The sequence below is a fragment of the Odoribacter sp. N54.MGS-14 genome (assembly GCF_000980295.1).
Lineage (GTDB): Bacteria > Bacteroidota > Bacteroidia > Bacteroidales > Marinifilaceae > Odoribacter > Odoribacter splanchnicus.
Genome location: NZ_LARL01000004.1, coordinates 57,672 through 115,342 on the forward strand (window position 1 = coordinate 57,672; position 57,671 = coordinate 115,342).

The window sequence follows — 57,671 nt, forward strand, 5'->3', positions numbered from 1 at the left end:
ACGGTAGAAGGACGCCGCGATGCACTGAACAAGATCCTGCCGATGCAGCGGGGAGACTTCGAAGGTATCCTCGAAGCCATGAACGGACTGGGGGTTACCATCCGTCTGCTCGACCCACCTTTACACGAATTTACTCCGAACGAACCGGCTTCACAACAATATATGGCTCAGAAACTGGGAATTCCGGTAGAACGTATCAAAGAAAAAGTAGATGCACTGCACGAATTCAACCCGATGCTGGGTCATCGTGGCTGCCGTTTGGGAGTTACCTATCCGGAAATCACCGAAATGCAGGCCCGTGCGATCATCGAAGCAGCTTGTAACCTGAAACTGCGTGGTCTGGATCCTCGTCCGGAAATTATGGTTCCTTTGGTAGGTACTGTGAAAGAACTGAAACAGCAGGCTGAAATCATCAACCGTGTTGCAGCTATGGTATTCGAAGAAAAAGGCGTTAAAGTAGATTACAAAGTAGGTACGATGATCGAAATCCCGCGTGCCGCTATCACCGCAGATCAGATCGCCGAAGTAGCCGAATTCTTCTCATTCGGTACCAACGACCTGACTCAGATGACCTTCGGTTACTCCCGTGACGACGCCGGTAAATTCTTACCGGAATACATCAGGAAAGGTATCCTGAAAACCGATCCGTTCGCTGTATTGGATCAGGAAGGTGTAGGCCGTCTGGTTGAAATGGGTGTGAAACTGGGTCGTAAGACTAATGCAGACCTGAAAGTAGGTATCTGTGGAGAACACGGTGGAGAACCTTCATCCGTCATCTTCTGCGACTCAGTAGGTATGAACTATGTCAGCTGTTCACCGTTCCGCGTGCCCATCGCCCGCGTAGCTGCGGCGCAGGCTGCTATTATGCATGCAGGTAAGTAATAAGAATTTATTACAAGCTTAAATATCAAGAGGGTGTCCAAAAAGTATTTGGCACCCTCGATTTATTCGTATCCCTATTGGAGACTGAAATCAAATATCCGATTCTACAAGGGGGTATTTTGCCTTTTTGGACACCCTCTTTTTTAATAATGATAAAGAATAATCCTCAATAAGTATTCTGTTGAATTTGACCTCGGCTCAGATAAATCTCATTACTGTTTATAGGTTCGGCAAACCGACGATCTTTTAATTCCAACCGATACTCTATCGGCTGGGATTCTTTATTTACAATCAAACCGTCATGTGAATAGAATATACGTTTCAGGTTCACATCATCCAAAGTCGTTTCGTTGTAATTCAACCGCCGGATATCGAACCACCTCAGTCCCCAGGTCAGCTCCCGTACTCTCTCTTCCAGAATTTTCGCAATAGCTTCTTCCTTTGTCGCTGCCGACAACTTAACCTCCGGTCCGGGTGCAATCCTTTTAGCCCGCAATATATTCACCGTTTCCATGGCTTGCTGAAACTTTCCCTGACGAGCCAGGCATTCCGCTTTCGTAAGTATCATTTCCTGTACCGTAGTTCCATAAGGTATACTGGTTCTGAAATAGAGGTATCCGGGATAAGTATATTTGATATTATGTCTCCATGAAAAATTCTCACACATCAAATATTTATACCGCAAATCATTTTCCGTATCATACAATTTCAGCATCTCCCGGCTAGGACAGAAATAGGCACAGGAAGCTGAAAGGAAATACTGATAATAAAATTCCGCCCACTCTAATTTTACAGAAGGATCGGAAATGGATTCCCACCACAGATAAGGTACTTGTAGTAATCCCTGACTGGAGCTCTGTTCATTTCCATAATACATTTCCGTATTATAATCCACCAGCCGGGCATCTGCCTGAAGAGCCAAATCTGCATATTTCAATGCCTGATCGTAATCATGGCAGAAAAGATAAAAGCGGGCCAGAAAACTATGAACGGCAGGAATACTTACCCGCCACCGCCGATTAACATTATCGACCGTAATTTTGAGTGCTTCTTTCAAATCTTCCTCGACAAAACGATAAGATTCCTCCAGATTCATCCGGACCAACGACTGCTCGAAACTGGTGGATGTCTTATGAGGTATTCCCGGTTCTTTCATATTTTCCGGGCTATAGGGAAGACAATAAGTATTCAGCAATTCCCAATTCTGAAAAGCACGGATAAAATGAGCTTCAGCCTTCAAATCAGCCTTCAAGGCCTCATCTCCTGTCACCCAACTCAAATTTTCCAATACCGTATTTGCCGTAAAAATATTTTTATAAGCACTACTCCAGGTTCCGGAACCCGATAAATCGGCCACCTCCTGATTCATCCACAGATAATAAGCGATACCATGCTGATAAAACGGAGCTCCGTTATTGGTTTTATCGTACAAATCCGTTGAAATTTCCGTAATATCCGGACTTAACACCAGGCTGGTATTGCCGGTTGTCGTATTGATTGCAGCCAACAAAGCATCCAGATGTTCCACTTTCGACAGCTCGATATTTGTCTTTTTCGAAGGAGCTATATCCAAAAAGCTGTCACAAGCAGCTCCGACCAACATCCATACCAGAAGGCATAAAATCATTCTCATTTTTCCTCCTGCAATTTTTATATATCTTTCCATATCCTTTTTTTAAAAATTAAATTTTACCCCAACAATAAAAGAACGCTCCGGTTTGACCGTACCCTCCGGAAATTCCGGATCATTTTTATATTTATTCGCTGTAATCAAACCCAGATTATTGATCTGTCCATAAACGGCAGCGGTCCGGAAACCTATTTTCTGTAACCAGACTTCCGGGATATGCCAGGTCAGATTCAATTCCTGAAAACGAATATGATTGGCATTGTGGTACAGATAATTCATCGCATCCGTATAATAACTATCGTAATACATTTGATTGGAGTCTTCGGTATCCGTCAGCAAAGGAGGCATAGCCTTATCCCCGTCCAATAATTTACTTACATCTTTATGTACCCAGATTTTCGAAGTTCCGGTCGTTCCCATCGTCGGATAATTGAAAGAAGAACGTTTGAATTTATGACCGAATTTTCCGGTAACAATCAAAGAAAGATCGAAATTATAAACCTTAAAACCGGTAGTCAGCCCCATAATATGGGGAGCCACCTTTACGCCCTGTGACCTGAGCCAGCCGGTTGCATCCGAAGTATTGTCGTAAACGGTGTTCATCGGCCTCAAACCGTCAGGGCTACTCCCTTCCTCCACACAAGGGATACCGTCCTTATTTACCCCGGCATAATGCCAGGCATATATCGTACTGGCATTTTCCCCCTCTTTAAAGTCACCCCTCAAATAAGTCTTTGCACTATTATCGGTAACAAATAATCTTTCTATCCGGTTCAAATTATAAGCATAGTTGACATTACCATACCATTGGATATCTTTTCCTATAATATCGAGCTGGCTTCCTACTTCCAGTTCGATCCCACTGTTCAGCATTTCCGCATTATTCAACTTTTGACTGGTTGTCCCGTTGGCCGAAGAAATAGAAATCGTCGCGATCAGATCTTTACTGTACTTCCGGTAATAATCCAGTTTTCCGGCCAGTTTACCTCCCCAGAAAGAATAATCGATTCCGATATCTACACTCCCGACCTTTTCCCAGCGAAGTTCGGGATTTCCAAAACTCGCAATACTACCGGTAATCTCATGTTTATAAACATTCTCAACCGAACCGATACTCACCAAAGGTTTAAACGAGGTAGAAGTGTCTACATTTCCATTGTACCCATAGGTCAAACGCAGACGCAGCCAATCGATAAACAAATAATCGCTCATAAAACTTTCCTGTCCCAGATTCCACATTCCTCCCACAGACCAAAAAGGAGCATAACGATATTTAGGATCGTCCGTAATAAAATTCGACGCATCTGTCCGGACGCTCCCACTGATCGTGTATTTATTATCGAAAGTATAAGCGGCATTGCCATATAGAGAAAAGAAACGATCGGTGTTAAATGTAAAGGTACTTGCATAATCATCGACTGTAATCGTATTCCCGAAGAGGTCTTTTATCGCCAGCTTACCGGTTCCGTTAGGGAAAAGTTTGGAAGTCAGCGTCTCGTCATTGTAGCCGTATACCCGGGGAGAGGTATAGGAAGTTGTCCGGCGATGCCGTAATTCGGTTCCTAACACAACATTAAAATCATGTCTCCTGAAAGTCCGGTTAAAATTTACCTGATTCCTAAAAGTATACCCTTGCATTTCCGAAGTATATTGGTCCAGAAACTGCCCTGTCGGATAGGCCGATTTCCCGACGACTCCTGTTGCATCGTTATATTCGGTATAATAATTCACCGGATTTTTCACTACCCAGGAATCCTCTTTGTAAAGATCCCGCCTTTTGGAATTAAAAATCTCATATTGTAACGAAGAGGAGAAATTCAAGCCTTCCCATAATTTCAGGGTCAGTGCAGCCTGGAAACGGGCCTTGATGTCCTTAGTCGAACGGTCACGGCTTCTGATTTCCTGTAAAGGATTATAAAACCAGTCGGAATAAGGAAAGCCATTACCGACCAACCGCTCCATGGCCGGCAGGTAATAGTCGCGGACAATATGTGTATAAGAACCGTCCCGGTTTGTCAGGTGTTCATAAGGAGAAAGATCGCTTATCGCGATATCGTTTTCATCGGATGCATGGAGGACGGCTCCGTTATTCTGCTTTTTCACATATTGGAACATTCCGGAAATATCTAATTTCAGCCACTTGCAAATATCGCTGTTCATCCGCATATTGAGCATATATTTTTCATCCTGTGTACCAATATAATGGGTTTTGTCTTTTTCATACAATAACGACGTCATGACACCGACTCTTTCTCCTCCTCCGGATACGGATAAATTGTATTGCTGCAAAAAAGGATTTCTCAACAAATGTTTATAAACGTCATCCTTATAATCCGTCTCCTGCAATTCCTGTAAACGGAGCCTTTTCGTGTCTTCGGAAATATTTCCCAGCCGGGCTTCATTCAAAGCGATTTGTGCTAAGGTATAGCATTTTCCGGCCACATCATCTTCTGAGAAAATCCCTTCATTCAAAGCAACCCCATATTTTCCGAAAATCATTTCTTCGTAGCGGATCTGATCTGCAGAAGCGGCAGTAGGATTGGCATAATCCAAATCTATTTTCTGCCGGAAGCGCAAAAAAGTATTAAAGGCGACATTCAGTTTATCTCCTTTGGCCGCTTTGCGGGTAGTGACCACAATCACGCCGTTACCGGATCTGGCTCCCCAAATTGAAGCAGCTGCAGCATCTTTTAGTATAGAAACGCTTTCCACGTCATTCGGATTAATCGTTTCGAATCCTCCTTCCACAGGGAAACCGTCCACGACAATCAGCGGTTGAGCGTTGGCATTCAAGCTCGAGCGTCCCCGGATTTCCAGACTGGCTTTTCCATCTTCTGTCAGAGTAGCCTGAACGCCTGCTGTAGTTCCGATCAGCCGGGATGATAAATCGGAAGCCGGTTTTTCCAACTGCCGCTTGTCGACGATATCGAACGCTCCCGTCGCACGTTCCCGGGAAATCGTCTGATAGCCGGTGATCAGTACGTCATCCAAAGAAGTTATTTCCGGTTTCATCGATATCTCATAATGTTCACGCCCGTCTAAAGGAAGCTCCACTGTCTCCATCCCGATGAAAGAAATCACCAATACCACCTTCCCCTTCAAGCCGGCAGGTACTTTAAATTCAAAATGTCCTCCGATATCGGTAGTTACCCCCAAGGTATTTTCTGCCTTCAAATAAACAGAAGCCCCCGGCAAAGGCAAGCCCTTTTCATCCCTTACCGTACCTTGCACTTTCATCTGTTCACTCTGCAAATTTTTTACCGCCGAAGCATCCTTAGCAATAACGATTGCATTTTCACTGACCGTGTACTTCAATCCATTCAGCGACAACACCCGATCCAAAGCCTGCTCTATAGTGACTTGTTCCATATTCAGAGAAACATCGGCAATCTTACGGATATCGTTTACCGTATAAACGATATAATATCCGGAATTCTGCAATATTTGATTCAAGGCTTCCTCCAATGTCACCCGATTCAAAGAAAAAGAATACTTTTCCTGTCCAAAAGATTCGGTAGCCATCACTAAATTAGCGCACAACAAAAAGATAACCGTCATTTTCATGATTAACGTCATTTTCCTCAATTTTCCTCCTCCGGAAGAAAAATAAATCTGCTTTTTTTTCATAATTTTGTAATTAGAGTTAATAAATACCCGCTAAAGGGTTGCTTATTAGTATCCAACAAGGAGTGTTGCCTCACTCCTTGTTATTTATTTTCCCCTGTCCGATAAAGAGTCACCTCGTTGCCTTCTATCGAATAAGTCACATTTTCAGTTAATTTCAAGAGATTCAATATTGTCCCGATATCTTCATAACGACGGGTTTTGATATAAAATTTCAGATCGCCGAATTTCTCCCTGTCATAATGAAAGGTAACCCCATACCACCGACTCAACCGGGGAATGATTTCCTCCAGTCCACAATCATTGAACAAAAATAAACCATCTTTCCAGACGACGAAGTCTTCGGCATCGACCTCTTTTATTACAGTCTTCCGGTTTTCTGCATCATATTTCAACTGTTGTCCGGGCAATAACACACGCTCAGCATGTCCCGGAGCCGAAACAGCCACTTTTCCCGTCAATAAAGTAATCGTCGATGCATTTTCTCCCCGGTATGCAGAAAAATTGAAAGCCGTTCCCAATACCCGGGTCTGTACGTCTCCGGATTTTACGATAAAAGGTCTCTCCGGATCAGGAGTCACTTCAAAGTAAGCTTCCCCGTCCAATTCTACGCACCGTTCTTTTTCTGCAAACTGTACCGGATAACTCAGGCTAGAAGCGGAATTCAACCATACCTTCGTACCATCGCCCAAAACCAAGCGATATTCTCCCCGTAACGGAACCATCAAGGTATTCCTCTCCGGCCAGCCGGTTTTATTTTCCCGACCGTCATATACGATCGTTCCCTTCCGGTGGTCCCAGGAAATTCCAGGTAGCTGTAACGTATCACAATCCTTTTGTAAATCCACCCGACAACCATTACCCAATACTAAAACAGCACAGTTTCCTCCCGGCTTTATTCCAGGTTGTCCGGCCGATTCCGGAACAGTTATCCCTTCCTGTTCCCACCACCAAAAAGCCGACATAATTCCGATCATGACCATCGCAGCAACACCTACCATCAGTATACGGCGCTTCCAGCAACGCCACTTCAACCTGACCGTCAATTTCTTAAAAGAGCGGTCGGTATCGATCTGTTTCTCCAATTCCATCAAACGTATCACTCCCCTTCCCGAAATAATCCGATCGTAACTCTCTTTATTCATCCGGGAAGCTCGTATCCACTCCTCCAATTCCTGTTGTTCGGTCCCGGTCAGCTTCCCTCCCGATCTTTTTCTGGCAATCAATCCGGCAATATGATTCAATCTGCTCGTATCCATATTTTCATCTTTTATCAGAAAGACACCATTTTTTAAGAAAAAGATTACACCTGTACATTTTTTTTTCATTTATTTTTCTGTTTCCTCTCCAAAAGATTAATTTAGGCGCAGAATTACCTGAGGGGTATGGGGAATGACTTTTTATTTACACGGATAAAACAAGGAGATGAAAAAGCTCTGGAAAAATTCACAAAAGAAAATTATCTCTTTTTTTGTGCTTTAGCCAACCGTTATGTCAACGATGTACAAGAGGCGGAAGATATTGTGCAGGAAGTATTGATCCGCCTGTGGGAAAACAGAAGGCACTATCAGGACATCACCTGTTTACGAAGTTTCGTATATACTATGATCCGGAATCAGTCTTTAAATCTGATCCGGAATCGCAAACGTTCAAGTCAACACTTTCATCTCCTGCCCGAAGAAGAGGAAAACAATTTTTTCAACATTCTCGTCGAGGAAGAAAGCAACCGTCTGCTTTTCAATGCGATAAATACTTTAGCTCCACAAAGTGCGGCCATCATACAACTCAGTCTTCAAGGCTTGAAAAATGAAGAAATCGCCCGGGAATTATCCATTTCCGAGAATACGGTGAAAGTTCTGAAATACCGTTCTCTGAAAAAACTCAGGCAGCTCTTGCATCATCGTATTTTCAACATACTCGCTTTTTATATCTGATTTACACAAAACAACACAGTTTCCTCCCTTTATCAGCCTCCCCAAACGATATACAGACGGTTCACAGATGCCAGGACATCTGTGAACCGTCTTCTGCAGATCCGGACTATAACTGACCGGAAGTTTTATAAATCAAGGATACCGGATTTCCCAAATCGACCTCAGCAGGAGTCTGCCAATACAAGCGCTTCTCTTCCGGTCTGTTCTTCATGAGCTTCACATTCAGAATAACAAACTGCCCGTTCGCCAAAGCACATCCCAGCTGAGGTTGTCCCTGAACCGATGCAGTCATATGTTTTACCGGAGCATCGAAATGCCAATAAAACGACACACCGTCTCCCGGAGAAGCATAATTGTAATAGTACATGTCGTTTCCTTTCATCAATAACAGGTACTTATCCGTCGACAAAACATAGGGTAAACAATCCTCATACACGAATCCGGACGGTAATTCCTGAACAGCAAGGCTACCCTCCTCATAGTACAATTCTGCTGTCGAACGTTTTAAAGTAAAGGTCTGTTGTAAGTATTTTCCTCCGGGAGTTTTAAGTATCATATAATAATATCCACCACTCCAATCCCCCCATCCTCTGAAATAGATCAACTCATGATCCCCCAAATCGTTCAGAGGAACAAAACCGTCAGGCCATCCCTTGTCGGCTTCCGGAAAAACAGCTGCATATCCGGCGTAGTTCACCCCCCAAAAATCACGGAAATCAAAAACAGCTGCCAGACGGTTACGGGGATTTGCAGCCGTTCCACGGTCGTGTACCACGGTATACCCTACCGCCTGCCAATCACAATCCAACAAATGTCCACGCACCTCTTCTTCACCGACCAGAACAGGCTCGGTAATAAAATAACCCGAATTAAACAAGGCATCGGAATACTTCAACCGGGTATACAACCGTCCATCTTTATTTTCAATGACATCCAGCCAATGCATCCAGGTTGCATTCACCGGTTCGAACTGTTCCGGGAATACTCCGTCCATAAAAGTCTCCGACAGATAAATATCGCGCAATAAAGTATTCCCGTCGATATCGATACAGCCCGGAGCTCCCTGTTGTAAAATCAGCAACGATCCCGGAGCAGTCCGGGAAAAATGCTCGGTTATCCGGACCGGACCACTACCCAATACTTCCCCGTTCGTTTCTTCGTAGACATCCGGGAAAGTCTGATTATCAAAAACACAATATATCCCTAAATCATCCATCTCGTAAGCAGTAATCATTTCCCGGACAAACCCCAGAGAAGACTGACCGTTCTTCTCAGACAAAATCATCCAGCCTTTACTTTTATAGGGAGAATCTATCCGGAGCGATTTCTGATTGCTGTATACCAATCCGTTTGCCCGGTCGGTTACCCTCAGGATCACCTGTCCCGTAGCTACAGTATCTACAATCCATTCCAGGTTAAGTTCGTCTCCGATCGTTTTACCGGCAAATGTCCACTCATATGCCAAATCGAGTTCGTCCCCGTTCCCGCTTGCAAAATGCAGAACCGGTTTATACCGGACCGTATCTCCCAGAGCTGCCCAGGGATAGGAATCCTGCCCGAAAGGTTCCACCTCGATCGTATTTACAAAACGATAATCGTTATTGCCTTTGTCGTCGTAACACCCTACAGACAGAAAAGCCAGCAGCCAATACAATAAATATATTTTATTTTTCATAGGTATCGGAATTATAAATTAATAACAAGGGATTTTATCAACCATCGGAGTCACATTATCGTCCCACATAATATTATGTTCTATGCAATACCGTTTAAATTGTAAGGTATACGCTCTGGCAACAGAAAGTTCGACCCCTTCCAGGGTATTCACCCCTGTGCACAAGATAAACTCCTCCATTTTTTTGGATGAATACTCTCCCAATATCAAGGACTCCAATTCTCCCTTCCACCATTCCGGCTTGCTCTTCACAGCGGTAAAGGTCAGTTTGGCTCTTTGTTGCCCATCCAGACCGGGCCGGAAATGCTCGTTTGCAACGATCCGCAAACCAACTGATAAAGTCTGTTCTGTCAACAAGGGATTCGAATTCATTACAGTCACTACCAGCGTATCCGTCACCCGGTCTTTCCGGAAAACCAGGTGTTCGGGAAGTTGGTAGTCAGTCGTTCCTGCAGTCGTCAGACTATCCACTACTTCCAGGCGGTAAGTCAAATCCTCTTCCGGTATATTTCCGGTCAGCTTCAAAACAAAAGCAACTTCATGAGTCGATGCTCCGGGATAATTGGCAAAAGAAATAAATGCAGTATCGGCTCCTTTTTCATTGACGAAAGACAAATACCGCGGCCCTTCGTAAAATCCGGTTGTATGATGGGTACAGGCTCCGATCACGAAGCACAGCAAACCGATAAATATGTATCTGTTCATAATTTTCACGATTAACATTAATTGATCACTTCATTATCCGGCAGAGGAAATACAAAACCATCGTCAGGCATAGATTCCAGGGGTTTTATGTTCAAACGTTTAAAATAATAATACAACTGCCCTTCCTGCATAAATTCACGCCGGGCCTCATCGATCAGTATCTTTTTAAAATCGTCGAGGCTGGAAACCGTCAGCCGTCCTTTAGTACAATCCCGGGCAACACGTACCTGATCCAGTTGTTCGATAGCGGCCTGAGTCTCTCCTTTCCGGTAAAGATATTCGGCTTGAATAAAATACATCTCGCTCACCCGGATCAGCGGAATCAAATCCTCGGTTTGCGTATATTCCAAGGTATTGTTGGTCGGTAAAATATATTTATTACAGATCCGGTCGGCTCCCGAAGTCTCTGTCAAATACTCTTTCCTCACATCTGCCTCATCGTCGAAAATACCGGGATATCCGGCCAGTACAAGTCGGTCGGAACTCGTCGTATAATAAGGCTCATAATTATCCAGGTTCAATTCGTTCGACAGGGCAAAAATCACTTCTTTATACCGTTTCCGATCATTGTTCTGTACCTCCTCCTTCTTTGACAACTGGAAACAAACTGCAGCATATTCTTCTGCATAGGCATCCAGTACTTCTTGTGCACAATGAGCGGCTTTTTCATATTCGCCCATATAATTATAAACCCTGGCCAGCTGGGCTATAACAGCGTAATAATTCATACGGAATCCCCGGTAAAGGAAAAACAAATCGGTTACCGAACTGCTCACCCAGTTATTCTTAATCCGTTTTTCAGCCACCAACATCGATTTGTCGGGTAGTGTATCGAACGGAGCTACTAAGTTTTTGGCCTGGAGCAAATCCCGTTCGACCAGCGACAAAATCTCCTGTACACTTTTATCCGGTTCGTAGGTAGAAGGATAATTCTCGAAATAAGGCATGTAATTTCCCGAAGGATTGGTCACCGGTGCCGGAGCCCAAAGCCGCAGTAAATCAAAATGCAGGAAAGCCCGTAAAGCCAGCGCCTCCCCCTGGATCATATGCTGTTCTGCCTCACCTCCTCTGAATTTAGAGGGATCCTCCCCGGTAATCCGCCCGACAATATTGTTACAGTTTGCAATCGAATTATAGGTATTCGACCAGATAACCTGAATCACCGACTTCACTGTTTCATCACGGTAAGCATAATTCTTTCCCGCGATTCCATATGCCGAATAATTCGACAATTTTTGAGTATTGTACAACTGTCCCAAAACATCAATAAATCCCCAGCTCATCTGCTGCCCGTACATCGAAGTCTGAGACATCTGGCGGTATACGCCGTTCAACGCATTCCGGTATCCCTCTCCGGTGGAAAACAAATCTTTTTCATCCACAGAATCCTCCGGAATCACATCCAGCCAATTACTGCAACCTCCCAATGGCAACAGTAAACAACAGGCTATTATCCAATGATATATTTTCATAATTCAAAATTTAAAAATTAGAAAGCAGCTTTCAGCGAAAAATTAAAACTCCGGGCATAAGGATAATTCAATCCTCTTTCCACCTTCACCGACGACCAACGGCAAACATCGTTCGCACTGATCTCAAAACGCAGCATACTCAAGCCGATCGTCTTCATCCACTTCTGCCCGGCGTCGAAATCATAGCCCAGAGAAATGGAATTCAGGGTCAATACATTGTTATCCTCGACAAAACGGGAAGTCGGACGGGTACGCATGATGCTGCCACCCACACCACTCGTCAGTTTACGGTAACGGGCTTTGTCTCCCGGTTCTTGCCAACGTTCGGAGAACACCCGTTTATCGACATTGGAGGTGTATACATTCACATCTTCTACTTTGTCACGTAAAGTGCTGTTGTATATCTGGCCGCCGGCTTCATACATAAAAGTCATATACAAACTCAGATTTTTATAAGTGGCATTCAGCCCGAAAGTACCTTGTATTTTGGGTTCCATATCTCCCAAGACCACCTGATCGTTCGTATTCCAGGTATTGGTAATGCTTCCGTCCGGGCGGATAAAAATCTCCTCTCCGGTAGCAGGATCGATTCCAAGTGAGGGAACTCCCCAAATCGACGTCTGGGATCCTCCTTCGACATATTGAGTAAACGGCTGGGTATTCGAACCGTCGAACCGGTTACTGTTGGCAAAATGGTCTTTTACCCGGTCATTGTAAGCCTTCAGACTCTCCGATATTTTCAGGATTCTATTTTCATTGTGGGCCAGGTTAGCGAAAACAGCTACAAACAGATCTTTTCGACGGACTACTTCGCTCCGGAATTCCAGTTCATATCCTTTATTTTCCACCTCTCCGATATTATCCATATAAGTGGTAAAACCTGTCGAACTCGGAATCGTCACCGAATTGACGAGATCCACCGTTTTTTTCTGATAATAAGAAGCTTTGATATAAAGCAGGCGTTTCCATAAACTCAGTTCAACACCGGCATCCCAGGTATTCGTCGTTTCCCAGGTTAGGTTTGTATTCCCCAAAGCATAGAGGGTACCGCCGAAACCGGTTTTATACCAACCGTCCGTAAACATTTTATAAGTCGTTCGGGCTACATAAGGCGGAAAATTCACTTTCCCGGTTTGTCCGTATGAAGCCCGTATTTTCAACTGGTCAATAACCGTTTGTCCTTTCATAAAACCGTAGTTATGAATATTGACACCGGTCCCCGCAGACCAGAAGGGAGCAAACCGTTTATCCGCCCCGAATTCCGAAGAACCGTCCATACGTACCGAAGCATCCAGCAAATACACATCGTTATAACTGTAATTCAGGGTCCCCAGGAAACCGATCAGCCGGGTGGAATTATCGGAACTTACCGGTTTGGAAACAATTTCTTCGGCATAATTCGGAGAACTCAAAGCCCCGGAAGGGAATCCCCGGTAAGAAGCCGAAATATTATCGGTTTTGGCAGAGCGGGCATTCACCCCCAACAATAAATTGATATGGTGTTTTTCGACAGAACGGTTATAAGACAGGGTTGAACTCAGATCCCAGTAGAACTCATTTCCCCGGCTGGTATTCAATTCGCCGGAAGAAGGATTTTCTGCAGTCTGGGGAGTTGTATTTTTCGAAGACAACGGATCCAGAAAACGTTTCGTATCGGTAATCTTACGCGTCAGGCTGAATTGAGTTTTCCATAACAAACCGGTAGTTATATTCCAGTTGATACCCAGATTATCGACAAACTCTTCATATTTGGATTTATCGAAATTGGATAAAGTCGCCTCATAAAGAGGATTAGGGCGTTTTTCATTCTTTCCGTCCCAATTGGGCAGATTTTCCAGATAGTTCCCCTCGTCGTCCTTATAAGGATCGTAAGGCTGACAACCGGTATAGTCGGAAAAAGCCCCGTAAGGAGACTCCTGCGAACGGGTATTGGTATAAGTGACCATATTTTTGAGCTGGAATGAACCGATCCGGTAATCCAGATATACGCCGGCTCCCACCCGGTTCCGGAAAGACTCTTTCATCACCCCGTCTTCATTATTGTAGCTCAATTGTATGCCGAAACGGAAATTATCCGATCCGCCGTCGACGCTCAGGCTGTGTTTGTGATTGAAAGAGGTCTGTAACGGTTTCGATAACCAGTAAGTATCCACCCCTCTGGTAATGGAAGCCAATTTAGCGTAATATTGTTGTTCGGCTCCCAAAGGATTATCTTTAGCCAGATCTTCGAATACTCCGGCCGCCACTTCCGTTTCGAGTTTCTCGCGTGCATTCATCAGGTTATAATCCGACAGATCGGGTACCGTGACATCCCCTGTAAAATTATAGGACACATTCAACTTACCCATCTGAGGAGCCACCGTCGTAATCACCACCACACCGTTGGCAGCCCTGGAACCATACAGAGCCGTAGCCGCAGCATCTTTCAATATGGTAATACTTTCAATACGGTTAGGATCCATATCGTATAACTGTTCCACACTGATCTGAAAACCATCCATGATGAAGGTCGGTAAGTTGGGATTATCCTTCAGAGCCGATTTCGTCAAAGGATCACGGTCCAATTCCTTTACACCGCTGATACCCGACCTTCCCCGCACATACATTTCGGGCAGTGCATTCGGATCGGACCCCCAATCGTTATTGGTTTGAATACGGAATGAAGGATCGAAAGCCTGTAATGCCTTGATGACATTCGATTTCGAAACGGACATCAATTCATCTTTGGTCACTGTAACCGAATTTCCGGTAAAACTTGTTTTACGGACATTCCCGTACCCGGTCACCACGACTTCTTTCATCTCTTTGATATCCGGTTCAAGCGAAACCAATATTTCCGTTTGTCCCTTTTTCAGGTTTACAAGCCTCGTTTCCATCCCTACAAACGATACCAGTAAAGTAACCGTATCCCTTTCCAGGACTTCCATCGTAAATTTCCCGTGTGAATCAGTGACTACTCCGTAGGATGTCCCCTTCAATAAAACCGTAGCTCCCGGTAAAGCCAGGTTATTTTCATCGGTCACCTTTCCTCTGACCACCTGTACATTCACCCGGGAGTCCTGCCGTTGTTTTTCCGGCCGGATAATAATGACCTCATTCTCCACTTCATAGGTGAGATCCGTATTTTGCAGTAATTGTCCTAGAAAATCTTCGACTTCCGCATCTTTCACATCTATATCTCTTTTGCCATATCTGTTTACTTCCTCTACCCGGTATAAAAAACGGTAACCGGACTTTTCCCGGACCTCTTTTAAAACCTCGTCAATTGTAACCCCCTGCCTTTTTGCAGTAATACGCGTCTGAGAATAAGCTTTTGCCTGGATGGAAAACACCAACACCAGTACCAGTAAAATCCCCGCCTTTTCCAGAGAGAAATTTAACTGCAGCAAAATACTTTTCAGTAAAAAATTTCGCTTTTTTTTCATAATTTTACATGCTTAGTAGTTAATGATAGTAACGACACCCCGTTAATTGCTGAGTTCTTACGGAAGATTATCCCCAATAATCTTCCGTTTTTCGATATATAGAACACATCAATCCAAGAAAGGGATGAATAAAAAAGATACTTTTTTAAGATAATTTTCACATTATTGCCTTTTCCGTTTCAGCCGGAATCCTATCGCCCCTCCCAAGACGAGTAAAGGAATCAGGCCGATAAAAAGACCTTTTATCCATCCGATATCGGCAATATCGAGATAATGGGTATCGTCCGTAGGAGATGGACGGCTATTATCCACCGGGAATTGCTGATAAGTCATATAATGCAACATCTCCATGAATAACCCGAAATTATTCAGTCGGACATCGTCTTTCCGTAAAGCCAGTCCTTCGGTACTGAACCAATCGGCATCCCCGGAAACGATAATACGTTGTTCTTCTCCTCCCAGCTGCCGTTTCAAAGCCAGCATAAGCGTATCCCCGGCATATTCCACGATAGGTACCCCCTGAAATCCGTAGCCTGCATTGAACGACAAAGCCGTAGTACCCGGAAAAGCGACTTGGTATTGCCGGGCTAAAAGCCCTGCACCGACTCCGGTTTGTTGTGCCCCGGATTCAGCGATATCACCGACAATAAAATCTTCCTCCCAGTCGGCCTCCTCATGTTGCAGGATTATTCCTTCCTTAAAGCCGATTCCCAGATTTTTCACCAACCCGTTCATCAATTCTTGTTTACCCGGTTCACCGGTAATGATCAGATTACCTCCTTTAGCTATATATGAATCCAGTAATCCCTGTTCCTGAGGGGACAATCTTTTTTCAGGAGCCGCAATCACCAGAATATCGATATCTTCGGGAATAACCGTCCGGCCGGTCAAATTCAGGGTATCTACATCAAACCCCTGATTCACTAAAGCATTCCGGCCGTTTCTTTGAATCAGTGAATATAATCCACCTTTATCATTCCAATACAAGCTCCGCTCCCCGTGTCCGGTCAGAAAAACTATTCTGGAAGCATCGGTCACCAACCGTTTCAAGGCCACCGTAATCTCTGTTTCCCTGGGGCGGATATCCATGCCGTCGTAAAAACGCAGAAAAGATTTCCGGCCGTTCGCCCGTTCCAGTAGATAAATCATCCGGTTTCCTTCGGAGGTCAGATCGATCTGCCGGTGAATTTCTTCCGGAGACAGAAAAAATTCCGGATCCAGGTCCTCGTCATCACATATTTTCAGCATTTGTTCCCTCAAAGGTAAAGAAGCCGTAGCCCCACGGAAACGGCTATGATCGGTGCTATCATAAAAATAGACATATTTCAAGCGGGTATCGGGTTTAAAACGTAGAAAAGGTTTCAATTCCCGGAGGTTCGACATTTGATTCTCCGGCATCCCTGCCGGAGCACTTTTATCCAATAAATTGACATACATGGTAATAGTCAGCTGATCGTCGATCAGATTCATGACCCGTTGGCCTTCGCGGGTGATGGTATTGTGTTCGGTTTCCGTCGTATCATAATAACACATGAACATCGGTTTCGAAGTCAGGTATCCGATTCCCAGAGCGATACAAACCACTCCCCCGTAACGTGCCCACCGCCACCACCAGGAATAATGCTGCTTGGTCGATTGCAATTTCAAAACAGACAAGGTCAAAAATAATCCGATCACCACCCCAAAGTACACGACATCTTCACTGCATATCAGTCCTGCCGTAAACGTTTTGGCCCGTCCCGACAAAGACAGCCACCAGGTAATCTCCTGTACGACAGGAATATCCTGCCAAAGTCCGCCTACAAAATTCAAGCAGGTAAGTATCACCAGTGTACCGACCGCTGCCACGATCTGGTAAGAAGTCAGGGTAGACATAAAGAGACCGATAGCCGAATAAGCACACAAAACCAGATAAATACCGAGCAACCCGGACAATATCAGCGGAATATCGAGGTTTTTCACAAAAATAAAAGCAAACACCACCTGCAGGAGCAAAATTACCAGCATCAATCCGCCGTACAACATCATAGCAAGAAATTTCCCCCCGATAATCTGAAAATTAGTTACCGGCGAAGAATATAATAACTTGATAGAACCGGAACTATATTCCCGGCTCATCAATGCCATTGTCAGTAAAGGAATATACAGATACAGATTATTCAGCACCTTGAAGAACGAACCGCTATCCCCCAACAATAAAATCACTGTCTGGAAAGGAATCTGCCCCCGTCCCAAAGCTTTATTCTGCAATTGATAGCTAAAAGTATCACAAAATGCCATTCCGGCCTGAAAAGCAAAAATGATCAGGATCAGCCAGGCTATCGGTGAATAGAAAAACAAACGAAGTTCTGTCTGTGCTATTCTAAAAATCGTTTTCATTTGAACTTTCTTTTAATCTTAATTTCTTTTTCTTCTGTAGTGAACCACTCCATAAGCCAGGGCCAAAAGACCGGGCAGCAATCCCATGGTTCCGAATTTCAGCCAGGGCATATCCTTCCGTCCCAAATACAATTCGTTGTCACGGGGAGGTATACTGGGGAGCAATACCGGAAATTCATCCCGGGCCAACCAGCGGAAAGATTCGGTAGCCAGAGTGAAATTAGCAGTCTTAACTCCCTGCCGGGCCCGGGTCAGCTCTGCATTACTGATACAATCGGCATCCCCGGCAACTAAAATCCGCTGTTCTTTATCCCCGACCTTACGGTCCAGGGCGACAATGACAGGCAGTACTTTCCCTTCGGCCGGGCCCGGATGATTCAGACCCTTCAAAGCATCTTCTGCATACAACCGGTTCACTTGCCAACTGATGGAATCCCCCACACAGGCAACAGGTGTTATCCCGAAGCCCTTTTTCTGTATTTCCAGACCTGTACAACCAGGTAAAGCAAAACAAAAACCATATTGCCGCATTTTCTGGAAAACCGGGAACTTTTCATCCCCCTCCGGATCCATTCCGGCAATTGTCAAAGAAGGTAAATATCCTTCCCTGGCCTGTAACAGCATCCCATTCCGGAATCTCACCCCAATCAATTCTGCCAACGGATTTATAAATTCCTGCGTACCCGGTTCACCCAGCAAAAACAAATTTCCCCCGCGTTCAATATATTCGCAGATCATCCGGAAATCTCCCTCCGGGATCTTACTTCTTACATCGGCTATTACTAAAATATCCACTTCATCCGGAATTCTCTCCTTTCCGGAAAGAGAGAAATCTTCCACATCGAACCCTTGATTGATCAAAGCACTCCGCAAAGACAGCTCAGAGGAAAAAAAACTATAATCCATTTCTCTCTTATTCGTACTATTCCGTTCGCCGTATCCGGTCAGAAAACACAATTTGGGCGGTTTTACCAACAACCTTTTCAGAGCAGCAGTCATCTCCTGCTCACTGGGGAATACATACATATCTTTATACACCCGTAACCAGGTCTTCCGTTCACCGTTCCATTCCACCTGGCGGACAAAATGATTCGATTCTCCGCTCAGATCGATTTTCCGGCGAATCTCTTCCGGCGTCAGAAACATACCGAAATCCAAGCCCTTAGCCTGGCAGATTTTTTCAGCCCTTTCCCGGTCCGACAACCCGGGATACAATTCGTCCAGATATTTATATCCGGCATAATCATAATAATACACATAATCCAGTTTCAAATTCCGCTTAAAGCGGGCATAAGGGCGGAAACGTTCGAAATCCTTTTTATGTGCCGCTGGCAGCCCACTCTCATAATTGGCATCCAATAAATTCACATATGTAGTGATCTTCAGTTCTCCTTTCAATTGCCGGAGTAAATCCTGTGAAAGAACAGAAATAGTATTACTCTGCGTAGCGGTCGTATCCCAATACCAGGTAAGAAAAGGACGTGACGAAACATAACTGAGCACAACGACTCCTACTGCCAATCCCGTTAATTTCAGTATTTTTTTCCTCCCCGGCTGCTTTTCTCTTACCGCCTGTAAACGCCAGACCGAAAGTAAGAGAAAAGCAGCGATCACCACCAAAAAGTAAATTAAGTTTTCCGTATTGATCATGCCGGCGACAAAAAGGCCTACCCTACCGTTCAAAGCCAGCCAATAAGTAATATCCCGGACCAAAGGTATCTCCTGTCCCACTCCGCCGATAAAATTCAAAAAAGATAAAAAAGCCAGAGTTCCGATAGCAGCCACTACCTGATAGGAAGTGAGGCAGGACATAAACAGCCCGATGACAGCATAAGCACAAATCAGCAGATACATACCCAAAAAATTCGAAAAAATCAGCGTACCGTCCATATGCCCGATCGTCAAAGCCCCCAGACCGACATATACTAAAATCACCCCCAGCAAAACGGCACAATAAATCATAACCGACAAGTATTTTCCCAGGATAATCTGGGCACTAGTCACCGGAGAAGAATACAATAGCTTTATAGAGCCGCTGCTGAATTCCCGGCTCATCAGTCCCATGGTCAGCAAAGGAATATAAAAATACAAGTGTTCCAGCATCACCGGGAAAATACCTTTTCCGCTCGTAAACACACTACCCGTCAGAGCCTGAACCTCATATCCTAAAGATTGGCTCTTTATCGCCGGCCAGATCACGTCACAAAACGAAAACCCACATTGTACGGCAAATACCACCAAAATCAACCAGGCTACAGGAGAATAAAAAATAACCCTCAATTCTGTCCGGGCGATTTGGTAAACTATATTGAAATCTTTGAGCCTCATATCATTTACTATTCTTAGATAAACGTGCAAAAATGGTATCCAGCGATTCCCGCTCCAGGCAAATTTCTTCCAATTGCCATCCTTTCTCTACACTCCGGGCAATGACCTGTTGTGTAATACCGGCCGGAGCTGTGAAATATACGCGATACTCCCTGAGGGTCAACGGTTCGACTTCCGAAATGCCATCGATATTTTTCAATTCTTCCGGAGCCGGCGGATTACCGAAAGTCACCAAAAAAGAACAAGGTTCTACATAATTATTAAATTCTTCCATCGTACCCGAAAAAATCATATGACCGTGTTCTATCATTTTGATCTTATCACAGGTGGCCTGTACTTCCGACAAGATATGGGTAGAAAGCATAACTGCCCGTTCAGCAGCGATCTCCTTAATCAGGTGTCTGACCTCTACGATCTGCACCGGATCGAGCCCGTTAGTCGGTTCGTCCAGTACCACAAAGCGCGGATTATGAACGATTGCCTGTGCAATTCCCACCCGTTGCTGATAACCCCCGGACAAATTTCCGATCAACCGCTTTTTAAAATGTGTAATGCCGCATTTAGCTTCGGCCGTATCTACTGCCTGCCGGATTTCCCGGGCGTCCATCAGCCGCAGACGGGCACAATAAGTCAGGTATTCATCAACGGATAATTCCGGATATAAAGGTGGCCGTTGCGGTAAAAAACCGATATACTTCTTGGCCTCTACCGGATCGGTCCTCAAATTGATACCGTTGATAAAAACCTCCCCTTCGGTCTGATTCAAAACCCCACAGATAATATTCATCGTCGTCGATTTACCTGCTCCGTTAGAACCCAATAACCCCAAAATCCCCCTCTGACTGATTTCGAAATTAATGTCTTGAATAGCCCACTGTGTTGCATAACGATGCGATAAGTGCCGGGCTTCTACGATTGTTTCTCCCATAAATAAGCTGATTATTTTAGTTAAGTTAAGACATGAAAAAAGCCGGGTAAGCCGCTTTCTCACCCCCATTCATCATTATATCAGGTAATTGTTATATTATTTGAACTACGACAGTGCGACCGGTCACCAGAAACCGTATATTAGTGGCTTTTTCCAACATCCGCAAAGCGACGGAAAAGTCATCGTACCTCTCCAAATCTCCGGTAAAATGAAAATTTTTGAGTTCCTCGTTTTGATAAAAAACAGAAATATTATACCACCGGGCCAGACTGTTCAAAATATTTTCCAGAGGTTCATCTTCAAAAATAAATTTACCGTCCTTCCAAGCCGAAAAATAGTTTGCATTCACCTCTATTTTGTGAAATCTCCGATGCCGTAAGTCACAGACTGCCTGTTGATCAGGTGCCAGTTCCAAAGCTTCCTTCCCCATCATAACCCTGACTTTTCCACAATTCAGCGTCGTTTTTACCACCTCATCCCCCGAATAAGCCTGCACATTGAACTCTGTCCCCAATACCTCTACTTTCAATTTATCGTATACATTCACGATAAAAGGATGCAAGCTATCTTTTTCCACTTTAAAATAAGCCTCTCCTTTTAAACTGACCTGCCGGGTCTGCCCCGTAAATACGACCGGAAAACGAATTTCCGAATCAGCATTCATCCACACATAGCTCCCATCCGGTAGCCGAACTTCATATTCCCCACCACGGGGTACAACGATCGTATTGTACTTGATTTCGGCCTGTTCTGCGGCCTGTAAATCTTGCAGACAATATTCCGCCAACAGACCGGTATTCTTTACAGTCACCGATTCATCCACCTGAATTTCCTGGTTCAGGGAATCCTGCAAAATAATCTGTTTGCCTTCGTTCGTAATCAGAACTGCTTTCGAAGATCCCGGATGAATGGACTGGACCAATAAGTCTGAAGGCTGCAAACGGCTATACCGGTTATACACCAGTAAAGTCCCGACACCGATCAATAACAGCAGACAGGCTACCACCCGGTAACGGGTGAAGAAACGGCGTTTTCGTACAGGAACGTCAGCAATCTGTTCCCGAAGTTTATGCCACACTCCGTCTACATCCAATCCGTCCACATATAAATTTCTCTTTTGCAACTCGGCCTGGTTCCTGATTTTTGCATAAAGACGGGCATGCTCCTCTTGTAAGCTCCAAGCTTCCAGTTCTGCCTGCTCTTCAGCGGTGATAATACCTAACCACTGTCTTCTGATCAGATCTGCCATCCGGTATTCTTCCTGATACTCCATTTCATTGTACATTCAAGATTCTGTCCTAAGAACACACAAAGATTGTAAAAGGATGAATGGGAATCATTTTTTTTATTTTTTCCGGAATAAAATATACAACAACACGGGGAAATAACCTTTCAGGGAATTTTTCAACATTTTCAGTGCGTTGTATTTCAGGGTTTTTACAGTAGTAACTGCGATTCCCAATATTTCCGAGATTTCTTTATTTTGCTTTCCCTCGAGAGCCAGCCGCATAATTTTTCCACTTTGTACAGGTAATTCCGCAATTGCATTAGAGATCAAGCGATATGTTTCTTCCTGTATCAGTTGTTCTTGAAAAGAAAGTTGCTTATCAGGCAGTTCGATCTGGGAAAAATCGATCGTTTTCTTTTTATCTCTCAGGTAATTATAACAAAGATTACGCACTGCAACGTAAAGAAAAGTCCTGAAATCCGGTATTTTGTCATATTCCGCCTTTTTTTCCCATAAACGGATAAAAACATCCTGTACAATATCCTCTGCCACTTCCCTGTTAGCGACCAATTTTCCGGCAATCACACACATAGAGGGATAATACTGCCGAAATAATGCCTCAAAAGCACTCAAATTCCCACACTTGATATCTTCAAAAAGGATTTCTTTATTCATTCACGTTGCACAACTTTTACCGACGAAGCTAAAAATAATAATCAATTTCAGACCTCAGGATATTTAAAACCACGGTATCAGCACTGAAAGTCTCCTTAGGATCACTTCCGTAAAACCGAACAAATATAATTACTTTTTTCTTATTGAAAAGCAAAAAATATTCGTTTCTTCAGGCTATTCACATTCCATCACACTGATTACAAACCACTTAACCAAACAAACTTCTATTTATTTTTAAGCGTTCATTCATTTCCCCGACCGTTTCTATCCACCGGATAAATATTGATGCAAAAAGTATATCTTTGCATTCAGATAAAATAACAAAATCGTATGGTATCGAGAAATCTGACCCAGGAGGAAATCACCCGGCTGCAAGCACAAGGCTGCAGTTCGACAGATTGGCAACGTGTAAAAGTTGCTTCCGGATTTAAAACCGATTATATACAAAATGTCCGTTTTTCAGGAGATATCGAACTAGGCATATTCGATTACGAGTTCATTTTAGAGGGAGGACTCCCCAGACATGCCGGTTTGTTCAATGTCACCTTACACAACTGTCGGGTGGGTAATAATGTCCTGATCGAAAATATCCCCAATTATATCGCCAACTACCGGATCGGAGAAAATTGTTTTATACAGAATGCCAATCTGATCGTAACGGAAGGACGTTCGTCCTTTGGAAACGGAACTTTAGTGGCTGTATTGAATGAAACCGGAGGACGGGAAGTGCCTATTTTCAATGAATTATCGGCCCATCTGGCTTATATTATCGCCCTATACCGCCATTTCCCTGTCCTGACCGAGCGTCTCAAGGCACTGATCGAACGATATACCGAGCAAGTGTCCTCGACAGAAGGAAAAATCGGTAATCACGTACGAATCATCAACACCGGAACGATCCGTAACGTCTGCATAGGCGATTACACGACCATCGAAGGTACATCCCGTTTGAAAAACGGTTCCATCAACAGTAATGCAGAAGCACCGGTATTTATCGGTCATAATGTGATGGCTGAAGATTTCATTTTTTCTTCGGGCACCTGTATCAACGACGGAGCAGCTTTAGTACGGTGTTTCATCGGGCAAGCCTGTCATTTAGGCCATCTGTTCTCAGCTCATGATTCTCTATTCTTCAGCAATTGCCAGGGAGAAAACGGAGAGGCTTGTGCCGTATTTGCCGGTCCTTATACGGTGACCATGCATAAATCCAGTCTGTTGATCGCCGGTATGTTCTCTTTTCTGAATGCCGGTAGTGGTTCAAACCAAAGCAATCATCTTTATAAATTGGGACCCATCCACCAAGGTATCGTCGAACGCGGTTCGAAAACAACCAGTGATTCTTATATACTCTGGCCGGCGAAAATCGGGGCTTTTTCTTTGATTATGGGGCGACATGTCAGCCATCCGGATACTTCGGACCTGCCTTTTTCCTATCTGATCGAACAAAATAACCAGACTTATCTGGTACCGGCAGTCAATCTAAGGAGTGTCGGTACGATCCGGGATGCTCAGAAATGGCCCAAACGTGACAAACGCAAAGACAGCCATCAACTCGATTATATCAATTTTAACCTGCTCAGTCCCTATACCATTCAGAAAATGCTGAGCGGTATAGAAGTACTCCGCACCCTGCAACAGGTGTCCGGTGAAACTTCGGAAGAATATTCATACCAAAGTGCACACATCAAAAGTAATTCCCTGAAAAAAGGTATCCAATATTATTCCATGGCTATCAACAAATTTCTAGGGAACTCGATCATTAAAAGGCTGGAAAACCTGACATTTCACAACAACGAAGAGATCCGCCAGCGCCTGGCCCCTACCCGGACAGAAGGTAGCGGCGAATGGGTAGACCTTTCCGGTCTGATCGTCCCCCAACAAGGGATCATCCGCCTGATCCGCCGGATAGAAAACGGAGAGATCGAATCTGTCGGACAGATCACGGATACTTTCCGCCAACTTCATGCCGACTATTATCAACTCGAATGGACCTGGGCTTGGGAAGTCATGCAACCCTGGTACCGGGTCACACCTGAAAGTATCACAGCCGGGGATGTGATCCGGATAGTGAATACCTGGAAAGAAGCTGTGGTCAATCTCGATAAAATGCTTTATGAAGATGCGAAAAAAGAATTTTCCATGACAGCTCAAACCGGTTTCGGAGCCGACGGTAATCAAAAACAAAAGAAGATCGATTTCGAACAGGTACGGGGAGCTTTTGAAAATAATCCTTTCGTGGAAACCGTCCAGGAACACATAAAGGCAAAAACCGCTTTAGGTGATGAATTGATCGAACGATTAAAAAATATTTAAAAATAATTGGATATAAACTAAAAATTATATTTCTTTGTAAAGCCGGATACAAGAGGTATCGGCATTTTTTTATTTCATGTAGCGTTTTCAAAAGCGCCTTAGAATCAAGAAACTGGTAATTTCAATTGTGATTCATTTACAACAACTAAGGCGGATATTGACAACGCTCGCGTAGTGAGTACGTATATAAATATACATATTCTAAGCGTGAGCTTGTCTTACCCGGTTGTTGTGGAATACCAGTTCCCTTGATTCCGGGTATGTGCAAGTTCCACGCTTATTTTTTTATTAAAAAGTACGCAAAACTTGCCTGTCCCCTATTATATAGCGGAGTTCCAAAAACCCAGCAGGCAGTCGGCAAATCAATCGTTTCTTTCCAGACTTTCGGTTACCGGCTGTTTTTTATGAAAATCCACCTTTTTATCCTATCTTTGCGTGAAACAAATCAAATCTGGGAAATTATGTCAGAATGTATAGAACATCCGGAGAATGCTCCGGAATATGAAGGATTAAAGGTGAACAAAGGCATCGAGCAGCCCGATCCCATGAATCCCAATATTGCTGCGCGCCTGAAAAATATACGGAGGCAAACCCTGACCACCGACGATTATGTCGAAGGTATTCTGAAAGGAAACATCAACATCCTAAGCCAGGCGATCACGCTGGTAGAAAGTGCCAAACCCGAGCACCAGGCCGTTGCCCAGGAAGTGATCAACCGTTGCCTGCCCTCCTCCGGACGGTCTGTACGGATCGGTATCACGGGTGTACCGGGAGCCGGCAAGAGTACTTTCATCGAAAGTTTCGGAAAATATCTCACCGGCCAGGGACATAAAATCGCTGTATTGGCCATCGACCCGAGTAGTGAACGGTCGAAAGGAAGTATCCTGGGCGACAAGACCCGTATGGAAGAGCTTGCCTGTGACCCTCATGCTTACATTCGGCCTTCCCCGTCAGCAGGTTCCTTAGGTGGTGTCGCCCGGAAAACCCGCGAAGCCATGATCCTTTGTGAAACAGCCGGCTTCGACATCATCCTCATCGAGACGGTCGGTGTAGGCCAAAGCGAAACAGCCGTACACTCGATGGTCGACTTTTTCCTGCTGGTACAAATTGCCGGAGCCGGAGACGAGCTTCAGGGCATCAAACGGGGAATCATGGAAATGGCCGACAGCATCATTATCAACAAAGCCGACGGGAACAACATTCAACGGGCAGAACTAGCTAAAGCGCAGCTCCAGACCGCCCTGCACTTTTTCCCGCCCCACGAATCCGGCGTCATGCCCAAAGTCATGACTTGTTCCGCTTATGAACGCACCGGTATCGATGCTATTTGGGAAAATATCCTGCACTATTGCAGTGAAACTCAACAAAACGGTTATTTCGATGTCCGCCGTGCCGAACAATCCAAATACTGGATGTACGAAACCATCGACGAACAATTACGCAACCATTTCTATCAAAGCCAAAAGGAAAATTTAAAAATAGCAGAAAAACAGGTCATGAGTAATCAGGTCAGCTCCTTTGCCGTTGCTTTCGAACTGTTGGACAACTATTTCAATACAAACAAATAGAGGAGCGCTATCCCGATTACCGAGACTGCCCGAAAAGTCGAATCTATGACTTTTCGTAATTAGCATCTTATTCAAAAATCGGCCCCCTGCTGATTGGTGGAACTGAAACTACTGACCTATCTATCAGAACTGCAGATTCGCCAATCAGCATACTGAAAAAAGTAAACTTAGCAAAGTGAATACAAACCTTTCGAACCAAATATGAAAAGCTGTCTGTTCATCTTTATTTTTGCAAGCCTTTGGGGCAGTTGCCGAAATCGATATCCTTCAGAAAGAATGCTGAATCAAGCTGCACAATTGATTTATTCCTCCCCTCAACAAGCTTTGAAGCTGCTGGATTCCATTTCCCAAAAAATATTAAAACGGAATGCCCGTCACAACCTATATTTATTAAAAGTTCATGCTGCTTACGAAGCCTATCAGGATATCTCGGTATATCCTCCCCTTTCTAATACAGCCCGATATTTTCAGCAACAGGGTGATTCAACCAAAGCAGGGTGGGCCTATTTATTTACGGGTATCATGGACAGCAAGAACGGTTATTATGAAAAAGCCTCTATCAACCTGTCGGAAGCAAAAGAGAATGCACCACGACAAGACAGTATGCTCTTATTTCAAATTCATTATCACCTCGGAGAGCTATATAAACTTCGCCGTGACCAACAAGCGAGTATCGAATCTTACCAAAAAGCCATAGAATATCACTCTCCCCAGAATAAATACAGCAATTATGAAATGGGCGACTGTCTGCTCAACACCAGACAATATGCAGCAGCCCGGACATATTATAAAAAGGCCGAGCTAAACGCTTTGAATTTACAGGATTCGGTAAATGTGGCTTACCTCATGTTGCAGATCGGTATTTCTTATTCGAACACACAAAATACAGCGAATGCAATTCTTTACACGCATAATGCCTTAAAATATGATCCGAATCCGGAGTTTCAGAAACAGGGTTATCTCCTTTTAAGTGAAATTTATCTACATCGCCAACAGCTGGATTCTGCCAGGTATTATCTGAAAAAGGCATCCGTGTCAACGGACGATTCGGAAAAATTACAAGCCCAATATTATAAACAACTATACCAAATTGCCGAGTTAAAGAAAGACTATCAGTCGGCATTAAATCATTATAAGAAATATACAACCTATATTACAGATTACCAACTAAACAAGACCGAAGAACGCATCGACAATATCGTCAACCGCCACCACCAAAAGAAATGGCAACGCGAAAACCGCAGGCTGGTCCGCCAGCGCATGCTATTGGTCAACGGTAGCCTCGTTCTGGCTTTACTTTTTATACTACTAGCCACTTATATCGGTATCTTATTGAAAAAAAGACGGGAAAAATACCTGAACGCCTGCCAAATGATCGAAACTCTACAGCATTTATGCCAAGAACAAAACCGATGTCAGGATAAATTTAAAGAACTGTTGCTGAATAAATTGGAAGTATCCAAAAAATTAGCTTTTATTTCAAGCTATCCCCATGACAAGCATCAGGCATTTTTAAAAATGTATAATGAAATTCTGGGAGACATCGGACAGACCGATTTAAACTGGGATGAACTCTATTTCACCATAAATTATTTATACAACAATTTCCAGCAAAAATTGAAGGATAAGTTTCCTTCCCTGAACGAAAAAGAAATTCAATTGTGTTGTCTGATCCGAGGTGGTTTCAAAACCGATGAAATCGCTTTTGTCATCCGGCAAAGTGTCTATTCAATCCACAAACGGAAAACGGCTATCCGGAAAAAATTGGGTATGGACGAACGGGCCGATATCTTAACAATAATACTCTCCTTACTGGACAATTCATAGAAGAAAAAGCAGGATAAATACGACCTTACAATTCAATTTCATTTTTTTACCAAATTTACAAACCTGTCCAATCACAACAAACTGATTTACAGACACACATTTTTCTGTTTTACAATTACAAAAACACAAATTACAAATACAGAATCCACAAAATAAGATAAGGCACCTACATACCAGATTACACCATTTAGAATTTGTATTTAATAGAATTTTGGCAGTTAATATATGTTTACCCTAAATGTATCACTGAATTGCAAACCGACTCTGATCCGGGAAAGATCATTCTCCCCCGGGAAATCCATACATATCTTCGTTAAAATCCATACATATCTTTTTTAAAATTCGTCCGTATCTTTTTGGAAAAACATACGGGAGAAAATCCGGAAACATACGCCCGAATGAAACAAAAGGACGAATATCCTGAAATCACTCACCGAAACCCTACAGCAGGAATATACGGCAAGCAGTACTCCTATCATTTACCTATAAAACAGACTGCCCCCGTTTAGATTCCCGAATAACAAGTCTCCAGTTTCCACCCCTTATAAACGAATTATCACCTTTTACCAATTTTTCTTAATACTATTTTTATAACAAACTCACAATCAGTGTATAAAAAAACAACATTACAATTAGAAACAAGAGGTATATTAATTGAATCCTTAATTTATTCTATAATTTTAATCCATCAATTTTAATTTTTAAAACTATGAATAAACTATTAAAATATATTAGTATAATTTTATTATTTTTTTCTTGTGAAGAAAAAATAATAGAAAAAGAAGATCTTCCTTCAACTAAAGGCTGTTCCCAACAGAATTCCTATGAAATTATAGACGGTATTCTACATTTCAAATCTCCCGAAGCAATGAGTACATTAGTAAATGTGTTAGAAAAAATGTCTGATGAGGAATTTTTTGCATGGGAAAAAACAAATAATTTTTATTCGTTATATCATGCAATTTCAAATGCAGAGGAAGATATTTTTTCTGATAGTGTATCTTTTGAAAAGAAATTAAAACAATACGAAAATTTAGTGTATTTAGATGAAAATGAAACAATTCAAGCCAAAGTACCCTCTCGATTATATCAACTAATTTGTAATAATGAGGGATATTTTTTCATCAATAAATATAAACATCAAGTGATTTCAGATGAAATTATTACTAAAGACAATCAACTTAGGAACATAGAAAGCAGAAAATATATTGTTAACAACTCTCCCCAAACACGAACAAAACAAGAACCAAGATACCCCATAGCTTCTTCAACATATACAGGTAATAAACGACGTGTACATGTTACAGTATTATATATTCGAGAAATTGTTCGAAATACTAACGGAGAATGGGTTGGAAAGCAAATATTACAATTAGAATCTACATCATACAAAAGAGTATTAGGAAGATATAAAAGGTACAAAACAGTCCATTCTGTAGATGTTCTTGGTTTTTATTGCTCAAAAGGAGTTTATAAGAAAGAAGACGGAAATTACTCCACACGCAATGTAAGATTCGAGGGCTTAGGAGGTGGAGGTTCTGTTGGAGAAAAAAAGACTATGACAATGAACTATTTTTTATCTCCCTCAAATTTATGGATTCCAGAAAAATATATTTCCATTAATGAAAAAGATATAAGTTTTGTACAAACTAGAGTTAGTACTCGTGGTACAGGTAATAGCGGGACTGTTGTTGTTTATACAAGAGATTCATTTATTTCTTTGCCCTTTATTATTCCTACCACAGGAACCCCACAAATTATAAGGCCTTTAATAACAGAAAATTTTGGAGAATGATGAAAAAATGCTCAGTAATTACCGGTATGATTTTAGCAAGCCTTTTACTGTTTATGAACAGTTGCGAGAAAGATTACCTGAATGCGGAAGAGATTAGTTATTCGTTGACCGTTTCGGATACCGTTTATCTGAATGAACCTGTAACCATCAAGGGAGTGATCAACCAGGACTTAGATATCAGAGTCTATTGGGAAAACTGGAATAATGATCATTTGATCGGCGTGCTCAAACCGTACCGGGACTCTATTGTCTGGATACCGGAAAACATAAAAGAAGGGCCAGCCAATCTGTTGACACAAATCGCTTATAAAAGTGGAAGAAAGAACCAAACGAACCTCATGGGCGGGAAAAATATCGTGATTAAAAAAAGATAACATTCAGAATCACGGAAAGCTTCACCACGTCATCAGCACAAATCCCTTCCCGGATAGCTTGTTCTATCAATAACAGGCATACCTGGATGGGATTTACGTATAAATAAGGAATCAGGCCAATAGTTCCCTCTCCTGGGAAAATTCCGGGAAATCGTCCAGAAAACAGAAGTCGTTTTCCTGATTCATATAACCGCAAAAATGGCGAACCCCATTGGTAATGGCTACATAGGGAGCTGCCAGTGTCAGATTATAGCGAAACACCTGGTCGAACACTTTTTGGGTAAGTGCCACAGCAGGCGCTTTACATTCGACCAGCAGCCAAGGATTACCGCTCCGGTCGAAAACCACGATATCGAAACGCCTTTTCAGGCCATACAGTTCAATTTCTCTTTCGACGGCAACCCGGGAGATCGCATATCCTTTCTTTTCTACCAGATAATGCACCACATGTTGCCGTACCCATTCTTCAGGCGTCAGGACCACATACTTCTTCCGGACGATATCGAATATCATCACCGTCCCGTTTTGCTTTTTCACCTTATAATCGAATCCCGGTAACGAAAGCTCTAACATATCCTTCACTATTTTTCTCCTCGCTTTATTTTCGCCTTTAGCTTATAGCCTATGACTTTTTCACCTCCAACAAACTACTATCTCCATAACTCAAAAACCGGAAATCATGAGTCAGCGCGTAATCATAAATTTTGTGCCAATCCTCTCCGACGGCCGCACCGACCAATAACAACAGGGTACTTTGGGGTTGATGGAAATTAGTGAACATGGCATCGATCACCCGATAGCGGTACCCGGGAACAATAATAATCGTCGTACGGGCTTTCAGCAACTCCTGACAAGCTGTGTCGAACCAACCGCACAAGGCTTCCATGGCTTCCCTCAAAGAATAATCCTGAGGTAAAGTATACGCTTCCCATTGTCCTAGCGTAAAAAAATCCTCCTGTCCTGCCAGGCGTTTCACCCCCATCCAGTATAAACTTTCCAACGTACGTACCGAGGTTGTTCCCACTGCAACGATATCACCGGTCTTCTCCTTCAATTGTTCTACCAATTCGCGGGAAATGACCAAATGTTCCGTATGCATATCGTGATCTCCGATCGTCTCTGCTTTTACCGGCCGGAAAGTACCTGCCCCGACATGCAAGGTCAATTCCCGGACATGCACACCTTTCTCTTTCAGATCGTTTAAAATCGCCCGGGTAAAATGTAATCCGGCAGTCGGAGCTGCCACAGACCCTTCTTCTTTGGAATACACCGTTTGGTATCGGACTTCATCGGAAGCTTCCGATTCCCGGTTCAGATAAGGAGGGATCGGAATCCGGCCGCATCCTTCCAGCACTTCACTGAACGAAAGACCTCCCGTCCAGCTAAAACGGATAATCAACTCCCCCTCTTGTTGCCGCACCTTTTCGGCGGTTAACCGATAGGTCGCTTCGCCATAGGTAAAGTCACAGGCAATGCTCCCTTCCTTCCATTTTTTCAGGTTCCCCACCATACAACTCCATTCACAACTATCACGAGCTGCAAAATTCTGAGCATAATCGACCGGCAGATACGGTTCGAGACAAAACACTTCGATCACAGCTCCTGTCGCCTTGCGGAAAAACAGACGGGCATGAATGACTTTCGTATTGTTGAACACAAGCATCTGTCCAGCCCTAAGGAGGCGACGCACCTCTGAAAAACGACTTTCTTCTATCCGTCCACCCCTATATATCAACAATTTAGAAGCCTCTCGTTCGGCCAATGGGAATTTTGCTATCCGTTCGTCGGGCAAATTGTAAGTATAGTCTTCAATCCTTATATTCCTGAGTTTATCCAGTTCTCTATCCATATCATTTTGTCGTTTGACAATAATATTCTATTTTTATGTTCTGAAAGGCCGGGGATTGCATTTTGCAAAATCGGTCAAAGATAGTGAAAGGTGAGAACAGTGACAAATGAAAATTTATTTTCAATTTGACCCTACTGAACCGCATCCTAATCTTATCCAAAGATAACAAAAAGATCAAAGATCAGGTTATGAAAACAAAGAAAGACATTGTAGACAATTGGTTACCCCGGTATACGGGAAGAGAATTAAAAGATTTTTCAAAATATATTTTACTCACCAACTTCGAATATTATCTGGAACTATTCTCCGAATTATATCAGGTACCTATCGTCGGAGCAGACAAGACCATGCCTAATGTCTCCTGTAACGGGATTACGCTGGTCAATTTCGGTATGGGCAGTCCGAATGCCGCCACCATACTGGATTTACTTTCGGCCATAGAGCCCGAAGCCGTGCTTTTTATCGGTAAATGTGGCGGGATTAAGGAAAAGAACTCCGTGGGTGATTATATTCTTCCCATCGCTGCGATAAAAGGCGAAGGAACCTCCGACGATTATCTGCCTCACGAAGTGCCTGCCCTACCGGCTTTCAGCATTCAAAAAGCCTGTTCGAAGGCCATCACGAATCATGGGCGGGAATATTATACCGGCGTAGTCTACACGACGAACCGACGGGTATGGGAATACGACGATCGTTTTAAAGAATACCTGAAAAGTACCCGGGCCATGGCGGTCGATATGGAAACGGCCACGATCTTTACTGTCGGTTTTGCCAATCGTATCCCGACAGGTGCCTTACTGTTAGTCTCCGACCGTCCCATGATCTCCGACGGAATAAAAACAGCCGAATCGGACAAACACGTCACGCAGAATTTCGTTAAACAACATCTGGAAATAGGCGTAGAGGTCCTGAATAATATCAAAGAAAAAAATTACTCCGTAAAACACCTGATTTTTTAATCGAAGATGAAGAAACAAATTTCTTATTTTCTACTTTTTACTTTTTATCTATTTCTTTTTTCGTGTAAAGAAAAACAAAATTCTTCCGTTCCGCCAGCCGACACCCGGGTGGAATGGATAAAGAAGACCTGGGACTTCGGTAACATCACCCAAGGTGAAACGGTAACCCATACCTTCTATTTCAAAAACACAGGGACCCAAAACCTGCTGATTAAAAATGTGGAAACGGGATGTGGATGTACAACAGCCGATTATGACAAAGCTCCCGTTCGCCCCGGGAAAGAAGGAAAAATAGAAATTGCCTTCAACTCTGAAGGCAGATACGGTAAACAATACAAAGAAATCCGTATATTTGCAAACATTCCGGAAAAACAGGTTATCCTGAGTTTTACCGCGACTGTAAAAGAATAAAATCAAATCATTTTAAATTAATAAACAACAATTATGAACACATTACTTATTGTATTACAACAACAAAGCAACGGTTTAATGAATTTCTTACCCTTGATCCTGATCATCGTCGTATTCTGGTTCTTTATGATTCGTCCTCAGATGAAAAGACAGAAAGAATTGAAAAACTTCCGTGACTCACTGAAAAAAGGAGATAAGATTGTGACGACCGGAGGTATTTATGGAAAAGTACTCGAAATCGGGGATTATTATATTATCATGGAAGTGGAAGGCCAAAACCGCCTGAAAATCGACAAATCGGCAGTTATAAAAGACATGACCGACGCTACTCCGGCAAAATAAATCACCCGACCGACGTCCGGAACGATTGGCAGACCTATGCACTGACCGAACTACGGATCAGCGGCTTCAGTCCTGCCAATCCTCTTCGCCGGTCTGTCTCTGAAAAGAAAGCCGATCCCCCGAAAACCGACGGATCGATGTGACTATTTTATCATAAAAACCGATTCCATGTACTTGCCCAAAGTCAACCTTCAGCAAATCCAGCAGTTTAAGGAGAAATACCTCAACCGGAATATCGTCTCCTACCTGATTTGTGTTGTCATAGCTTCCATCTTATGGTTTCTGAACACTTTGAGCAAAGATTATCTGACAGAAATAACCTATCCGGTCAAGTACACCAATTTCCCCGCGGGAAAATATCCCGTTGCAGAACTCCCCACCCAAATCCAGCTCACGGTAAAAGCCAAAGGATTTGCTTTATTGGGACATAGCATCCGCACTTCTTTTCTGCCCATTACTTTTAATGTAGGCAGTTATTGTAATCATGCCCTCTCCGACAAGGCAGGCATACAGGAATTCATCCTGAACACCAACGACATCAAAGACAAAATCAGCAGTCAATTAAATACGGAAATTCAATTACAGAGTGTAGCTCCGGAAGAGATCGTATTCCAATTCGCACAATCGGGCCGGAAAAAGGTAGCCATCCGGCCTATTGTGGATTACACCCTGAAAAGACAATATATCGTCAACCAGATAACGGTAGCTCCCGATAGTACCTGGATAGAAGGACCGGTCAATATACTGGACACTTTACACTGTATCCCGACCGAACTTATCAAGCTGAAAAATATCAGTAAAAATATAACCCGTACAGCAGAATTAGTCGCTTTACCCTATTGCACTCCTCAGGAAACCGCTGTGGAAGTCGATATACAAGTAGAGCAATTTACGGAGGCCAGGAAGATCATCCCGATCACCCCCCTTCATGTCCCCGATTCTTTGACGCTCCGGCTCTTCCCGGATAATGTCAATATCAGTTATGAAATAGGACTGAGTAAATACGATAAAATTACAGCCAGCGATTTCATCTTTTCTGTAGATTATCCGAAAAATGCAGATGTCACTTATCTGGAAGTCAAGGTTGTAAAAGCACCGGATTACATCAAAAACTTGTCCTATACCCCCCAAAAGGTCGAATATATATTGGAAAAAAAATAATGATACATTCTATCGGTTTAACAGGTGGCATAGGTTCAGGGAAGAGTACGATCGCCGGTATCTTGAAACAACTGGGTTATCCGGTCTATCTCGCCGACCCGGAAGCTTCCCGGTTAATCAATCGTTCTGTAGAAATCCGTAACGACCTTACCGGTCTGTTCGGGGCGGATCTGTATACCCCCCGAGGAATGCTCGACAAAAAATTATTAGCGGATATCATCTTCAAAAATCCACAAGCCCTGAGTCAGGTGAACCGGATCGTTCATCCCCGGGTAATCCGTGATTTTCAACACTGGCGGGAACAGCAGAACAGTCCTTTGGTCTTCTTCGAATCGGCTATTCTTTTTGAAGCCGGTCTCACCCGTCATTTTGATTTTATTATTTGTGTAACAGCATCAGAAGTCACCCGTTTAAAAAGAGTGATCCTTCGGGATGCGACGAATGAAGACAAGGTAAAAGAAAGAATGCAAAACCAGGCTGCCGACACAGAAAAATGTAAAAATTCGGATTTCATCATTTACAACGACGAGGACCATATGGTCGTACAGCAAGTCCTGGATGTTTTGAATAAGTTGAATTTAAAAATACAATAAATAGTCATGGCAAAATATGGAAAATGGATTGGTGCAGGTTTAGGATTAGCACTGGGGGGACCTCTCGGTGCTTTATTCGGATTGTTTATCGGGTCGATGTTCGACAATATCCAAACCATTGCGATCCCATCGGACGGGGGGCCTATTCCTCCGGGCCAAACCGGGCGTGGTGATTTTACTTTCAGTCTGACCGTGTTGGCGACCGCAGTGATGAAAGCCGACGGCCGGATCATGCGTTCCGAACTCGATTATGTCAAAACATTTCTCATCCGGAATTTCGGCATCGAAGCCACACGTGAGGCCATGCAAATGATCAAAGAACTGAGTACACGAGATATCCCTGTCGACGATGTATGTCAGCAAATCCGTTTTCAGATGCCTGAAGCTTCTAAAGTACAATTGCTCTATTTCCTGTTCGGTATTGCCAAAGCAGACGGCACCGTCAGTACGGCCGAGATCGGTCTGCTCGAAAATATTTCCAACCGGCTGGGCATCGATCATGTCACTTTCATGTCCGTAAAATCCATGTATTACGATGACATCGAATCCGCCTATCAGGTTTTGGGCATCGACAGCAGTGCCAGTAATGAAGAGATCAAAAAAGCTTACCGCAAAATAGCAATGGAAAATCATCCCGATAAAGTAGGGCACCTCGGAGAAGATATCCGGAAAGCTGCGGAAGAAAAATTCAGCCGGATCAACGTCGCTTACGAAAAGATCAAAAAACAAAGAGGCATGAATTAGTATCAGATTGTAAGATGAACATTTTCAATTTCCAATTAAATGCACTAGTTTTGCAACTCATTTTTGTGAAACTTCAAATAACGAACTATGTTAAAAGAAATTTTATCCATTTCAGGAAAGCCTGGTTTACAAAAACTGATCAGTAATTCTTCTAATGCCATTATCGTCGAATCACTTATCGATGGCAAGCGTTTCCCCGCCTATTCAAATTCAAAAATTATTGCACTGGAAGATATCTCTATTTATACTGAGGCTGAAGATATGCCTTTGAAAGAAGTTTTCAAACGCATTTCTGCTAAAGAAAATGGAAAATCTGCACTGAGTCACAAAGAACCTACTGAAAAAATTCTGGCTTATTTCGAAGAGATCGTTCCGGAATATGATAAGGAACGGGTATATGTCTCGGATATGAAAAAAATCATTCAGTGGTACAACCTGCTCACCGAGAAGGGAATGCTGGACCTGGATGAAGAAGCCAAAGAAGAAGAGAAAAAAGAAGCATAACCTCCTCCTAAAACATAAAGAAGTCGGGGTGCCCCGAAAGGCTTTCGGACCATCTCAACTTCTTTTCATTTCTGACACCGATGTTTCAATTCAAGCGATTCGTCATCCATCAAGAACATACTCCGATGAAAGTCGGAACAGACGGTGTATTATTAGGAGCGTGGGCAGAGCTTGAAGAGGCGGCGTCCATTTTGGATATCGGTACGGGGACCGGCCTGATCGCACTCATGGCAGCCCAAAGAAACGCACAAGCCCGGATCGATGCCCTGGAAATCGAACCGGCGGCCTGCCGGGAAGCCGCCTATAACATTCGAATCAGTCCGTGGGCCGAACGTATCCGGTTATATCCCCAGGCCTTGCAAGCCTTCTTTCCTGCTATCGGTTATGACTGTATCCTTTGTAATCCTCCTTTTTTCGTACACTCCACACCGGCACCGGATAACGGCCGTAGTTTAGCGCGGCATACCGGCACGCTTCCCCATACCGAATTGATCGTTCACGCCGAACGCCTGCTTACACCTCACGGTAAGTTCCAGGTAATTCTCCCTGTAGAAGAAGCTTGCCAGTTAATCGCCTATGCCAGGCGATACCATTTATTCCCCCGGAAAATCACCCGTGTACATCCCAATCCGGGAAAAGCCCCCAAGCGGCTTCTTATCCAACTGACAAGACAAGCTCTTCCTCCGGTCGAAACAGATCTGACCGTAGAACTTTCCCGCCATCATTACAGCGAAGAATACATCGCTTTGACCCGTGAATTTTATCTAAAAATGGAATAACTGTCTGATTTTTATCTTTTTTAGGGAAATTTCCCGATTTTAAAGAAATCTATCCGGACATTTAACGATCCATTAACTGTAAATTATTCGGAACCGCCTTATCTTTGTCATGTCAAAACGAAGAATAAAAGACACGTTTTTTTCATAAGTTTGTATGTTTAGGTTAGTAGTTAGTAATTAATAAGAGATCGGTTTCCCCGGTCTCTTATTTTTTTCTATCTTTATCCATTGAAATCATTAACAACACTCAAATTTACGACTTTGTCCATGAAAACTCTTTTATTTGTCTGTAGTCTTCTTTTATGTCTGGGCATAACCGGTTGTCGTCAAAATGAAAAGGAACTCAAAATAACGGCCTACGTAAATCCTTTTATCGGTACCGACGGTCACGGCCATTGTTTTCCGGGAGCGATCCTGCCCTTCGGCGGTATTCAGCTCAGCCCCGATAATCCCCGTAACGGTTGGGACTGGACCTCAGGTTATCATTATTCCGACAGCATCATATCTTCTTTCTCTCACACTCATCTAAGCGGCACAGGTATCGGTGATCTGCAAGATATCCGGTTTCTTCCGGTGAGCACTACACCGGATACATCGATCAGCCCTGCTGCTTATATCCAATCGGGATATGCCCGTTTTTCCCACCGCAACGAGCAGGCCGAACCCGGCTATTACAGTGTCGTATTCGACAACGGTATAAAAACAGAATTATCCGTCACCAACCGATGCGGTATCCATTACTATCAATACCCTGCCAACTCGGCCCATGCTCTGACTATCGATTTAACCACCGCCCGCAACTGGGACCGAACGACAGAAACAAGTATCCGTAAAGTCAACAGCCGAACCCTCGAAGGTTACCGGAAATCGCAAGGCTGGGCCAATGACCAGCGGGTGTACTTTATCATCGAATTTTCACAGGATTGCGAAGTATTAGCAGGATACAAGAAATTCTCTCCTCTCGAAAACGGGCAGAAAATAACCGACAAAGGATGTTATCTCTATGTCGATTTCGGCCAGAAGACCAATAAAATCCTGGCCAAAATCAGTATTTCGTCTGCCAATACCGAAGGAGCGATAGCCAATCTGGAAAAAGAACTCTCCCACTGGAGCTTTGACAAAGTGAAAAGGGATGCCAACCACGCCTGGAAAAGACAGCTCCAAAAAATCAAAGCAGAAGGCCGGAACGAAGCCGACTTAGAAAATTTTTATACCGCTTTGTATCATGCTTACACAGCACCTTATCTCTTCTCGGATGTAAACGGTAATTATAAAGGCCCTGATAAAGAAATCCACAGTGTTCATAAACACAACCAATATTCGGTATTTTCCCTTTGGGATACTTACCGGGCAGCACATCCCTTATTCACCATCACCCAAAAGAAACGGGTATCGGATATGATCAATTCTATGCTCAAGCACTATGATGCCTATGGCTTACTACCCGTTTGGGAACTAGCGGGCAACGAAACGTTCTGTATGATCGGTAACCATGCCATCCCTGTTATCACCGAAGCCTATCTGAAAGGCATCCGCAATTTTGATGTCGAAAAGGCTTACGAAGCGATGAAAAAAACGTCGCTCACCGACCGGGCCGGTATGGGTGTTTACCGGAAATACCATTATATTCCTTATGAGCTCGAAAACGAATCGGTATCCAAAACGCTCGAATATGCTTACGATGACTGGTGTATCGCTCAAATGGCCAAAGCCCTGCAAAAAGAAGACGACTATCTTTTCTTTTTAAACGCCTCCCGCAATTACACCAATCTTTTCGACCCCGGTACCGGTTTTATGCGGGGCAAATCTTCTGCCGGAGAATGGAAAACACCCTTCTCCCCGCTCTATTCCAACCACCGGGACGATGAATATACCGAAGGTAACGCCTGGCAATATTCCTGGTTGGTGCAACACGATGTCGAAGGGCTGATCGCCCTGCACGGAGGTGCCGAAGCTTTTATAACCAAACTCGACAGTCTCTTTACCCTGGATGCCCGGCTGGAAGGCGAAAATGCCTCTCCCGACATCAGTGGTTTTATCGGACAATATGCCCATGGCAACGAACCTTCCCATCACATCGCTTATTTATATAATTATGTCGGGCAGCCACACAAAACCCAGCTGTATGTCAACAAAATTCTGACCGGATTATATCACAATACCCCGGATGGCCTTTGCGGGAATGAAGATTGCGGGCAAATGTCCGCCTGGTATGTCTTCTCGGCCATGGGCTTTTACCCGGTCAATCCGGTCGAGGGAAAATACCAGTTGGGCGCTCCGCTGTTCGACAAAATAACCCTCTCGACAGGACCGGAGAAAAAATTCGTCATCACAGCCAACAAAGAGTCGGACGGGCACATCTATGTACAGGAAGTATATCTGAATGAGAAAAAACTCGACCGCACCTGGATCACTCACGAAGAGATCATGAATGGCGGAGAATTGAAATTCGTCCTGTCTACCCGCCCTTAAAGAAGAAACACAAATAAAAAAGGCGGTTGTCCTAAGTTCATTTTTTAACTTCCGGCAACCGCCAAGCGATAAATAATTCCTGTTACAACCGTCCTTCTACAGCCTCTCCGGCAACACTTTTCACATCATAAACAATACCGTTTTCTTTACACAACTCCCTCAATCGCAAAGACCGGAATTCCTGATGAGCAACAGCCAATACCACCGCTTCGTATTTTTCGGCGGGAAGGGTATTCTTCATTTCTAAACCGTAGACTTTCCGTACTTCCTCGGGAGATGCCCAGGGATCGTAAACATCGACTTCCAAGTCAAATTCTTTCAAAGCAGCGATAATATCGACCACTTTGGTATTTCTGACATCGGGACAATTTTCTTTAAAAGTAATCCCCAGCACCAGAACTTTAGATCCCTTGATACATTGTCCTTTCCGGATCATACACTTCAACGTTTGTTTGGCCACATACTCGCCCATACTGTCGTTCAGTCTGCGTCCTGCCAGGATAATTTCCGGATGGTATCCGTATTCCTGAGCTTTCTGGGCCAAATAATAGGGATCCACACCGATACAATGTCCTCCGACCAAGCCGGGCCGGAAGGATAAAAAATTCCACTTCGTAGCGGCAGCTTCGAGCACAGCTTGTGTATCGATATGCATTAAATTGAAGATTTTCGACAATTCGTTGACAAAGGCGATATTGATATCCCGCTGTGAATTTTCTATTACCTTGGCTGCCTCGGCCACTCTGATAGAAGGAGCCAGATGGGTGCCCGCCACGATAACCGAATGATAGAGCGCGTTCACTTTCTCTGCCACCCCGGGAGTAGAACCCGAAGTTACCTTTTTAATTTTTTCTACCGTATGTTGTTTATCTCCCGGATTGATTCTTTCGGGGGAATAACCGGCAAAGAAATCTACATTGTATTTTAATCCTGAAACCCGCTCTATCACAGGGATACAGTCTTCTTCGGTAGCCCCGGGATAAACCGTCGATTCATAAATGACAATATCTCCGCGAACAATCACCTGACCGACTGTCTCACTAGCCCTGATCAACGGAGTGAGATCGGGCCGGTTATGTTTATCGACAGGAGTGGGCACGGTAATGATATAATAATTGCAATCTCTCAGATCTTCCGGGTCACAGGAACAATACAACCCCTTCTCTCCCCGTTTGGGAACGGAGGGGCGCAATACCGATTTCATCACTTCTTCCGACACTTCCAGTGTCCTGTCTATCCCTCGGTTCAAGGCTTCGATACGTTCTTTTTTCAAATCGAACCCGACTACAGCATATTTTGTCGCAAAGAGACGGGCTAAAGGAAGTCCTACATACCCTAATCCGACGACTCCGATTTTAATCTCTTCCATCACTTTCTTTTTAAATTCTCCCAATACCATTTGACCGCTTCCCTCAATCCCTGTTTCATATTAAACCGGGGATCGTATCCCAACAACTGCCGGGCTTTATCGATAGAGGCCAGAGAATGCGGAATATCTCCTTTCCGGACAGGGCCGTAAACAATATCCACGTCAGCAATCCGGGCGTCGTAAAAGCCCAACAACTCTTTGAGATAACCGACCAATTGATTCAGCGTGGTATTCTCCCCATAAGCGGTATTGTATACCGTATTTACAGCCTTCGGATTCTCCGTATTCATCGCCAGCCAGTTCATCTGTAAGACATTGTCGATATAGGTGAAATCGCGGGAATATTCACCGTCTCCGTTAATGACCGGAGATTCATACCGCATCAGTTGTTCCACGAATTTCGGGATAACGGCAGCATAAGCACCGTCCGGCGATTGCCGGCGTCCGAATACGTTGAAGTAACGTAAACCGATACATTCCATCCCATATACCCGTCCGAACACATCGGCATAAAGCTCGTTCACATATTTGGTGATGGCATAAGGCGATAAAGGGCGCCCGATCACCTCTTCCACTTTGGGCAAATTCTGAGAATCGCCATAAGTAGAAGAACTGGCGGCATATACAAAACGTCTGACTCCGGCATCCCGGGCAGCGACCAACATATTCAGGAAACCCGAAATATTCACTTCATTGGTGGTCTGCGGGTCATTGATCGACCGCGGTACGGAGCCCAAAGCCGCCTCATGAAATACATATTCCGCCTCAGCCACTGCTTTGCGGCAATCTTCCGGTTTGCGGATATCCCCCACCTGCAATTTAAATCGCTCCGGATATTCCCTCAATAAAGCTTCTATATTTTCAAATTTACCTGTAGCAAAATTATCCAGACAAGTCACTTCCTCCCCTGCTTTCAAAAGATATTCACACAGATTCGAACCGATAAAACCGGCTCCTCCTGTTACTAAAAATTTTCTCATTCCAGCCACTTTAAAGAATAGATTACAATACCATCTTTCTATTTCGAATTATCATGTAACAAAAATACTGCTTTCTGCTTTATTCCTGCGAATATTCCTAAAAAATATTACCTTTGTCTCCAATTATTTACCAGTGTGCTTTATCATGCTAAATATTGCCGTCATATTAGCCGGGGGTTCAGGACAAAGAGCCGGAGGGGGTATTCCAAAACAATTCAAAAAAATAAACGACAAAACGATTTTGGAATACAGCCTTGAAAAATTCAATTCAGCCCCTTCGATCGATGAAATTACCGTTGTCATTCATCCCGAATGGCGACAAGAGTGTGAACATATCCTTTCAGACTGCCGTATTTCCAAGGTAAAACATCTTCTCGACGGTGGTAAAGAACGTTATCATTCTGTTTTAGCCGCGTTGAAATTTTATGCCGGCCGCCCGTGTAATCTGCTGATCCACGATGCTGTACGTCCGTTGGTCACCCGGAGAATAATCGAGGAGGTCATCACCGAACTTCAAACTTATAAAGCTGTCAATGTGGCTATTCCCGCCACAGATACAATCATCGAAGTCGATCCCACCCATGCCTATGTCTCCCGCATTCCGGACCGGAATATTTTGTACCAGGTACAAACTCCTCAAGGATTTCACAACCAAACTTTACAAGAAGCTTATGCCCTGGCATTGAAAGATCCGGATTTTAAAACGACCGATGACTGTAGTGTCGTTAAGAAATACCTCCCTCAGGAAGAGATCAAGATCGTGAAAGGAGAAGCGTGTAACATGAAATTCACTTATAAAGAAGATATTATCATACTAGAACAACTATTAAAAAACGAAGGAAAATGCTACGTCTAACAGCTCTTATTTTACTGTTTATCGGGGGATTACAAGGTTATGGTCAGGACCGGAAAGGCTATTACCAGGCCGAAATCGGTGGTGGAGTAACAGCAGACCGGCTTCCTTTCTGGCTGCATACCAACACATTTGGAAAAATCACAAACGACACTTATTTGTGGGGGACTGTCGGAGTAGGTACTCCTTTCAGTAAAAGCGATACCCGTGCTTTCGACTACTCATTCGGATTCGAAGGTACCGGTGCTTTAGGTCGTAAAGAACACCGCATTTTCATCGACCAGCTTTACGGTCGTGTACGCTGGCAAAACCTGATCCTGGATTTAGGTATCATCAAACCGGAAATTGTTTACGACGGTCTGTCTTCTACCAACGGAGACATGCTGTATTCGACCAATTCCCGGAGTATGCCAGGTATTAATCTCCATACACAGGATTTTATCAAAATTCCCTGGATAGGGAAATGGGTGTCTTTCAAAGCCCGGTACGGAGAATACCTCATGATCGACGATCGTTATGCCGGTAACCGTACCCGCTTACATCACAAAATGCTGGACATCAGATTTACGATCATTCCCCAGCTCAGCATCGAAGCCGGACTCGACCACTATGCCCAATGGGGAGGAGAGACAGAAAAAGACGGTAAACTCCCGACCTCTTTCAAAGATTATGCCCGGGTGGTACTTATTAAAGCCGGAGGAGGGGATGCTCCTGAAAATGAAATCAATAAACTGGGGAACCACATCGGTAATGAGTTTTTGAAAATAAGATATAATAACGAGCGTTGGGGGGCTGAGTTCTATTACGATCATATTTTCGAAGACGGATCGGGTGAAAAATTCAGAAACCGTCCCGATGGACTCTACGGACTTTATTTTACCCGGAAAAAGAATTTCAAATGGTTCAAAAGTTTCGTCTACGAATTTTATTATACCAAATGCCAGAGTGGCCCCTTCCACAATGATCCGGTCAGCGGAGAGGTCGTCGGAGGTAACGATAATTATTTCAATAACGGAATTTATCAGTCGGGGTGGACATTCTACGGTCAAGTGATCGGTTCGCCCTTTTTCACTCCCAAACCGGAAGAAGCCAGCGGGATAACCCGGGGTGTACTCAATAATCGTTTTTATGCCCATCATCTGGGAATTTGCGGGGATCTGCCGGGAGATATCCGTTACAAACTCATGATGAGCTACTCCCTGAATTACGGGACCCATTCGGTCCATTTCATAAACAAAAACGGCGAATATACCACTAAACCTCAATTCAGCTGGGGCTTGGAACTCATTGCTCCGGACACCAAGCTTCCTTTCCATACAGCGCTGAATGTCGGGTTTGATAAAGGCGATTTATTAAAGAACAGTTTCGGCATCATGCTTAAAATATTTAAAACGGGATTTTTTTAAATTTTTCAAATAAAACAAAACCAAATTTATGACTTGAATCGTATATGTAAAAGCATAGTCTATCGACACAACTAAGGATAAAAACAACAACCAGTAATGAAAAAAATAATTATCAGGACCCCTAATTTCATAGGGGACACGATAAATACGACTCCTTGTTTAGAGTTGATAAAACAGGAGTATCCGGAAGCGGAATTTACTATTGTCGGACCGGATTTTGTCAGGGAATTATTTAAATACGATCCCCGGATTACTCATTATATTACTTTCCCGCTCAAACGGAAGAAAAAATTATCTACCTATTGGAAAATTGTCAGGGAATTAAGAAAAGAAAACGGTGAATTAGGTGTCATTTTTGTAAATACCTTTATTTCTGCTTTGCTTTTCAGATTAGGAAATGTAAAAAAGAATATCGGTTACAATAGAGAAGGCAGAGGTTTTCTGCTGGATTTCAGTCCTGAGATCAATTATCACAAACATTACATCAACCGATATGCTTTTTTATTCAATGAGTATATCGGGAACAAATACGTGTATTTACCCGAATTATCGCTCCGGCACACCGGTCAGAAGACTTTCCAATTCGATAATTCGCATAAGACCATCGCTTTATATTTGGGAGGCGAGAACAAAGAATTCCGGAAATATCCGGATGAATATGCGGTTCAGCTCCTCAGGCTGTTGAATCGGCAAGGCTACAACCTCTTGCTTATCGGGGACGAAAACGACAACATCAAACACACCCAATATGCCGAGGAAGCCCGTATCGATCATCTGATCAATCTGACAGCACGCACAACTATCGAAGGTTTTATCAATACGATAGCCAATGTCGATTTGATCATTACCATCGATTCGAGTGCTCTCCATATAGCGGCTGCCGTAAAAACTCCTTTTATCGCCCTGATGGGCCTTTCTACCAGCCCGACATCGACAATCCTTCCTAAAGTTCCGCTAGGACGGATATTGAAAATAGAAAATAATCTGATCCGGGAAGAAGATTATATCCGTAATATCACCCCGGACCTGATACTGAAAACCATTTCCGAATTGATTTAATCGCTTTCGTGTTCTAAAGCATAGAATTGATCCCGGAAGACATAAAACATCATTAAAAAGAACATGACAACCGGAAGTGCGTCATTTACGATCAGCAATACTTCAAAATTACTGTCAATAAAAAAAGCGACCAGGAGCGATAAGGCAAGAAAAGAATATTTTTTGCTACAGATCATGCTTTTTACAGGATACACAAACCAACTCAGTATGAAAGCCAGTCCGACCACACCCATCAACATCCAGTATTGCAGATAAGAATTGTGGCTATGAGTCAGCGAAGCGACAACCCGGTTTCCCGATGCCTGATACCATTGTTTCGACACCACATTCGTATACACCCCTAATCCCCAAATTCCCCACGAATCGATATTTTTCAAACAAGACTGATAGAAAACGATCCGGGGTACTAAAGTAGATCCCCCATCTAATTTTCCATTATTCACATCTTCAATCTCCTGTTTCAACTGTATCCACCTTTGATCGAAACTCGCCGGACGAAAAATATATCCGCTTATTCCAACAAGCAGAATTACCCCGATAAACATCCAACGCTGCCATACGGAAAGTTTTCTAAAGAAATAAAGATTGAAAATAACGAAACCACATAGAAAAGAGAGTATCGAACTTTTTGTGACTGTCAGGCTAAGCAACCATACGAACAGAGCAAAAGCAGTGAAAGCGATAACTTTCTCGCCCATTTTCGTACGGATAATTCCGAAGAAATAAGCGATTAAAGCAGCCGCATAAATCTGTAAAGCCTGTGCATCCAGATAGACTTCACCATTTAAAAAGTGCTTGGTACCCCCAAAACGACTGGCATACAAATTTTGCACGACAGTCTGTGGAGCAGTAAACCAATTCTCCCCTCCAAGATGAAAAAGCATGACCAAATTGAAAGTCAGGACACTGATACAAAAACAAAGTAAAAATTGCTTCAATAACCGCAAACTGACAAAACTTTTCAACGAAATAACATACAGCACTCCCAATAAAAATACCAGAAATTCTTTTTCAAAAATTCCGAATCCCGGTTTCAGCCCGGCATATTTTCCGGAAGTCACAATAATCAAGGTATGAACAGCTGAATATAAAATATAAATGACCGGGATTGCTACATAATACTTGTATTTTTTTATATTCCTTACAAAATCATCTTTATATTTGACGATGTTATAAATTAATCCTAAAGCGATCAAACCCGTTTGCATAGCATGGAACAAGGCCCCCCAAGTCCCGATAAAAAAAGCAATAAGCAAAAAAAGCTTGCTTTCCAGATTCTTCATATGAATTATTTTATTCAGACCTTAATTTGATGAATGGTGCAAAAGTACAATATAATTTTGATTTGGCACTTATATCTGTTTACATTAAACGTACGTTTTATTCGTGTTAACAGGTATATAATTGCCATAAAATTTTACAGAATCGGTTTTGTATATTTTTATTTTATATTTTTGCATATTCCAGGGATTCAAATTATCCCTGCAGATTTAGAAAAAAATATCAACATGGAAAAAAAAATCACCTATCTTGACCGGAACGAATATAACTATGGACCTTGTCCAGCAGTAGGAGAAGTACTTAAGAATTTCGATCCGAACAATCTTTGTTTCTATACCCGTATATATGATGAAGGTAAAAAAAGTATATTCTCAGATTATCTCTCTTCGATCTATAATATTCCTGAAAAACAAATCATTCTCGGTTATGGTGGAGAAGATATCCTGAAACAAGTGGTACACTGCTTTTTATCAGGTAAAGAAAAACAAAAGACATTATTGATCCCTAAATTTTCATGGTGGTATTATAAATCGATAGCCGATGAAGTAGAGGGACGAAGTGTACTTTATCCTTTATACGAAGAGGGAAATACGTTCAAATACGATTTCGAAGCGATGAAAGAAGCTATCCGGAAAGAAAATCCGGAAATGATATTGATTGCTTCGCCCAATAATCCGACAGGGAATTCCCTGACTTCTGAAGAACTCGATCAGATTCTTTCTTTTATTTCGCCGGAAACAGTGGTCGTTATCGACGAAGCTTATGCTTCTTTCGCCAACAAAGATACCAGTTATATAAAACCTTTATTGGAAAAATTTCCGAATCTGTTGATTGTACGGACTCTATCTAAATTTTACGGACTTCCCGGATTACGTTTGGGTTTCGCTTTCATGGGAACTGCATTAACCCGCTTTTTGAACTATAGTACCAAATATTTGGGTTATAACCGTTTATCGGAAGAACTGGGAATTGCCGTATTGAAATCGACAGACTACTATCAGCAAGTTGCCGATCAAATGGCCGAAGACCGGCAAATGTACATGAACGAACTGAATACCCTCGAGGGCTTCAAAGTATACCAGTCGAATGCGAATTTCATTCTGGTGAAGTATCCGATCGAACTGAAAGCAACTCTTCAGGCTGCCTTTAAAGCCAAAGGATACCAGATCAAATTCATGAACGAACCGGATATCAATACTCACATGCGTATTACTTTGGGCACACATCGCCAGAATGTCGAAGTAATCGCTACGATAAAAGAAGTCGTCGCACAATGAAAGCTATTATACTCGCGGCAGGTATGGCTTCACGCCTCCGTCCCCTGACAGATCACAAACCCAAATGTTTGCTGGAAATCGGGAAACAATGTCTGCTGGGCAGAGCTATCGAGGGATTAATTTTTAACGGTATCCGGGAAGTGGTTATTGTCACCGGATACCTGCAAGAACAAATCATCGAATTCGTTCAGCGACACTACCCTGATTTAAAGGTCGAGTATATTTACAACGAAAAATATGCTTCAACCAATAATATCTATTCCCTTTGGTTGACTAAAGATAAAATCCGGGGGGAACGTATCTTACTTTTAGATAGTGACATCCTGTTCGATCCGTTATTGGTAAAAGCCGTATTGGATTGTCCCGACACTACTTGTCTGGCTCTCAACGACCACCCGCTTTCTGAAGAAGAAATCAAGGTTATTCCTGATGCCCAAGGTAAAGTAGCCGAAATCAGTAAAACCTGTTCCATCGGAAAAGCTATCGGGGAATCTATAGGTATCGAAAAAATGTCGGGCGGTTATACTCATGCTTTAGTGGATGAACTCGACCGGATGATTCTGCAAGAAAATCAGGTCAATATTTTTTACGAAGCAGCCTTCGAACGTCTGATCGCCCAAGGTCATACTTTCGGTATCGTAGATACGACCTCGTTTTTTTCTATGGAACTGGATACCGTTGCTGACTTTCAGCAAGCTATTGATAAAATTCCTGCACATTTATTATAATATCTGTTATGCGTATTGTTTTATTTTGTGAACAAAAATATGCCATCAATATTCTGACTCCTATTCAGGAAGAAGCACTGAAAAGCGGAGGACACGATATTTTATGGTATGTCCATTCCCGGAATATCCCTGACTTTCCCTTAAAAGACCGAGTGAAGTGGACCGACAGCATACAAAAGATTTATGATTATTCGCCGGAAGCCATTTTCGTTCCCTGCAACATTGTCCCTTATTATCTGCCGGGCGTAAAAATACAAATCTTCCATGGTTATGCTGCCGAAAAGAAAGACCATTGGGTGATCCGAAGATATTTCGATACCTACTTTACCCAAGGCCCTTTTTTCACCGAAGGTTTCAGTGCTCTGGCAAAAAAATACAAGGATTTCGAGGTAGTAGAAACCGGTTGGCCGCGCCAGGATTGGATTTTTCAGAATCTGCATACTTTCGATGAAGAAAAATCCCGGCTGTTACAGCAACACCAACGTGAAAAATTAGTACTTTATGCACCGACTTTTTCGCCTTCTCTCACCTCGCTTCCTCATTTGAAAGCGGGACTCGATAGATTAGTGCAGGAAAAGGATATCCTGTTATTATTAAAATTCCATCCTCTGACGCGTCAGGAATGGACTGATGAATACCGGGAATGGGCAGCCTCTCAACAGCATGTCATCTGGATCGACGATCATAACATTACCAAATATCAGTTGATGGCCGATGTCATGATCAGTGATACTTCATCGACGGTATACGAATTTTTATTACTGAACAAACCGGTAATTACCTTTCAGACGGTAGCCAAAGATATTTATTGGATCGATATACAACAGACAGACGAACTCCCCGAAGCCTATGAACAGGCCCTGCATGACGAAAGTGCCGCACTTAAACGCCAATGGATCATAGACAACTACGATCCTTATCTCGACGGGAAGGTCGGACAACGGATGCTGACCGCTGCCGAAGATTATATCTCCCGGCATGGGGTACCTGCCAAACGAAAACTGAACCTTTGGCGTAAATATACCAGTATCAAAAAATTCGGAAAAATCAAAAAACACTGAAATTCTTATCGTCGATGAAAATTGTCCTGAATCCGGAATACAAATTCCTGCAACAATTTGTACAAGACCTTCCAACCCGTTTCGCCTCGGAAGGGAAAGTCATTCAAGACAAAAGAAATACGATTAAAGTATTCGAATACAAGGAATTGGAAATAAACGTAAAACGTTACAGAGTTCCTATATTCATCAATCGGATCGCATACCGTTTTTTCAGAAAATCAAAAGCGGTCAAAGCTTATTTCAACTCTTTAGAAGTCCGGAAACGGGGGTTTAATACTCCGGAATCTATCGCTTGTATCGAAACCTTCCGGGGTGGTTTACTTCATTACAGTTACTATATCAGCCTTCAATGTCCCTTTCATAAAGAGATGAGAGAACTGTATTTCGGTCCCCTTACGGGTAATGAAGACTTGCTCAGAGCTTTCGCCCGCTACACGGCAGCCTTACATGAAGCCGGTATTTGCCATCAGGACTATTCTCCCGGGAATGTCCTGGTCAACGGGGAAGGCGATTGTTTTCAGTTTGCTTTGATCGATATCAATCGAATGAAATTCAGGCAGATGGACCTAAAAAAGGGATGTAAAAACCTGATGCGGATGTTCGAAAACGAAGAGATATATACTTTCATCGCACAGGAATATGCCCGAAGCAGACATTTCGATCCCCAACAATGTAAGGCCTGGATCCATTATTACAACCACCTCTCTTTAAAAAGAGATTATCGTAAAAAGAAATTCAAGGCATTCAAAAAAAGATTCTTTTAAAGCAGACTCCATTATTGAAAACTGTTCATTTATCGAGGAGCATCCCGTTCCTGTGAGAGACCTTACCGTTTTGTTTAGAATATCATTTTGTCATTATTGCGTCGAATACTCCTTTCAGTCTCCGTACATACTCCTCCATGGTATAATCTGTCCTGATTCGCTGATAACCGGCTTCTCCCATCATTTTGGTTTTTGCACGGTCAGCAGCCAAAACCCGGATCCCTTCGGCAATCGCTTGCGGAGATCCGGCCTGTACGATGATACCTGTCCGCCCGTCGACGACCAAATCCCGGGCCCCCGGAATATCCGTTACGATGCAGGCCACTTTACAGGCCATCGCTTCACGTAAACTACGGGGAGAGGCATCACGGGTCGAAGGACAGATGCAGACATCTTTACCCGGTAAATAATAAACAGCATCTTTATGAGGACCTAACATATGTATTTGTTTCGCAGCAGGGCCATTTTGTGCCAATTTATAGTCGGCTTTATCATACTCCCCCAAATAGATCAAGTGGATGTCCGTATCGGTCAGTAGCTCCAAAGCCCGGATCAAAATCCGTAATCCTTTAAAAGATCTTCCCTTGGTATTGGCCAGGCATATAACTTGAAAAGCGGTCGACGGTATTCCCGCTACGGATTTAGGATGAGCCCATACATCTTCCATCCACATAACCTCGTAGGGTTTCGGAGACACAGTCATTCGATCCGGAGAAATAAACCGGGCAAGTTGTTGTTTTATATCTTCCGTTGCACACATCACATGGGCTATGCGTGGATTGAGAATACCCAGATAATAAGTCGGGTCGCTCCTTCTGATTTTAGCCTGCGTGCCCCGATACCCTACCACCCGGGCAGGTGTCCCCCAGGAAGCGAACAATGCAATGGATAAATCGATGCTACTCGAAGCATAGATTACATCGATACGATATTTCTTTATAATCGAACGCACCTCCTTGATAGAGGCATATTTAAATTTACTTTTAAAATGAGGTATTCTCAAAGCCACACATTCCTTAGGCAAGGCCTCTCGTTCTTCATCAGAAGTATAAGTTGCATAGGTTTCGATCCCCTTCCCCCTCATCGCCTGAAGCATATGGTAATTTATAATATCGATACAATGAAAAACACCGAGCAAACGCATAAAAATCAATATAATTTCCTATTCCGGCAACTCCTTCGATATATCCTGTTTCTTTATCCGGTTTTCCCAGATTTTAGCGATTGTAACAAATTTATAAAAGGCATCCATTCCGGCATTGATCACACCGGCCTTCCCATCCCGAAAACCTCCCTTCAAAATATAAGACTTGAAAAAACGATATGCCGGAGCATAAAAAATACTAAGAAAAGTATATTTCTGTCCGGTACGTTTGGGGATCTCTTTGCTGGTGTAAATATTCAGTTTATTCAACTTCAATTCCAGCGGATTGTTGACTAAATGAATAAAAGCCAGCTCTTTTTTATTACGGGGCACCCGGATCACCTTTCCTTCTACCCGGGGAACTGCATGTACATATGGAGGCCAAAAAGCATTTTGCTTACGGAAAAAACGTAAGATATAATCCGGATAATCCCCATGTATGAATTTTCCCATCAAATAATTCTTCCGTGGGATCCAAACTCCACCGATAGCACGTTGTTCCCGAAGGAGAGTATATAAATAATCCTTCAAGTCCGCAGGAACAATTTCATCCGAATCAACCACCAACACCCAATCATAAGTAGCCGAGTGTATGGCAAAATTCCGGGCCGGTTCACAAAAATCGGTTTTCTTATGATAAACGATCTTACAATCGAACTTTCGGGCTATTTCAATCGTACGGTCGGTGCTATACATATCACACACCACAATTTCATCGAATTCTTTCACCGAATTCAGTACCCGTTCCAAAAATTGTTCTGAGTTATAAGTCTGAATAACCACGGATATTTTCATCGCCTCCAATTTAAATGTTCGTTTATTTTGGTAGCGAAAAATCATCCGGTGCAATAAGCCGGCGAATTCTATCCCGGTTAGTATTAGAATGATAAAATTTGTACATCCTAAAAGATTCTTTATCTTTGCCCGACAAATAAACGAAGGTTTTTATTGCCTGAAGTCATCTACGTATTATTAGATAAAAAGGAATAAATGAGGAAAATTATACTCAATCCCCAATATAAATCTCTCTATACCTTCATCGAAACCCTCCCCCAAAATTTCAACGCAGGTGGAGAAATCGTCCAGGACAGACGGAACACGATCAAGAAATTCAAGGTGAATGGTCTGGAAATAAACGTAAAACGTTACCGGGTTCCGATTTTCATTAACCGGATCGCTTATACTTTTTTCCGGAAATCCAAAGCTTGCCGGGCTTACAACAATGCTTTCGAAGTCATCAAACGGGGATTCGAAACCCCTGAATCGATCGCTTATATCGAAGAATTTAAGGGAGGATTACTACATTATAGTTATTATATCAGCCTGCAATGCCCTTACCGACGGGAAATCCGGGAATACTACCAGGGACCGTTACAGGGCAATGAAGCTTTGATGACTGCATTTGCACAGTTTACAGCTGCTTTACACGAAAAAGGAGTTTGCCATGAAGACTATTCGCCGGGGAATGTACTTATCGCACAAATAGACGGACAATACCATTTTTCCCTGGTGGATATCAACCGGATGACTTTTAAACCGATGAACCTCGAAGAAGGTTGTAAAAATTTCAGACGCATGTTCATCAGCGACGAACTCTATATTTTTCTGGCTAAAAAATATGCGCAATGCCGGAATTTCGATCAGGAAGCATGTATCCGGCTGATGTTGAAATACAATCATTATTCCATACGAAGAGATCAGCGGAAAGAACGGTCGAAGGCTATCCGAAAAAAGATTTTCGGATAACTCAACCCTATTCAGCCTTTAAACGATAATCGAGAAATGAGTAATCGAATTCATTTTTCTCATCGGCATAATGATCTTCACGGCCGATCAATTCCCATTTATCCGGATCTATGGCAGGAATGAAAGTATCTCCCTCGGGAGAGGTATGTACTTCTGTCAGATATAACTGCGAAGCCTTATCCCAAAATTCGCGGTAGATCGAGCCTCCTCCGATCACAAATACCCGTTCTTCCCCTTTTAGCAGTTCCAAAGCTTTCGGGATATCCGGCACCACCTCGGCACCAGGGGCGACAAAACCGGGATTACCGGAAATCACCACATTTCTTCGATTGGGCAGCGCTCTTCCCATCGATTCGAAAGTCTTCCGTCCCATCAATATCGCATGACCGGTCGTCAGCGCTTTAAATCGCTTCAAATCTGCCGATAAATGCCAGATCAATCCATTATCCCTTCCGATCACATGATTTTCAGCAGCAGCAACTATAATCGCTAATTCCATATTTTTTCAAATTTAAATACTTAAATATTCAACAAAAATAGGACATAAAACGACAATCCCGAAAAAAAAAACGGAATATTCAGGCTGTAAACAGACTTTATAAATCAGTCGGATTGCATATTATAAAAATTTTCCACAACTTTGTCAGGCTAAATCCCGTAACCGACCCGTTAAAATGATGAATTTACTTTGTGTATCCCACACAATTGATATTATAAATTATGGCATGTTGAAAGCCATTCAGGCCAAAGGCTTCAACACTTATGTCACTTATACCACTGAAGACGAGCATAAAGCTATTCCCAAAGACATCACAGGCATCGAAGTGCCTTATTTCCGTAAGAAATTTAATTGGCCGACTATTCAGTGTATCCGTAAAATTATTAAAACCCATCAGATCCATGTCATCTATGCCATTAACAGTTCCGATCTGTCCAATGCCCTATTCGCAACACTTGGAACTCAGGTTAAAGTCATCGGTTACCGGGGTACACAGGCTAAAATCAGAAGGAGTGATCTGACTTATTATCTAGGCACCCTAAATCCAAGGGTAGCTCACATGATGTGTGCCACCCAGGACATCAAAGAACAGCTGTCTAAATTTATTTCTCCGGCCAAGATGACCGTAAATCCCAAACCTTACGATGTCAACTGGATGAAGGATGCTTTCACTCACCCCCAGTCGGTCGAGGGCATTCCTGACGATGCTTTTCAAGTCGTATGCCTGGCCAATACCAAACACCGTCCTTTCAAAGGTCTCCGGCAACTGATTGCAGGTATGCATCTGATTGAGGATCCCCGGGTACATCTGATTCATTTGGGCGATTACGATGAAGCCGACTACCAACTGGCCCAACAAGGGCCGGCAGCAGCCCGGATTCATATGCTCGGTCTGCGTAAGGATGCCGTCCATTTTCTGCCGGGTAAAGATGTCTGCATCTGTCCCTCTATCCGGGATGCTTCCCCCCGCAGCTTGCGTGAAGCTATGGCTTGTAAGGTGGCTTGTATCGTAACCGATATTCCCGGAGCCCGGGAATTGGTGGTCGACGGACAGACCGGTATGATCATCCGCCCCGACTCACCGGAAGCCATTGCAGCCAGTATCGGAACACTGGCCCGGGATCCCGAAAAAACGAAAGCATTCGGAGAAGCCGGATACCAGCGGATCATCACCCATTATACCATGGAAAAATACGTACAGAATCTGACGAATGTTTTCCAGCAAGTTATCGATAAATAAAATGAACACTTTACAAAACCGCCTCAAACTGGGATTTGCAATCTATATTGCAGGATCTTTTACCCTGTTCTTACAATTCTTTCTCTATCTGTTGCAAAGCAATATCGCTTCGACCACCGATTTCGCCGGATACGGTTACTACCTCGTTGCGGCTTTTGCACATGCCGGTCTGTTTGCCTTAATTCCCTATCTGCTATATATCCTGATGTCGCTGGCGTGCCCTTTCCCCCGTTTCAACCAAGGTCTACTGATTACCTTTTATTTCCTGTTGAATATCATAGCCTACCTGAACGGCCTGGTCTTTCAGCTATACAAATTCCATATCAACGGTTTGGTACTGGACATGGTTTTCGGGCAAGATGCCGGACAAGTGTTCAATTTCGAAACGTCTTTGATTCTCAGATTTGCATTGACTATCCTGGCTGTGGGATTCCTGTTTTCCGGCATAATATGGATAGCCTACCGCTTTTATCAGCGTTTGAGAAGACGGCAAATTATCTTATATCTCGTTCTCTTTGTATGCAGCACTTTAAGTGCACATTTAGTGCATGCCTATGCCGCTGCTTCAAACCAATTTTCGATACAAAATGTCGCAACCTGCCTGCCACAATTTTATCCATTGACTGCAAACAAGTTAATGGCAAAATTAGGAATTATCCATCACCCGGTTTCCCATCCGCAACTGAACGACAACACCACTCTCAATACCGGTATCACCTATCCGTTACATCCGTTGATTTCAAATGATACCGTTTCACGGAAAAATATTATTTTTATCCTTCTGGATTCCTGGAATCCACGGATATTCGATACAGAGACCATGCCGAACCTCTCCGGTTTCGCAACCCGTAGTTCGGTTTTCACCCATCATCTGAGTTCCAGCAGCGGTACACGAGGAAGTATTTTCGGCTTGTTCTTCGGAATTTCTCCTACCTATTGGAAAGCTTTCGAACTATCGGGGACCTCTCCTTTATTCATCCAAACCCTGCTCGAACAGGGGTATGACGTTCAGACCTTTCCGAGTGCAACTCTTCAAAATCCGCCTTTCGACCGGATTATTTTCGGGGAAGTTCCGCACCTTCGGACAGAAACCCAAGGGGCAACTCCTTTCGACCGCGATACCCGGCTGACGGCCGACTTTCTTCAATATCTGGACCAAAAACCCGACAAACCGTTTTTTGCTTTTTTATTCTATGATTTGTTGCATGCCATCTCCATTCCGGCTCCTCACCGTCATAAATTCGAACCTTCCTGGGAGTATGCCAATTATATGGCGCTGAATAATGAAATGGATGCCACGCCATTTTTCAACCTCTACAGAAATTGCGGTTGGTATGTAGATTCCCTGGTTGGAAGTATCGTCGGAGAACTCGAACACAAGGGACTCTTAGACAATTCGATCCTGGTCATTACCGGAGACCACAGTCAGGAATTCAATGAGAATAAAAAAAATTACTGGGGTCACGGCAGTAATTATTCCGATGCACAGATTCATGTGCCTTTCATTTATTACGAACCCGGACAAGCTCCACGGAACTATCACCATACAACCACTCATTACGACATTGTGCCGACTTTGATGCATACCCTCTTCGGTGTTTCGAATCCTCCCGGAGATTACAGCATGGGCCATTTTCTCACCGACAGCCTGCGCCCGCTCTTTCACCTGACAGGTACCGAAGAAAATT

The 57,671-nt window shown here is 43.3% G+C and carries 46 protein-coding genes (2 of these 46 cut by a window edge); 26 read left to right on the plus strand and 20 right to left on the minus strand.

All coding sequences use genetic code 11. The features are described from left to right. A protein-coding gene (gene ppdK / locus WS42_RS01495) for a pyruvate, phosphate dikinase (RefSeq protein ID WP_022159297.1) crosses the window boundary here: on the plus strand, positions 1 to 882 show its 3' end. It extends 1,851 nt beyond the left edge of the window; 882 of the gene's 2,733 nt are visible here — the last part of the coding sequence; its start codon lies beyond the left edge, outside the window; it ends in the stop codon at positions 880 to 882. A gap of 166 nt (positions 883 to 1,048) precedes the next feature. Here ppdK and WS42_RS01500 read toward each other — a convergent pair whose 3' ends face one another. From WS42_RS01500 to WS42_RS01510, 3 genes are all read right to left on the minus strand, one after another. Beyond that, on the minus strand, positions 1,049 to 2,548 hold the full coding sequence (locus WS42_RS01500) for a RagB/SusD family nutrient uptake outer membrane protein (RefSeq protein ID WP_217778885.1): 1,500 nt from the start codon (positions 2,546 to 2,548) through the stop codon (positions 1,049 to 1,051). A 9-nt stretch (positions 2,549 to 2,557) separates the two neighbouring features. Next, a complete protein-coding gene (locus WS42_RS01505; protein WP_046450675.1) occupies positions 2,558 to 6,139 on the minus strand; it encodes a SusC/RagA family TonB-linked outer membrane protein in 3,582 nt (1,193 codons plus the stop codon). An 80-nt stretch (positions 6,140 to 6,219) separates the two neighbouring features. Then, on the minus strand, positions 6,220 to 7,395 hold the full coding sequence (locus WS42_RS01510) for a FecR family protein (protein WP_286728088.1): 1,176 nt from the start codon (positions 7,393 to 7,395) through the stop codon (positions 6,220 to 6,222). A gap of 126 nt (positions 7,396 to 7,521) precedes the next feature. Here WS42_RS01510 and WS42_RS01515 point away from each other — a divergent pair, with 126 nt between their 5' ends. After that, entirely contained in the window at positions 7,522 to 8,070 is a 549-nt protein-coding gene (locus tag WS42_RS01515; RefSeq protein WP_013613725.1) for an RNA polymerase sigma factor, read from the plus strand. A gap of 106 nt (positions 8,071 to 8,176) precedes the next feature. Here the strand turns inward: WS42_RS01515 and WS42_RS01520 are convergent, their stop codons facing one another. The 9 genes from WS42_RS01520 to WS42_RS01560 form a co-directional block, all read right to left on the minus strand. Further along, entirely contained in the window at positions 8,177 to 9,745 is a 1,569-nt protein-coding gene (locus tag WS42_RS01520) for a PKD-like family lipoprotein (protein ID WP_046402862.1), read from the minus strand. Positions 9,746 to 9,763: 18 nt separating this feature from the next. Then, on the minus strand, positions 9,764 to 10,450 hold the full coding sequence (locus WS42_RS01525) for a DUF4843 domain-containing protein (protein WP_022159301.1): 687 nt from the start codon (positions 10,448 to 10,450) through the stop codon (positions 9,764 to 9,766). Between the two features lie 17 nt (positions 10,451 to 10,467). Next, positions 10,468 to 11,922 (minus strand): RagB/SusD family nutrient uptake outer membrane protein, encoded by a 1,455-nt coding sequence (locus WS42_RS01530; protein ID WP_046402866.1) that lies wholly within the window; start codon positions 11,920 to 11,922, stop codon positions 10,468 to 10,470. 17 nt (positions 11,923 to 11,939) lie between these two features. After that, the gene (locus tag WS42_RS01535; protein WP_046450677.1) at positions 11,940 to 15,347 is read right to left on the minus strand and encodes a SusC/RagA family TonB-linked outer membrane protein; all 3,408 of its coding nucleotides are present in this window, start codon (positions 15,345 to 15,347) and stop codon (positions 11,940 to 11,942) included. A 162-nt stretch (positions 15,348 to 15,509) separates the two neighbouring features. Further along, a complete protein-coding gene (locus WS42_RS01540; protein WP_013613720.1) occupies positions 15,510 to 17,726 on the minus strand; it encodes a Gldg family protein in 2,217 nt (738 codons plus the stop codon). An 18-nt stretch (positions 17,727 to 17,744) separates the two neighbouring features. Beyond that, the gene (locus WS42_RS01545; RefSeq protein WP_046403984.1) at positions 17,745 to 20,054 is read right to left on the minus strand and encodes a Gldg family protein; all 2,310 of its coding nucleotides are present in this window, start codon (positions 20,052 to 20,054) and stop codon (positions 17,745 to 17,747) included. 1 nt (position 20,055) lies between these two features. Continuing rightward, entirely contained in the window at positions 20,056 to 20,982 is a 927-nt protein-coding gene (locus WS42_RS01550; protein WP_013613718.1) for an ABC transporter ATP-binding protein, read from the minus strand. A 91-nt stretch (positions 20,983 to 21,073) separates the two neighbouring features. Further along, positions 21,074 to 22,255 carry a FecR family protein gene (locus WS42_RS01555; protein ID WP_049782952.1) on the minus strand — a complete coding sequence of 394 codons (1,182 nt, stop codon included), beginning with the start codon at positions 22,253 to 22,255 and terminating at the stop codon, positions 21,074 to 21,076. 72 nt (positions 22,256 to 22,327) lie between these two features. Continuing rightward, positions 22,328 to 22,885 carry an RNA polymerase sigma factor gene (locus WS42_RS01560; protein ID WP_022159309.1) on the minus strand — a complete coding sequence of 186 codons (558 nt, stop codon included), beginning with the start codon at positions 22,883 to 22,885 and terminating at the stop codon, positions 22,328 to 22,330. A 330-nt stretch (positions 22,886 to 23,215) separates the two neighbouring features. Between WS42_RS01560 and WS42_RS01565 the strand changes: the two genes are divergently transcribed. From WS42_RS01565 to WS42_RS01585, 5 genes are all read left to right on the plus strand, one after another. Next, entirely contained in the window at positions 23,216 to 25,198 is a 1,983-nt protein-coding gene (locus WS42_RS01565) for a DUF4954 family protein (protein ID WP_013613715.1), read from the plus strand. Positions 25,199 to 25,671: 473 nt separating this feature from the next. Beyond that, positions 25,672 to 26,766 (plus strand): methylmalonyl Co-A mutase-associated GTPase MeaB, encoded by a 1,095-nt coding sequence (gene meaB / locus WS42_RS01570; RefSeq protein ID WP_041557649.1) that lies wholly within the window; start codon positions 25,672 to 25,674, stop codon positions 26,764 to 26,766. A 276-nt stretch (positions 26,767 to 27,042) separates the two neighbouring features. After that, a complete protein-coding gene (locus WS42_RS01575; RefSeq protein ID WP_041557057.1) occupies positions 27,043 to 28,593 on the plus strand; it encodes a tetratricopeptide repeat protein in 1,551 nt (516 codons plus the stop codon). A gap of 709 nt (positions 28,594 to 29,302) precedes the next feature. Then, complete coding sequence (locus tag WS42_RS01580) at positions 29,303 to 30,388, plus strand: hypothetical protein (protein WP_046450678.1); 1,086 nt, start codon at positions 29,303 to 29,305, stop codon at positions 30,386 to 30,388. Continuing rightward, entirely contained in the window at positions 30,385 to 30,762 is a 378-nt protein-coding gene (locus tag WS42_RS01585) for a hypothetical protein (RefSeq protein WP_041557056.1), read from the plus strand. Before WS42_RS01580 ends, WS42_RS01585 begins: the two co-directional genes overlap by 4 nt. A gap of 111 nt (positions 30,763 to 30,873) precedes the next feature. On the opposite strand, the gene WS42_RS01590 is transcribed toward WS42_RS01585, so the two are convergent. Next, positions 30,874 to 31,335, minus strand: coding sequence for a type I restriction enzyme HsdR N-terminal domain-containing protein (locus WS42_RS01590; RefSeq protein WP_013613704.1), 462 nt, complete (start codon positions 31,333 to 31,335; stop codon positions 30,874 to 30,876). Between the two features lie 49 nt (positions 31,336 to 31,384). Next, positions 31,385 to 32,611 (minus strand): S-adenosylmethionine:tRNA ribosyltransferase-isomerase, encoded by a 1,227-nt coding sequence (locus WS42_RS01595; protein ID WP_046450679.1) that lies wholly within the window; start codon positions 32,609 to 32,611, stop codon positions 31,385 to 31,387. 188 nt (positions 32,612 to 32,799) lie between these two features. Here WS42_RS01595 and WS42_RS01600 point away from each other — a divergent pair, with 188 nt between their 5' ends. The 9 genes from WS42_RS01600 to WS42_RS01640 all read left to right on the plus strand — a co-directional run bounded on the left by WS42_RS01600 (position 32,800) and on the right by WS42_RS01640 (position 40,576). After that, positions 32,800 to 33,570 carry an AMP nucleosidase gene (locus tag WS42_RS01600; protein WP_013613702.1) on the plus strand — a complete coding sequence of 257 codons (771 nt, stop codon included), beginning with the start codon at positions 32,800 to 32,802 and terminating at the stop codon, positions 33,568 to 33,570. Positions 33,571 to 33,576: 6 nt separating this feature from the next. Further along, positions 33,577 to 33,981 carry a DUF1573 domain-containing protein gene (locus WS42_RS01605; protein ID WP_046402881.1) on the plus strand — a complete coding sequence of 135 codons (405 nt, stop codon included), beginning with the start codon at positions 33,577 to 33,579 and terminating at the stop codon, positions 33,979 to 33,981. Between the two features lie 33 nt (positions 33,982 to 34,014). Next, positions 34,015 to 34,323: a preprotein translocase subunit YajC gene (gene yajC, locus WS42_RS01610; RefSeq protein WP_013613700.1), complete on the plus strand. Its 309-nt coding sequence runs from the start codon at positions 34,015 to 34,017 to the stop codon at positions 34,321 to 34,323. Positions 34,324 to 34,491: 168 nt separating this feature from the next. Further along, positions 34,492 to 35,484: a YbbR-like domain-containing protein gene (locus tag WS42_RS01615; RefSeq protein ID WP_013613699.1), complete on the plus strand. Its 993-nt coding sequence runs from the start codon at positions 34,492 to 34,494 to the stop codon at positions 35,482 to 35,484. After that, entirely contained in the window at positions 35,484 to 36,077 is a 594-nt protein-coding gene (gene coaE, locus WS42_RS01620) for a dephospho-CoA kinase (protein WP_046450680.1), read from the plus strand. The genes WS42_RS01615 and coaE overlap by 1 nt, the downstream gene beginning before the upstream one ends. A 6-nt stretch (positions 36,078 to 36,083) precedes the next feature. Continuing rightward, positions 36,084 to 36,821 (plus strand): TerB family tellurite resistance protein, encoded by a 738-nt coding sequence (locus WS42_RS01625; RefSeq protein WP_013613697.1) that lies wholly within the window; start codon positions 36,084 to 36,086, stop codon positions 36,819 to 36,821. 87 nt (positions 36,822 to 36,908) lie between these two features. After that, positions 36,909 to 37,325, plus strand: coding sequence for a DUF5606 family protein (locus WS42_RS01630; RefSeq protein WP_013613696.1), 417 nt, complete (start codon positions 36,909 to 36,911; stop codon positions 37,323 to 37,325). An 80-nt stretch (positions 37,326 to 37,405) separates the two neighbouring features. Beyond that, positions 37,406 to 38,104: a tRNA1(Val) (adenine(37)-N6)-methyltransferase gene (locus WS42_RS01635; RefSeq protein ID WP_046450681.1), complete on the plus strand. Its 699-nt coding sequence runs from the start codon at positions 37,406 to 37,408 to the stop codon at positions 38,102 to 38,104. Positions 38,105 to 38,371: 267 nt separating this feature from the next. Further along, on the plus strand, positions 38,372 to 40,576 hold the full coding sequence (locus WS42_RS01640; protein WP_046450682.1) for a GH92 family glycosyl hydrolase: 2,205 nt from the start codon (positions 38,372 to 38,374) through the stop codon (positions 40,574 to 40,576). Between the two features lie 82 nt (positions 40,577 to 40,658). On the opposite strand, the gene WS42_RS01645 is transcribed toward WS42_RS01640, so the two are convergent. Both WS42_RS01645 and WS42_RS01650 read right to left on the minus strand, forming a co-directional pair. Further along, positions 40,659 to 41,945 (minus strand): nucleotide sugar dehydrogenase, encoded by a 1,287-nt coding sequence (locus WS42_RS01645; RefSeq protein ID WP_022160594.1) that lies wholly within the window; start codon positions 41,943 to 41,945, stop codon positions 40,659 to 40,661. After that, on the minus strand, positions 41,945 to 42,925 hold the full coding sequence (locus tag WS42_RS01650; RefSeq protein WP_013613692.1) for an SDR family oxidoreductase: 981 nt from the start codon (positions 42,923 to 42,925) through the stop codon (positions 41,945 to 41,947). The genes WS42_RS01645 and WS42_RS01650 overlap by 1 nt, the downstream gene beginning before the upstream one ends. A gap of 145 nt (positions 42,926 to 43,070) precedes the next feature. On the opposite strand from WS42_RS01650, the gene ispD reads away from it, so the two are divergent. From ispD to WS42_RS01665, 3 genes are all read left to right on the plus strand, one after another. Next, positions 43,071 to 43,781, plus strand: a complete 711-nt coding sequence (gene ispD / locus WS42_RS01655; protein WP_022160595.1) for a 2-C-methyl-D-erythritol 4-phosphate cytidylyltransferase — start codon at positions 43,071 to 43,073, stop codon at positions 43,779 to 43,781. Next, positions 43,769 to 45,184 carry a capsule assembly Wzi family protein gene (locus WS42_RS01660; RefSeq protein WP_022160596.1) on the plus strand — a complete coding sequence of 472 codons (1,416 nt, stop codon included), beginning with the start codon at positions 43,769 to 43,771 and terminating at the stop codon, positions 45,182 to 45,184. Before ispD ends, WS42_RS01660 begins: the two co-directional genes overlap by 13 nt. 96 nt (positions 45,185 to 45,280) lie before the next feature. Further along, positions 45,281 to 46,243, plus strand: coding sequence for a glycosyltransferase family 9 protein (locus tag WS42_RS01665; protein WP_022160597.1), 963 nt, complete (start codon positions 45,281 to 45,283; stop codon positions 46,241 to 46,243). Here the strand turns inward: WS42_RS01665 and WS42_RS01670 are convergent. Beyond that, positions 46,240 to 47,526, minus strand: a complete 1,287-nt coding sequence (locus WS42_RS01670; protein ID WP_022160598.1) for an O-antigen ligase family protein — start codon at positions 47,524 to 47,526, stop codon at positions 46,240 to 46,242. The genes WS42_RS01665 and WS42_RS01670 overlap by 4 nt on opposite strands. Before the next feature lie 225 nt (positions 47,527 to 47,751). Here WS42_RS01670 and WS42_RS01675 point away from each other — a divergent pair, with 225 nt between their 5' ends. Genes WS42_RS01675 through WS42_RS01690 form a run of 4 tightly spaced genes read left to right on the plus strand, consistent with a single transcriptional unit; the run spans position 47,752 to position 51,354 of the window. After that, positions 47,752 to 48,801 (plus strand): pyridoxal phosphate-dependent aminotransferase, encoded by a 1,050-nt coding sequence (locus WS42_RS01675; RefSeq protein WP_046402890.1) that lies wholly within the window; start codon positions 47,752 to 47,754, stop codon positions 48,799 to 48,801. Beyond that, positions 48,798 to 49,529: a phosphocholine cytidylyltransferase family protein gene (locus tag WS42_RS01680; RefSeq protein WP_022161277.1), complete on the plus strand. Its 732-nt coding sequence runs from the start codon at positions 48,798 to 48,800 to the stop codon at positions 49,527 to 49,529. Before WS42_RS01675 ends, WS42_RS01680 begins: the two co-directional genes overlap by 4 nt. A gap of 8 nt (positions 49,530 to 49,537) precedes the next feature. Further along, on the plus strand, positions 49,538 to 50,590 hold the full coding sequence (locus WS42_RS01685) for a CDP-glycerol--poly(glycerophosphate) glycerophosphotransferase (RefSeq protein WP_022161276.1): 1,053 nt from the start codon (positions 49,538 to 49,540) through the stop codon (positions 50,588 to 50,590). Positions 50,591 to 50,604: 14 nt separating this feature from the next. Beyond that, on the plus strand, positions 50,605 to 51,354 hold the full coding sequence (locus tag WS42_RS01690; protein ID WP_022161275.1) for a lipopolysaccharide kinase InaA family protein: 750 nt from the start codon (positions 50,605 to 50,607) through the stop codon (positions 51,352 to 51,354). A gap of 82 nt (positions 51,355 to 51,436) precedes the next feature. Here WS42_RS01690 and WS42_RS01695 read toward each other — a convergent pair whose 3' ends face one another. Both WS42_RS01695 and WS42_RS01700 read right to left on the minus strand, forming a co-directional pair. Further along, positions 51,437 to 52,498, minus strand: a complete 1,062-nt coding sequence (locus WS42_RS01695) for a glycosyltransferase (RefSeq protein WP_041557054.1) — start codon at positions 52,496 to 52,498, stop codon at positions 51,437 to 51,439. Positions 52,499 to 52,516: 18 nt separating this feature from the next. Continuing rightward, on the minus strand, positions 52,517 to 53,293 hold the full coding sequence (locus WS42_RS01700; protein ID WP_022161271.1) for a glycosyltransferase family 2 protein: 777 nt from the start codon (positions 53,291 to 53,293) through the stop codon (positions 52,517 to 52,519). Positions 53,294 to 53,488: 195 nt separating this feature from the next. Between WS42_RS01700 and WS42_RS01705 the strand changes: the two genes are divergently transcribed. Then, a complete protein-coding gene (locus tag WS42_RS01705) occupies positions 53,489 to 54,244 on the plus strand; it encodes a lipopolysaccharide kinase InaA family protein (RefSeq protein WP_013613681.1) in 756 nt (251 codons plus the stop codon). 7 nt (positions 54,245 to 54,251) lie between these two features. On the opposite strand, the gene WS42_RS01710 is transcribed toward WS42_RS01705, so the two are convergent. Beyond that, positions 54,252 to 54,743, minus strand: coding sequence for a dihydrofolate reductase (locus WS42_RS01710; RefSeq protein ID WP_013613680.1), 492 nt, complete (start codon positions 54,741 to 54,743; stop codon positions 54,252 to 54,254). 226 nt (positions 54,744 to 54,969) lie between these two features. Here WS42_RS01710 and WS42_RS01715 point away from each other — a divergent pair, with 226 nt between their 5' ends. Together WS42_RS01715 and WS42_RS01720 are read left to right on the plus strand one after the other, a co-directional pair. Further along, positions 54,970 to 55,983: a glycosyltransferase gene (locus WS42_RS01715; RefSeq protein WP_022161270.1), complete on the plus strand. Its 1,014-nt coding sequence runs from the start codon at positions 54,970 to 54,972 to the stop codon at positions 55,981 to 55,983. Between the two features lies 1 nt (position 55,984). Beyond that, a protein-coding gene (locus WS42_RS01720; protein ID WP_022161269.1) for a DUF3413 domain-containing protein crosses the window boundary here: on the plus strand, positions 55,985 to 57,671 show its 5' portion. 155 nt of this gene lie beyond the right edge of the window; the window shows 1,687 of its 1,842 coding nt (coding positions 1-1,687); its start codon is at positions 55,985 to 55,987; its stop codon lies beyond the right edge, outside the window.

Excerpts from the sequence above, each read along its gene's own strand:
- WS42_RS01500 (WP_217778885.1), bottom strand. The coding sequence starts at position 2,548 with ATGGAAAGATATATAAAAATTGCAGGAGGAAAAATGAGAATGATTTTA.
- WS42_RS01595 (WP_046450679.1), bottom strand. The coding sequence starts at position 32,611 with ATGGATAGAGAACTGGATAAACTCAGGAATATAAGGATTGAAGACTAT.
- WS42_RS01540 (WP_013613720.1), bottom strand. The coding sequence starts at position 17,726 with ATGAAAACGATTTTTAGAATAGCACAGACAGAACTTCGTTTGTTTTTC.
- WS42_RS01685 (WP_022161276.1), top strand. The coding sequence starts at position 49,538 with ATGCGTATTGTTTTATTTTGTGAACAAAAATATGCCATCAATATTCTG.
- WS42_RS01680 (WP_022161277.1), top strand. The coding sequence starts at position 48,798 with ATGAAAGCTATTATACTCGCGGCAGGTATGGCTTCACGCCTCCGTCCC.
- WS42_RS01585 (WP_041557056.1), top strand. The coding sequence starts at position 30,385 with ATGATGAAAAAATGCTCAGTAATTACCGGTATGATTTTAGCAAGCCTT.
- WS42_RS01530 (WP_046402866.1), bottom strand. The coding sequence starts at position 11,922 with ATGAAAATATATCATTGGATAATAGCCTGTTGTTTACTGTTGCCATTG.
- WS42_RS01580 (WP_046450678.1), top strand. The coding sequence starts at position 29,303 with ATGAATAAACTATTAAAATATATTAGTATAATTTTATTATTTTTTTCT.
- WS42_RS01590 (WP_013613704.1), bottom strand. The coding sequence starts at position 31,335 with ATGTTAGAGCTTTCGTTACCGGGATTCGATTATAAGGTGAAAAAGCAA.
- WS42_RS01645 (WP_022160594.1), bottom strand. The coding sequence starts at position 41,945 with ATGGAAGAGATTAAAATCGGAGTCGTCGGATTAGGGTATGTAGGACTT.
- WS42_RS01510 (WP_286728088.1), bottom strand. The coding sequence starts at position 7,395 with ATGGATACGAGCAGATTGAATCATATTGCCGGATTGATTGCCAGAAAA.
- WS42_RS01565 (WP_013613715.1), top strand. The coding sequence starts at position 23,216 with ATGGTATCGAGAAATCTGACCCAGGAGGAAATCACCCGGCTGCAAGCA.
- coaE (WP_046450680.1), top strand. The coding sequence starts at position 35,484 with ATGATACATTCTATCGGTTTAACAGGTGGCATAGGTTCAGGGAAGAGT.
- WS42_RS01550 (WP_013613718.1), bottom strand. The coding sequence starts at position 20,982 with ATGGGAGAAACAATCGTAGAAGCCCGGCACTTATCGCATCGTTATGCA.
- WS42_RS01555 (WP_049782952.1), bottom strand. The coding sequence starts at position 22,255 with ATGGAGTATCAGGAAGAATACCGGATGGCAGATCTGATCAGAAGACAG.
- WS42_RS01535 (WP_046450677.1), bottom strand. The coding sequence starts at position 15,347 with ATGAAAAAAAAGCGAAATTTTTTACTGAAAAGTATTTTGCTGCAGTTA.
- yajC (WP_013613700.1), top strand. The coding sequence starts at position 34,015 with ATGAACACATTACTTATTGTATTACAACAACAAAGCAACGGTTTAATG.
- WS42_RS01600 (WP_013613702.1), top strand. The coding sequence starts at position 32,800 with ATGAAAACAAAGAAAGACATTGTAGACAATTGGTTACCCCGGTATACG.
- WS42_RS01560 (WP_022159309.1), bottom strand. The coding sequence starts at position 22,885 with ATGAATAAAGAAATCCTTTTTGAAGATATCAAGTGTGGGAATTTGAGT.
- WS42_RS01515 (WP_013613725.1), top strand. The coding sequence starts at position 7,522 with ATGGGGAATGACTTTTTATTTACACGGATAAAACAAGGAGATGAAAAA.
- WS42_RS01635 (WP_046450681.1), top strand. The coding sequence starts at position 37,406 with ATGTTTCAATTCAAGCGATTCGTCATCCATCAAGAACATACTCCGATG.
- ispD (WP_022160595.1), top strand. The coding sequence starts at position 43,071 with ATGCTAAATATTGCCGTCATATTAGCCGGGGGTTCAGGACAAAGAGCC.
- WS42_RS01615 (WP_013613699.1), top strand. The coding sequence starts at position 34,492 with ATGTACTTGCCCAAAGTCAACCTTCAGCAAATCCAGCAGTTTAAGGAG.
- WS42_RS01505 (WP_046450675.1), bottom strand. The coding sequence starts at position 6,139 with ATGAAAAAAAAGCAGATTTATTTTTCTTCCGGAGGAGGAAAATTGAGG.
- WS42_RS01700 (WP_022161271.1), bottom strand. The coding sequence starts at position 53,293 with ATGAAAATATCCGTGGTTATTCAGACTTATAACTCAGAACAATTTTTG.
- WS42_RS01640 (WP_046450682.1), top strand. The coding sequence starts at position 38,372 with ATGAAAACTCTTTTATTTGTCTGTAGTCTTCTTTTATGTCTGGGCATA.
- WS42_RS01710 (WP_013613680.1), bottom strand. The coding sequence starts at position 54,743 with ATGGAATTAGCGATTATAGTTGCTGCTGCTGAAAATCATGTGATCGGA.
- WS42_RS01675 (WP_046402890.1), top strand. The coding sequence starts at position 47,752 with ATGGAAAAAAAAATCACCTATCTTGACCGGAACGAATATAACTATGGA.
- WS42_RS01605 (WP_046402881.1), top strand. The coding sequence starts at position 33,577 with ATGAAGAAACAAATTTCTTATTTTCTACTTTTTACTTTTTATCTATTT.
- WS42_RS01650 (WP_013613692.1), bottom strand. The coding sequence starts at position 42,925 with ATGAGAAAATTTTTAGTAACAGGAGGAGCCGGTTTTATCGGTTCGAAT.
- WS42_RS01690 (WP_022161275.1), top strand. The coding sequence starts at position 50,605 with ATGAAAATTGTCCTGAATCCGGAATACAAATTCCTGCAACAATTTGTA.
- WS42_RS01670 (WP_022160598.1), bottom strand. The coding sequence starts at position 47,526 with ATGAAGAATCTGGAAAGCAAGCTTTTTTTGCTTATTGCTTTTTTTATC.
- WS42_RS01545 (WP_046403984.1), bottom strand. The coding sequence starts at position 20,054 with ATGAGGCTCAAAGATTTCAATATAGTTTACCAAATCGCCCGGACAGAA.
- WS42_RS01575 (WP_041557057.1), top strand. The coding sequence starts at position 27,043 with ATGCTGAATCAAGCTGCACAATTGATTTATTCCTCCCCTCAACAAGCT.
- WS42_RS01525 (WP_022159301.1), bottom strand. The coding sequence starts at position 10,450 with ATGAACAGATACATATTTATCGGTTTGCTGTGCTTCGTGATCGGAGCC.
- WS42_RS01695 (WP_041557054.1), bottom strand. The coding sequence starts at position 52,498 with ATGCGTTTGCTCGGTGTTTTTCATTGTATCGATATTATAAATTACCAT.
- WS42_RS01705 (WP_013613681.1), top strand. The coding sequence starts at position 53,489 with ATGAGGAAAATTATACTCAATCCCCAATATAAATCTCTCTATACCTTC.
- WS42_RS01660 (WP_022160596.1), top strand. The coding sequence starts at position 43,769 with ATGCTACGTCTAACAGCTCTTATTTTACTGTTTATCGGGGGATTACAA.
- WS42_RS01665 (WP_022160597.1), top strand. The coding sequence starts at position 45,281 with ATGAAAAAAATAATTATCAGGACCCCTAATTTCATAGGGGACACGATA.
- WS42_RS01715 (WP_022161270.1), top strand. The coding sequence starts at position 54,970 with ATGTTGAAAGCCATTCAGGCCAAAGGCTTCAACACTTATGTCACTTAT.
- WS42_RS01625 (WP_013613697.1), top strand. The coding sequence starts at position 36,084 with ATGGCAAAATATGGAAAATGGATTGGTGCAGGTTTAGGATTAGCACTG.
- WS42_RS01520 (WP_046402862.1), bottom strand. The coding sequence starts at position 9,745 with ATGAAAAATAAAATATATTTATTGTATTGGCTGCTGGCTTTTCTGTCT.
- WS42_RS01630 (WP_013613696.1), top strand. The coding sequence starts at position 36,909 with ATGTTAAAAGAAATTTTATCCATTTCAGGAAAGCCTGGTTTACAAAAA.